This window comes from Flavobacterium plurextorum, assembly GCF_024638035.1.
GTDB classification, from domain to species: domain Bacteria; phylum Bacteroidota; class Bacteroidia; order Flavobacteriales; family Flavobacteriaceae; genus Flavobacterium; species Flavobacterium plurextorum.
Genome location: NZ_CP100442.1, coordinates 4381755 through 4439425 on the forward strand (window position 1 = coordinate 4381755; position 57671 = coordinate 4439425).

A 57671-nucleotide genomic window follows, 5' to 3' on the forward strand; every position below is an offset into this window, starting at 1 on the left:
CGCTAAAATCACAAGAATGTCTGGTGCCTTAGATTTAAAATTACGTTCTGAACGTGTAGAAATGGACGTTCACAACACAAAAGGAAATTTATTACCCGGAATGGTTGCCGAAGTTTTACTGCCATTAAATGCAAAAGACAGCACATTTGTAGTTCCAAAATCAGCAGTGGTAAATGCTGCCGAAGGAGTTTTTGTAATCAAAGTCCTTAATCATAAAGCGACAAGAGTTAACGTAAAAAAAGGAAGAGAAATTGACGATAAAATCGAAATATTTGGCGATTTGAATCCAAAAGATAAACTGGTAAAAATTGCCAGCGAAGAAACTAAAGAAGGTGACACAATAAACGAATAACCTGCGTTTTGTCTTCATTTTAGTGATTACTAAAAACTGTACGTATTCTTAGGAATGTAAAATTAAAAATTTGTCTAAAGGGCAGTTCTTCTTTAATTGGAGGGACTGTCTTTTTTTATTTATTGATCCTTTTAAAATTTTTATCTTATCAATTACAAGTAGAGTAAATACTTGTATTTTCATATATTTACTTAAAATAATTTATATGGAATTAGAAAATATTTTAGATGAAATCACAAGTATTAATAAAGATTTAATAAATATAATAGAACAAAAAAATCGTTCTAATGATCATTATATTAATGATATATGTGAAGACATTTTTATAACAGCCTTTAATAAAATTTTCAAATGTAATTTTAAAAATCTAAATTATTCTAATCCAAATGCTACTGCTGTAGATCTATTTGATTCTTCTTCAGAAAAAAAAATTATAATTCAAGTAACTTCAGATAATAAGCCACAAAAACTTTATGACACAATTGGCAAACTTGCTTTAAATATCGATGAATACAAAGATTATAAAAAATTATATCATTTTATTTTAAAAAGAAAAAGTTCATCATATAATCAAAATAAAATAGATGAAAAAATAGGAACAAATACAAATATTGTTTTTAATAAAAATGAACAAGTAATTGACGTCTACGACATTGTTAAATTATTGAGAAATGAATACAGTAACGGTCTTTCTCTAAGTGAATTAATTGAGATAAAAGAAAGCTTAGAAAACTCTTTAAAAGGAATCAACTTTACAAATACGAAATTAAAAAAAAGTGAAATAAAAAATTTTATAAAAAGTAATTATTTAATTGAAGATGAAAAAGCAATTAATAGAAAAATAATTAACCTTAAAACAAATGAAGAGTTAAATTTTGAAGAATTATTTAGTGATGATTTGCAATATGTGTTTTTAAAATCTAGTCCAGGCATGGGAAAATCATATTCATTAAATTCTTTTTCATTTAAAACATTTGAAAAAGCAATTCTTGATATAAATAATATTACTCCATTTTTTTTAAACTTAAAAGAGATTAATTCTAAAGTAGATTTAAAGGATGAAATCATTAAATATTTTCATAAAAGAAAAAATCCATTATTAATTTTAGATGGTTTAGATGAAATAAATGATACTGTCGAACAAACTAGTATAGAACAAAACATTTTTAATTACTTAAAAACTTACAAAAATGTTAAATGTATAATTAGCAGTAGATATGGTTTAAATACAATTGAAGATGTCCAATTTAATGATCAAAAAAGTTTCGTATATTTTGATTTTTTAAAATTGACTGAAGATCAAATTATAGAATATCTAAATAATAAAGGCATTTATAAACAAATAAGTAGCGATAGTAATTATGCAAAACTAAAAAGCACATTTGAAATTCCATTTAATCTATTTCAAGCATCTGAATATTTTAAAAAAAATAATAAGCTTGAAAATTCAATGAATTTTATTCATAATAAAAGAATAAATGAGGATATTTTAAAAAACTGTAAAAGTAGCAATATGCTTGCCTTAAAAGCGAGAATATTTATAGAAAAATTATCGTTTATATCTACTCTAATTGATAATAAGAAAATTCCAAATCGAGAATTAGGTAAAATGATAAACTTCGATGAATCATTATATAAAGTTCTCCAAAAAGAAAAACTATTATACTTTGAAAAAGTTAATGAAACTTGGGAATTTAATAATAATAATAAATTTTATGAGGATTTACTTGTTGCATATTTCCTCCAAAATGTAGACACAAATAAAATATTTGAACTTTTCACTATAGATCAAGATGAAATTGAAATACCTAATCAATGGTTCAATTCAATAAAAATGCTTGTTCAAATAAAAGGCCCAAATTCTGATTTCTCAAAATTGATTTTATCAAATCATCAATATGTTTTAATAAATTCAGAAGACTTTGGATTATTAGATAGCGAAAAATCTCAAATTTTTCAAAAAATTTTTAACACCTATGAAGATAAAGACATTTGGATTGATCAACAAAAGTATGATAACGACAGATTTGCAAAGTTCGGTAATACTGATGAGAATTTTAGTTTTTTAATTGAAAAAATAAAATCAATAAATATACGAACAAAAATAAAAGCGATTTCATTATTACAAAAATTTACTTCAACAAAAGGAAGAGCTGACATAATATTTTCAACACTTTACGAGGAAATTAAAAATACAACAAATGAGCATTTAATCTGGGAAAGTTATTATTGTTTTTCTAATTATGTATCTTTTTACACTACAGAGGAAAGAAAAAAATTAATAGATTTATGTGTAAAATCAGAAATAAATTTCAAAAAAAACAATGAATATATTCGTTCTAGCATATATAGATTTATATATGTTTCTAATTTACAAGAAGATTATCTGAATTTTATGTTTGATGGATTAAAATTTTTAACTTATTTAAACAAAGGAAAAATTGATGGAAGAAGTGATATTTCTTTAATGGATGAAGGTTACAATTTGGATAAGCTTTTTTTTAAAATAAAAAGTCCAGACTTACTAGTAGAGGCATTGCAAAACATTATTTATAATTACAAAGACTTTAGCAATTTTCATACGGAAAATATATATACTGGATTAATTGATAATCTAAAAGAAATTATCAATTTAAAAAAAACTAATAAAATAATTATTAGTAGACTAATTGAAATTTTTTCAATGTCTTATTTTTTAAAAGATAATTGGTATTATCATTGGTTAGAAATGATGTCTCATTTCAATATTGCAATATTTATTACAGAAACATTGCAATGTGAAAGAGAAATTTTAAAAAATTTAATTAATGAAAAAGAAATTTTTAAACAGCATTTATATCATCCATCAAATCAAATCGCAAAACTTATAACAAAAAAATCATTTCCAGAAATTATAATAGCTCTTGAAAATGGAAAGATCGAATTTGATTCTGTAAAAAAACTGTATTTCTTAGTTAAAAAATTAGATAATAACACATCTTCAATAATTGAAAATAAACTTAATAAGAAAGGATATAAAATACAGCCTGCGGATCATGAAATGACACAGGAAGAAGTTGAACAATTTCAAAAAGAAAAATTTAATACTTTATTTGATATTGATAAATTTAAAATGGAAATTTTAAGTTTTTTTAAAAATGCTGACACGATAGAATTCCCTTTTATAGAAAATCCAGATTGGTACATTGGAAATTTCTACCATAACAACATAATTATCAGCTTTTTAAAACAAATAAATAATACATCTTTAACAAAAAATGAAATTGAAAAATATTTTAAAAAAAACTTTGAAGAAGATATAGTTGAGTTTATTTTTGAACAACTAAATAAATTTGGTTATCAATTAACAAATAAACAAGCTAGATATTTAATAGATTGGACACTTTTCAAAAGCAAAGGAGTTGATTTTAAAAATGGAATTTTTAACGTAAGTGGTAATAATTTTAATTATAATACCGAATGCGCTAGAATTTTAAAACATAAACAAAAACTCGGAATTAGCTTTGATAAAAAAACAACTTTAGATTTATTATCTTTTATAGATATTAATGGCTCAGAAGATGAATATTTTGAGACTATAGTAGAAGAAATTAATGATATGAACTTGGTTGCAGAAAGAATTGAGGAAAATTTGAAATCAAAAATTTCATACTTCCCTATATTAAATTTTCATATAGATTTTTCGGTAAAAAATAATTTCACAGAAAACTATCCATTAATTGAAGAAAATATAAAATTTATATTAAATGATATAAAAAATGAAATTGGTGGAATCAACTCACTATTATTGTACTTCTCTAAAACAAAAAACATAGAATTTTTAAAAGACAATTTTCCTACTGAAATAAGCAATTCATTTTGGAAAGCTATAAATGTATTGATTGAGAACGGTAATTTTTCTAAATTGGTAGAGGAAAAATTATATTATTTCTTTGAGAATTGTAGCGAAATAGATAAATTGGAAATTTGTTCATTATTAATAAAGAACAATTCAGATAAAAGCTTAGAATTACTTTCAAAAACTTTAAAAAGTATTAAAGAAAATAAAACATCAGTAAAATTCAGATTTAGAGATTTAAAAATTATGGATTATAAAAATGAAGAGATCCAAGCGGCCATTGATATTATTAAATTGTCTTATGAATATGATTTTGATGAGTTTCATAATCCTGTACCTATCATGTTTAAGTATTTTGAACAATTAATAATAAAAGATAAAAACAATTATTCTAAGATCTTGAAAGAAATTAACGCACTAATAAAAAAAGAAAAAGGAATAACGCCTAATATTGAATTTTTAGAAACTTATTTGTCAACAATAAAAAGTACTTATTTTTCTTATTATAAAATTAATTATTCTTTAAAAAGTGTCTTAAAAATTGTTACAGATTTAGAAAATTAATTCTTTTAATTTACTAATTATCTGGCGAGAGTGAATTTTTACTCACGTACACAAACAACTTATAGAATTAAATAATCCCGATAGCGCGGATTTGCAATCCGTGCCCGCAAAGTAATGAACACATTATCTCTCTAAGAACTAAAACCTCGACCTTAAAAAAATCGAGGTTTTTCCATTTTATAACTCTACTCCTCACTCAAATAAGGATTCAAAATCTCCACCAAATCCATTGAACCAATAATTATCATTCCCTAAATTCTAAAAACCAATTTACAGATTATCAAGCCATTGAATTACAACAAAAATTAAAATACAATTCTCCTCCACAAATCACAAAGTCAATCATTTTTTTAATTTCTTAATTGCAACTACTTGTTCTTTTTTCAAAAAATGACTTATTTTGATATAAAAAAACCTGATAGTGGTCAAATTACTGAAAACCGTAGTCTTAATTTACAGTAAATACCACAAAATAAACCATTGATCATGCCGCTAACACCAAAAATCCAAGAACTATTGTCAAAAAAATACAATCCCAATGTTACTATTTTTGGCAATTATGACAGTAGTAAAAGTGCTTCAATCCTAGACCACGATAACGGAACCACTTTTATAATATCTGATAATTCCTTATTCTCTTTCAAAGATCAACATCGAAATCATTGGCTGACGCTTATACAGTCATTCCATTTAAATGGAAAGCATTACACTCCTAAACTTGGTGAAATGCACATACTAAACGATGGAATAAAATATAACTTTACAACAAAAGAAGAAATTCTAGAAATGGCAATCGAATACTTCGAGAAACATAAACACAATATCGAATAAGTTTTGCCCATTCAAATTTGTATGTGCTAACTTAGCTCAGAGTTCAAATTAAGAACTAAATCGTAACTTAAAACAACTGAAATAAAACTACAAGACAATATGAGTAAATTTAATTTCAAGAATAAAAAGTTTGCCTTAATTCAAAATTCAGATAATGGGCAAGTAAATACAGAAACTGTTTTTAATTATAATCAGGACGGAAATCTTGTGACTGCAGACTATTTTGGAGGAACAATAAAATACGGAAAGATTATTGCCGATTTAAAAGACAACGAATTAAATATGCTTTATCAATGTTTGACTACAGACAATGAACTAAAAGCAGGTAAAGCATTGGCACAAATTAGTTTGACAGAGAATGGTAAAATAAAATTGTCTTTGGATTGGGAATGGCTGACAAATGGAAATGACAAAGGAAAATCTGAATATATAGAAATTGAATAAACAATCGAAAAAAGAAGGACAGCGCAAACACAAAAAATCTCGCTTGTAAGCACAAAATAAAGATAAAAAAACTCGACAAACTCGAGTTTTTTATCTTTATTTAAGTCTCTGAAATACCTCCAACAGCTTCTATTTGTCCATCTACAAACTTAAATTCAATGCCATGTTCGGTATCTAACTTATACCGAATAGTTACCTTAATGGTTTTATTGTCCAAAACCCGTAGATACATTAAATCTTTAATGTAGGCGTTGTGTTTTTCAATGCTGTCAATGTTTAATGGCGGTTCGCCAGATTGCTCGCTGTTTTCGTAATATTTCGCATAAATTCTATTGTATCGTTCAAATGATTTTAATTGTAAATCTGCCAAATGATTTTCGATATTATCAATAAAAATTCGATACGTTTTTGCAAATGCTGTCAATTGTTTTTCGGTTGGAGGCGTTTCAATTTCTTCGCCCTCTTCATCGTATTCATCACCTAAAAAAACTTCAGTTTTAGGAATATCAAAAAACGGATATGAAAAATAAATCTCCGAGGAGTAACCAGCCCAATCTTCTTCTACATCTCCCCAATATGAATGTGTTGTCATATGTATATATTTTAAAAATTATTACTCTGCATATGGCAGTAAATCAATTTCGTATCTAATGGATTCATTAACTTTAGCAGCTTTTATCAGGGTCTTTTTTTTGATGACAAACTCTTCCTTATCATCTTTTAACAATGATTTTGGTGTAATTGTTTTTAAATCCTCTTTTTTGTTAAATTTTATCTTCGATAATTGGTCAGGATTATTTATTTGTGAAAGCCCTTTTAAAAGAAATCCATACATGGCATCTGACTGCAAAAAATCAGTTAGCTTTTGCTTGTTATTTATAGTTTCTTCTACTTGTTCTAAATATTTTGTTATCACCGAACCAGAATAACTAAGCAGTATTTTTTCCTTTGTTTCCTGCCATCTTTTATCCATATCTTCAGGTTTTATAACATCAATTATCTTTCCGCTTGGATTGACCAAAACTGTAATTTCATCAAAAACATAAGCAACTCTTCGAATGTAGGAAACATTATTTGGACCTTCAAATTTAAAATCCATACACAAAAAAGTATACTTGATGGTTTGATCTGATATATCTGACTTATAAATATTTACTTTTCTGATATAAGTATTATCCTTGGTTTTGTTTGCTCCTTTTACATAAGATGAAAAATTGTAGGTTAGACTATCAGTAGCTTTTTCTTGTGAAAAAGAATACAGGCTAAAGAAAAAAATGACACAAATGATACTGTATTTGCTTTTTTGCATGAGTGCTGTTTTAGTTAGAATTGGCAATAAAATGCTTTTCAACAATACTATTATATTTTTTAGGGTTATACTTTATAACAGGTTTATTTTTACCATCAAACAAAACCATTGCAGTTCTTTTATCAAGCATAGTGACATCTATAAGGTATGTTTTTTTGGCAGTAATGAATTTTAATTCTCTGGCGTTTGTTCTGCCTACAAATCTTTTATCTGTTGCGGGACCATATTTATTATAAATAGAATCTGCCGTTTTTTTATGAATTTCAACTTCTTCTTCTGAGGCTGCAACTTTCTGGTTTTCAACAAAAAATATTCCTTGTGAAGGCGAAATCAGCGTTATACCGAAGTCTGTTTTTATATCTTTATTTACCTTTTTAATGTGTTTTGATGAACAACCATTCGATACAACAAGAATTATTAGTAAACAAATAATATGAATTATAGTATTTTTTGAATTTTTCATTTGAATTAAATATAACAAAGATTATAATCTGAAATCTCTAACAAAAATCTGTTTTAACTTAACGATGAGTCTTGTAAACGCATCAAAATCTCAACAACAATACAAATAATAAAACCTCGATCTTAAGAAACCGAGGTTTTATTTTGTAAATCTTACTCCTCACTCAAATAAGGATTCAAAACTTCGGCCAATTCATTGAGCCAAAAAAAGCTGTTTTCTAATTCGGTTACTCCGTTTTGAAGGGTTTCATGTTCTCGCATTACGCCTAAAGCTAAAATATAATTTACTTGTCGTAATGCTTTAGCCATGTCTTCGGGATTAATTTTATCACTGAAGAAATTTAGAAGTCTTGTTTCGGCTTCTTTGGAAAGTGTGTTTGTTCTCATAATTGTCGTAAAATTAGGAATATAAAAAACCCTTGTATTTTAGTGTTCCTAATACTTACGACAGTATTTGCGGTCGTTTCCGATACCGCACACATAATACAAGGGCAAATTTTATTTAGCTTCAAAGTCGTAATATTAGGAACTTCAAATATAGATAAAAACATTTAAAAAGAAAGATTTTTCTTTCAATAAGTATATTGGCTTTTATCAAATATAAGAAATCTATATTTCAGCAAACATTTATCTCATTTTTGTCATTATTTCAAAATGATTGATACAATTTTCGATGGTGTAATTTGGTTCTGCAGTTTCTTTTTTGGCTTCCTGAGAAAAGGTCTGCTGGAAAAATAAAACAGCAATTGTGTTTTTTATGATGGTTATTGGTTTCATTTTTTTTGTTGTAATGTTACGAAAAATTACTATTGGCAGTAATGAATAAATAAATTATAGAGATTAACATGGAAATTAGAGTTTTGTCTTAACTTTGTTGATCAACTTTAGTAAATTAATATCATCCAAGCAATTAACATCACAGCATACACAGAAGACGCTTCTCAAATTGAAGCTGTAAAAGCTTTTATGAAAGCACTAAAGATCAAATTTGAGATCGCAAATATAAAACCATATGAGTTATCTGAAGAACAACAAAATATATTAAACGATCAAGTTATTTCAGATAAAAACCTTTATACTGATGCTGACTCTGTTTATACCGATTTAAAAAAGAAGTATGAATTATAAGATTATTGTTTCTCCAATTGCATTAAAAAATATTGAGGAAGCAGTTGAATATTATATTTTAAAAGTTAGCAAAAAAAATTGCCTTAGATTTTCTTAATGATTATAAAAAGGTTTACAAAGCCTTACATTTAAATCCTTTCTATCAATTCACGATACTAATTATCGTTATCTTCCATTTAAAAAATTTCCTTACGTCGCATTTTTTATTGTTGATGAATTATCAAAAACAGTGTTTTTAAATGCTGTTTTTCATACTTCACAAAATCCAGAAAAATATCCCGTAAAATAAAAATTATACAAAAGTCCCAGCGGGACGAAATATTTATAGAAACAATTAATTTTATTTTAATAGAGCCCCAGCGGGGCGAAATATCTTTTGGATTTACAATATTAATATGTCGCTCCGCTGGAGCTTTTTCTAAATTGTGTAATCAATAATCTATAAATATTTCATTCCTCCGGAATTTTATTAATAGAAAATTATTCTTGGCATACTTTGACAAAGTTCTAATGAAAAAATACAAGTTCTCGAGTAGCCCTGATCGAAACGGCATCCTTTTATGGCGGTGTTCGCCATAAAAGATATAGTGTAGAGCGGGACAAAACGTTCTTAAAAACGAAAAACGAACTGCTTCAAAAAATATATAAAAACTAAAACCTCAATAAATTCAAGGCTTCAGAATCAATCTATGATACGATAAGAAAATATTATGATAAAAACATTTCATAATTAGAAAAACCGCCATACATTTGCCTAACAGTGTTAAACGATTTAATACTCGAATAAAATGGCTAGCAAAGATCGAATTTTAAGACAAAAAGAAGAGACAAGAAATAATATTCTTGGCGCTGCTTATGATATCGTAAAAGAAGAAGGCTGGAATGGTTTGAGTATGCGTAAAATTGCCGACAGAATCGAATATACTGCTCCTATTATTTATGAATACTTTTCGAATAAGGAAGCAATATTAGAGGAACTTACGGGCAAAGGTTTTATGAAGCTGACTAAAGAATTGCAAATTGCAATCGATAAGTTTGAAAAACCCGAAGATCAATTAGAAGCCATGTGGATGACTTACTGGGACTTCGCTTTTACTAATACCGAAATGTATCAGTTGATGTTTGGTGTACAAATGACATGCTGTGCTCAGCGATGTTCGGCTCAGGAAGCACCTTACAAATTATTTACTGGTGTTATTGCTGAAGTTATGAAGGACAGCAATCCTAGTGAAGATATCATTAAACAAAAATATTTTACTTTCTTTTCTGTGATTCATGGTTTAATTGCCATAAACATCATAAATAAAAGTGATATTTTAGAAACAATAAATGCTCAAATTTTGAAAGATGCCATTGGCGGTATCATCAAATCAATACAGTAGATTTTTTTTCAATTTTTACTTAACAGTGTAAAATAATTTAATTGGATAATATAAAATCCTTTTTTTTATAACCTTAACTTAACACTGTTAGAAAATTTAATAAAGGTAAAACCGAGTTTTTTTTACTCTTTTACTTAACAGTGATAAATAATTTAATACCAATTTATAGTCGAATTGGAAAAGGCTTACTGTATGGAAATTTGTGCATTTTTACTTAACAACGTTAGATAATTTAATATAATTAAATATGAATCCCGAGAATGCCAGAATACCACAATTTTTTAAAAGAAATGTTGAACCAATTAAAACCAATAAAATGAAAAATGTAATTATAACCAGTTTTATTCTGGCTTTAGTATTAAGCAGCTGTGCTGATAAAAATCAGGCACCTACTGCACCACCTCCACCGGTTTTACCAGTATTAGCGATCACAAGTGCAAACACAACTACTGACGCTGAATATCCTGCCGCTATACAAGGAACTGTTGATGTTGAAATTCGTCCGCAAGTAAGCGGAAACCTTGACAGAATTTTTGTTGACGAAGGTGCTTATGTAAGTAAAGGACAAACTTTATTCAAAATAAACGAACGTCCGTTCCGTGAGCAGTTAAACAATGCTTTGGCAAGTCTTCACGCTGCAGAAGCGGCTTTGATTAATGCAAATTTAGAAGTTGATAAATTGACTCCGCTGGTTCAAAACAAAGTAGTTTCTGATTATCAGTTGAAAACTGCAAAGGCTTCTCAAAAAATTGCTGCCGCAAATATCGAACAAGCAAAAGCAATGGTAGGTTCTGCTAAAATTAATTTAGGTTACACAAATGTTACGGCTCCAGTGAGCGGATACATTGGCAGACTGCCTAAAAAACAAGGAAGTTTAGTTTCTGCATCTGATGTTGAAGCGCTGACAACTTTATCGGATGTTCATGAAGTATTTGCTTACTTCTCTTTGAGCGAAACAGATTTCATCAACTTTAAGACGCAATATGCAGGAAATTCTCTTGGTGACAAAATCAAAAAACTACCTCCAGTTACTTTGATTTTGGCTGATAACAGTTCTTATCCGCAAACTGGAAAAATCGATATGGTTGACGGTCAGTTTGATAAAACTACCGGAGCGATCACGATTAGAGCAACTTTCCCTAATGCAAACGGAACATTACGTTCTGGAAATACAGGAAAAATCCGTTTAGGATTAAATCACGACGATGCAATTTTAGTGCCGCAAGCTGCTACTGTTGAAATGCAGGATAAAGTGTTTGTTTTCACGGTAGGTAAAGACAATAAAGTAACTAAAATGCCTATTACCGTTGTGGGTAAAAGCGGTACCAATTATTTAATTAAAGAAGGTGTAAAAACGGGTGACCAAATCGTATTAAGCGGTATTGACAAACTTCAGGATGGACAAGCGATTCAGCCAGAAAAATCAACTAAAGTTGCCGAAGTAACTAATAAAAAATAATTCAAAAAGACAATGTTCAAAATATTTATACAAAGACCTGTACTGGCAACTGTAATTTCCATTTTATTGGTGATTTTGGGAGTATTAGGTTTAACTAAACTGCCTTTACAACAGTTTCCTGATATTGCTCCGCCATCGGTTTTGGTAACGGCAGTATATCCGGGAGCAAACGCAGAAACGGTTTTACGTTCTGTGGCACCTTCTATCGAAGAATCTATAAATGGTGTAGAAAACATGACTTACATGAGTTCTACAGCCAGTAATGACGGTACTTTGGCTATTACAGTTTTCTTTAAACTTGGTACAGATGCTGACCAAGCTGCAGTAAACGTACAAAACAGAGTGGCACAGGCAACCAGTCAGCTTCCTGCCGAGGTTGTACAGCAAGGTATTATTACAGCTAAGCAGCAAAACAGCTTTATCATGGCAATTGGTATGTATACTGATGATGAAGCAAAATACGATCAGACTTTTGTTGCCAACTACGCACAGATTAATATTATTCCAGAATTAAAACGTATTCCAGGTGTAGGTTCTGCTAGTATTTTTGGTGGTGTAAAAGATTACTCTATGCGTGTTTGGTTGAATCCAACGCAAATGTCAACTTACAAAGTGACGCCAAGCGAAGTTATGGGAGCGATCCAAGACAAAAGTTTGGAAGCTGCTCCAGGTAAATTTGGAGAGCGAAGCAAAGAGGTTTTTGAATACGTTATTAAATATAAAGGGAAATTAACTAAACCCGAGGATTATGAAAATATTGCTATACGTTCTAATGCAGATGGTTCAGTACTTCGCTTAAAAGATGTAGCAAGAGTTGAACTTGGTGCTTACTCTTACAACAGTTTAACTCGTTTAAATGGTAAAAAAGGAGTTGTAATCGGGGTGATTCAATTAGCAGGATCTAACTCTAATGAAATCCAGATTGCTATTAATAAAATGATGGAAAAAGCTTCTAAAGATTTTCCAAAAGGCATAAAACACAATATTTTCTATAGTACAAAAGTATCTCTTGACCAGTCTATCGAACAGGTTCAGCATACCTTACTAGAAGCTTTTATATTGGTATTTATTGTGGTATTTATCTTCTTGCAAGATTTTAGATCAACATTAATTCCGGCTATTGCTGTACCTGTAGCAATTTTAGGAACGTTCTTCTTCATGCAGTTATTCGGATTTTCGATCAACCTTTTAACGCTTTTCGCATTAATTCTGGCGATTGGTATTGTGGTAGATGATGCTATTGTAGTTGTCGAAGCCGTGCATGCGAAAATGGAGCACAAACGCTTGTCTCCAAAAATCGCAACCCATGAAGCAATGCACGAAATAACGGGTGCTATTATCTCGATTACGCTGGTAATGGCTGCTGTTTTCCTGCCGGTTGGTTTTATGGAAGGCTCAACAGGAGTTTTCTATCGTCAGTTTGCCTTTACGATGGCAATTGCAATTGTAATTTCGGCTGTAAATGCCTTAACATTAAGTCCGGCGCTTGCTGCATTATTCTTAAAAGATAATCATTCAGCTCACGATCATGATGCCGCTTATGAGAAAAAAGGATTTAAAGAAAAATTCTTTACAGCTTTCAACAGCAGTTTTGAATCTTTAACAAACCGTTATGTAGGCGGACTTAAATTCTTAATCAGAAGAAAATGGTTGAGTTTAGGCGGATTGGCTTTAATTACTATAGCAACTGTCATAATGGTAAAAACAACTCCTGCAGGATTTATCCCAACAGAAGATCAAGGATTTATCGCCATTGCAGTAAATACACCATCTGGAACATCATTAGACGGAACGCAGAAAGTAATGACTGAAGCTGAAAATACTTTAAGAGGTTTAGACGCTTCACGATTTGTAACAGCGATTTCAGGTTTCAACTTATTGACTAATTCCACAAGTCCATCATCAGCAGTAGTTTTCGTATTGCTTAAACCAAATGAGGAACGTGGTGATATTAAAAATATTGACGAAATCATGAATCAGGTTCGTGGTAAACTGGGCGCTATTTCTGGCGGAAGTTTCTTCGTATTCAGTTTCCCAACTGTACCAGGATTTAGTAATGTTGAGGCTTTAGATTTAGTGCTGCAGGATAAAACTGGAGGAAAACTGGATAAGTTCAGTGGAATCTCTCAAAACTTTATCGGCGAATTAATGAAACGTCCAGAAATTTCAGTTGCCTTTACGAGTTTCAAAGCAGATTATCCTCAATTGCAATTGGAAGTTAATGACGAAAAAGCAAATCAATTGGGTGTTAATGTAAAAGACATTTTGCAAACCATGCAGGCTTATTTTGGTAGTGCTCAGGCATCTGATTTCAACAGATTTGGTAAATATTACCGTGTGGTTGTTCAGGCCGATATCGAGGACAGAGCAGATCCAACAGCAATTGACAGAGTTTTTGTAAAAAACAAAACTGGCGAAATGGTTCCAATAAATACTTTAGTAAAACTAACTCGTATTTATGGTTCAGAAACCGCTTCACGATACAATTTATTTAACTCAATTTCTATTAATGCCATTCCGAAACCAGGATTTAGTTCCGGAGATGCTATTAAAGCAATTGAAGAAGTAGCAGCACAACAATTACCTGCAGGTTACGGGTTTGAATTCTCGGGTCAGACTCGTGAGGAGATTTCTTCTGGAGGGCAATCGGCAACTATATTCTTACTGTGTTTGATATTCATTTATTTCCTACTTGCTGCACAGTATGAAAGTTACATTTTGCCTTTGGCGGTAATCTTATCGATCCCTGCAGGTATTTTTGGAGTATTCGTAGCTATTGGTTTAACTGGAATTGAAAACAATATTTATGTTCAAGTTGCATTAGTCATGCTGATCGGATTGCTCGCCAAAAATGCCATCTTAATTGTAGAATTTGCCGTGCAGAAAAGAAAATCAGGTCAAGCGTTAATTAGAGCTTCTATCGATGCTGCAAAATTACGTTTACGACCAATTATCATGACGTCGCTTGCTTTTATTGTTGGTTTAGTACCAATGATGAGTGCCAAAGGACCATCAGCTCAAGGTAACCACTCTATTAGTATTGGTGCTGCAGGAGGTATGATTTCGGGAGTAATTCTAGGTTTGTTTATCATTCCGGTTTTATTCATCATCTTCCAACATTTACAAGAAAAGGTTTCTGGAAAACCAGTTGCCGTAATTCATAATGAAGAAAAATAATATATGGAAAACTATATCACAACAATCCTTGTCGCCATTATAATTGGCATCGGATATATATCGTACAGAATCTCAAAAGATCTTGAAACTAGAAAAGATACTTGTACAGAAATTTAACCCTTTAGGTGAAAATAGAAAAAATTTAAACACATAGAAACATAGCTGTTTTTGTCTAAAAAAAGAGAATAAAAGAAACTAGTTTCAACACATAGAAAACTATGTGCATTTAAAATAAGTGAAACGCCTTTTTTTTATTCTCAATCCCAATAGCTGTCGGGAATGTTTCTATGTGTTAAAAAAATACACCCAACGGATAAAAAAATTTAATAAAAAACTAATGAAAAATCATATAACCAAAATCGTGATGATTGCCATTTTGATCACCACTTTAATATCCTGTAAAGTTTCTAAGGATATTGAAACTCCAAAAGATGCGTTTCCTGAGAACTTCAGGAATGCATCGGTTTCAAGCGATACAAGCAGTATTGCTGATGTGGAGTGGAAAAACTTCTTTACAGAAAAAGATATTATCAAATTGATCGACAGTGCCGTTGCCAAAAACAACGATTTGCAAATTGCCGAAAAGAACATCGAAATTGCACATTACCGTTTTACACAATCAAAATGGGGAAATGTGCCTCAGGTTAATTTACTCGTAAACGCAAGTACCAGCAATCCTTCTGATAATAGTTTTACTGGTAAAAATTTAGGTCAGGCTTTAGGTCAAAATCATATCGATGACTTTTCTGCAGGAGCTTCACTTTCATGGGAAGCAGATATTTGGGGAAAAATTAGAAATCAGAAAAAAGGCGCTTATGCAGAATATTTACAATCTGCAGAAGTGAAGAAAGCACTGCAAACGAATATTGTAGCCAATGTTTCAAGAGGATATTATAATCTTTTAATGCTGGATGCTCAATTGGATATTGCCAGACAAAATTTTCGTTTAAATGATAGTACAACAAATATTATCAAATTAAAATACGATGCTGGTCAGGTAACTTCACTAGCGATTCAACAATCTGAAGCACAAAAATTAAACTCAGCGCAGTTGATTCCGTTATTAGAACAAAATATTTCTATTCAAGAAAATGCATTAAGCGTATTGACGGGTTCTTTCCCAAATTCTAAAGAAAGAACAATTCGTTTGAGTTCAATTGAAGTAAAACACAATACCGCTGTTGGAATTCCATCATCATTAGTGAGCAGAAGACCTGATGTAAAAAGTGCTGAATTAGCGCTTAAAGCAGCCAATGCAAACGTAGGAATCACAAAAGCCGACTTGTATCCAGCTTTGAGAATCACAGCTCAAGGCGGCGTAAACTCTTTTGAAGCCAGCAATTGGTTTAACATTCCAGCTTCCTTATTCGGAACTGTTGCAGGCGGTTTAACACAGCCTCTTTTGAATAATAAAAAAGTAAGAACACAATATAATATCGCTGTCGCAGAAAGAGAAAAAGCAGTTATAAGTTTTAGACAATCTGTTTTAGTTGCTGTCAGTGAAGTTTCGGATGCTTTAGTGAAAGTAGAGAAATTACAGCAGCAAGAAACTTTCCTTCAAGAAAAAGTAAAAACCTTGCAGCAAGCCATTAAAAATGCAAACCTTTTGTTTAAAAATGGTATGGCAGAATATCTTGAAGTTTTAACTGCACAAGCAAATTTACTGCAAAGCGAATTGGAACTTGCAGATATTAAAAGACAACAGTTAACCGCTAATACTGATTTATATCGCGCTTTAGGCGGAGGCTGGAAATAATACCTATTACCCGTTAATTATTTATTTTTTGAGATGAAAACGCTGTGAGACCTTTGGGTTTTATGGCGTTTTTTTAGTTTTGCAGCAAAGACCAATAAGTTTTTTTACCTACTATATTATCATCTCGACGAAGGAGAGATCTTCGCAAGTAGCTCCGCCACAATAATTTCTTCGCGATGCTTTTTTATAATTTCATATATTTACTTTTAGATCATTAATCACTTTATGAGAAAGCATTATTTCATCCTATTTGTATTTTTCTTTTTGATAATTAGCTGTAAGAAAAATACAGAGGTAATTAATCCATCAAGGTCAGACACAACCAAAATTGTTAAACTTCCTCCACCATTAGATTATGCAAAATACATGAAAAACGTTCCTAAGAGCGACAGTTTATGCAATGGTGAAATTGAACGAGCAAAAGATGATCTTTCAAAATACAATGGTGTTTATGTTCAAACGATATGTTTTGGATGTGATTTCAAGCCTTATGAAGATGAAATTAAAGAAGTTCTTAAAAAGAAAAAATTTAAACTAGGAATTCAGGATTTGGGTTGTGAAATTTATGAGGGACAAACAAGAGGTTGTTATATCGCATATATAGATTTAAAAATGAAAGAGAAATATGGAGAGAATTATAAATCAGAGATAGAAAATGATGCTATAAAAATTCTCATAAAAAATATTAATAACAACAATAAAATTATTAGCATTTACGATTTAGAACAAAACGAAAAACCAAAAATATTAAACCCAAAAATTGCTATAGAGAATGATTATTCCACCACTATAAAAACTGATTTACCAATAAATAGAAAAAGCATGCATTATTTATTTACTGATATAGAATTTATCGTAGAAAAAGATGGGACAATAAGTAATATAAAACAAACTAATTGGGTAAATGAAAAAGGTATTGATGAAAAATACAAACAAGATTTGATTAATCTTGCTATACATACACTAAAAAAAGATTACAATAATTGGAAACCTGGAACATATAAAGGTAATAAATCCCGAATACAAAATAATCTAAGAATTAGTTTTGAATAACAAACCTAGAGAATTACTTTTGATAAACTCGTAAATTCCATTTTTGAATATATCATACTTTATAAAATAATCCTTTCAAACAATAAATCAAAACCCATGAAGAAAATTGCATCCATTGCGCTTTTAGCTTTACTATTTGCAAATTGCAAGCAAACTAATTCGAATGAAGAATTAAAATCAGAAACCAAGCCAGCAGATACAATTGCGGTTGTAAAAGAAGAAAAAAAGGCAGAGGAAAAAGAGGATTGTAAAGACATCGAAGTAGAAATGGGATCTGGAAAAGAATGCATCCTAAAAGATACTGATATTGATAAAGTGTATCAAAATATTATTAAGAATAAAGAAGTCGAAGAATCAGAATACTTTTTAAGTGCAATTCCAAGCGAAACTAAATCTGTTGAGATAAATAAAAATGGGTTAATCTCTATCGAATATCAAATCACAAAAGATAAAGTGGCTATTGCTATGAATTATGAAGGCGGTGTGACAGAAGTAACACTTGAAAAAATAAATAATACAGTAAAAAGAAGCATTTATCATTATGCTGATTAAACTATAATACAGTACAAATAACTTGTAATAAAACCGCTAAAAACTTTTGAGTTTTTGGCGGTTTTTTATTTGCTGTAAAGTAGTAAGGACAAACTTAGACTTATTTCTTTATTTTTGAAAAAAAAACATCGCGCCATAGCGTCTTTGTGGCAAAACGATTAACTATGACTTTCAATAAAGAAATATCCCTCAACAATCTAAAGCTGGCTTTCGAAGGCTACTCTCCTATTTCTGAAAATTCATGGAAATTAATTGAGAACATTACAGAATTCCAAACCATTAAAAAAGGAGAAACTTTATTACAAAATGGAGAAATTGCTAAAAATCTTCATTTTGTTGCAAAAGGAATTCTAAGAGCTTTTATAACAGATCGACAGGGAAATTTCTATAATAAAAATCTTTTCATGGAAAACTCTTTTGCAGGTTCAAAAGTTTCATTGATGCTGCAATCGCCTTCTGATTTTACAATTGAAGCTTTGGAAGACAGCATTATCATCAACCTTAATTACAAAAAATACATTTTGCTAATTAATGAAAATGAAGATCTCAAAAACTTTTATATCGCTCATTTAGAAAAGAACTGGATTATTGATAAAGAACAAAGAGAAGTGGCGCTGGTAATGCAAAACGCAACCGAAAGATATGTTAATCTTCTAAAGAAACATCCAAGTATTGCAGAACGAGTTCCGCTATTACATATTGCATCGCATTTAGGAATTACTCCAACTCAGTTAAGCCGAATTAGAAAAAGTCTGGAAAAAGATTTGTAAATCAACATATGTAAAGGTTTTCTTGAAAAGCTAATTTTACCTTTGTTTCAGATTTAAATTTGATATTCAAAATGAAAAATATAAACCTCATAAAAGACAATATTGACAACCTGACAGCGCTTTGGAGAACTGTTGCCACTCCTCTTCTTTCCTATCATAAAAACGATCCTTTTGAATTTATTCAAATAGAAAACTCCGGCTGGCCAAACCGACTATGGTTTCGAGAAGATATTACCGAAGATAATCTTCCACAGATTATGGAAACAATGAGAGAAAATCCCAAATTAATTATTCCATATTGGGATATTTTCGGAAGTAATTCAAATGAAATCTTTGAAAAAAACGGATTTTCTACTCGAATTCAATTGATGGCTATGGCTTTGAAACTGGACGAAAAATTTCCGATCCAAAACAATCTGAGTTTTAAAAGAGTTTTAAATGATGAAGATGCCAAAACTTGGTCTGATATTTATCCGATGTCTTTTAGTTATGTTATCAGTAAAGAAACATTGGTTCATAATTACGAAAATGCAGCGTTTTATCTAGTTCATTTTGAAGAAAAACCAATTGGAACACTTACCCTTTTTCAAACCGAAAAAACAATGGGAATTCATGGTGTCGGCGTTATTCCAGAAATGCGTAAAAAAGGTTTTGCCGAAGAAATCATGAAATTTGCTATCAATAAAGCAATTGATGCTGATTGTGAATATGCGCAACTGCAAGCTTCTGCTTTAGGAAAAGGCATTTATACAAGATTGGGTTTTGAGGATTTGTTTTTGATTACGAATTACCAGCTTACGTAAATTTTAAATTCCAATTTTTCTTATTTCTATCGTGTTGAGCATAGTGAAGCAGTCAACACAATCTTGTCATCCCGAGGAACGCGGGATAACAAACGGTATGGTAAAGCCAAGCAACAACTAACAACCAACCAATAACCAACAACCAACTTGTCGTAAATGCCCCTAAAATAGTCGTAAATGTGTATTTTATCAGAAATATAAGATCATTACATTTGTAATACATTAACTAATAACTATTTAAAAAATACCACATGAAAAAAGCAAAAATTATTTTTTGGGTTACGACAATTATTATTTTTCTATTCGAAGGCGTTATGCCGGCATTAACTTCTCAGACAGAACTGGCTAAAGAAGGAATCAGACATTTAGGCTATCCAGAGTATTTTGGAAGTGCATTAGTTATTTTCAAAATCTTAGGTGTTTTAATTTTAGTGATTCCGTCAGTTCCTAAAAATGTAAAAGAATGGGCTTACGCCGGATTTGGTTTCGATTTTATATTCGCTTCAATCAGCCATTTTGCGGTTGATGGAATTGGTTTTCAAGGTTTCTTCCCATTAATCTTTTTAGTGATTTTGGCGGTTTCTTATACCTATTATCATAAAATTGAGCGTTATAAAAATATCGCTTTATAAAATTTACAAATGATGATAGAAGTTTTCAAAACAAATGTTCAAGAAGTTGAGCAATCAATAATGATTGTGGGAAAGCTTCTTGAGCATTTTCCTAACAGCGCTATCAATTTTGATCTTGAAGATTGCGATAAAATTCTGCGAATCAACGATTCAAAAATTTCAAATCACAAAATAATAGAGCTCGTAAACTCATTTGGTTTTCATTGCGAAGTACTCCCGTAAAATCATAATCAATTGAATTACAAAATAATACAATAATAATTTGTAATTTTAAAATCCAAAATTTTAAAATACCGCAAAATGAATATTCCGGCAGAACATCAAACCATAATGCCCTATTTAATTTTACCGGGCGCATCAAAATTTATTGATTTTACTAAAACTGTTTTTGGAGCTTCAGAAACGCATACTAAAGCACTACGCGAAGACGGAACCATTATGCATGCTGAAATTACTTTGAATGGAAGCACCATAATGATCACCGATGAAGTTGCGGACTGGCCCAAACAAACTGCTAATTTGTTTGTTTATGTTCCTAGCGCTGATGAAACTTATAAAAAAGCGCTAGAAAATGGAGCCGTTTCATTAATGGGTTTAAGTAATCAGGATTATGGCAGAACCTGCGGTGTAACAGATCCATTCGGGAATACTTGGTGGATAACATCAGTATAATAATCACTTAAAGATTAAAATTATGAAAGCAGCAGTTAAACAAAATATAGTTCAAACATTTCATGATCTAAACGAAACCTTTTCGCTATTTTCTGAAAATGAAATAAATAAAATTCCATACGAAAACAGTTGGACAGCGGGACAAACAGCACAGCATATTGTATTGGCAGGCTCCGGATATCCTGAACTTTTTGCAGGAAAAACTGAAAAAACTACTCGAAATTCCGAAGAAAAAGTAAAAGATATTGAAGCTCTTTTTTTTAACTTCGACATAAAAATGGATGCTCCAATATTTTTACAACCTGAAAAAAAAGAATACGACAAAAAAGTACTGATCGAAAAACTTCATAAAATTGAATTCGATTTATTAGATTCAGCTGAAAAATATGATTTAACCTTAACTTGTCTTGATTTTCAAGTTCCCGGTTTTGACAAATTCACGATTTACGAATGGATTAATTTTGTACTCATTCATACAAAACGCCACACAAATCAATTAAACAAAATTTCTAAATCGATAAAGAAAATTTAAGATATGAAATCAAAATCGAGAACTGTTTTATCCTCTGGCTTGTTAGCAGGAACTTTAGATATTCTGGCTGCAATTTTAATCTACGCTGTTCTATTACACAAAACAACGGCCGAAAAAATTTTACAATCAATTGCCAGCGGTATTTTTAAACAGGAAGCTTACATTGGCGGATCTCAAATGGCAGTATACGGTTTGCTTCTTCACTATTTTATTGCCTTTACTTTTGCTTATTTTTTCTTTAAAATATATCCTTATTTTCCTTTTCTGCAAAAAAACACCGTATTTTCTGGTGTCTTATATGGTTTATTTGTTTGGATAGTTATGAATCTTATCGTGCTTCCAATCACATTTCCTAAACTTCCATCCAAACATTTTGACTTTCCATTACTGCTTTCCATATTAATTTTGATATTCTGTGTTGGTATTCCGATAGCATTTATAACCAAAAAACATTATACCTATCGTTAGTTTTTCAAATTCTAAAATTTAAAACTACAAAACTGACTATCAAAAACTTACATTAAAAAAGAATTATCAAAATTTTAGCTTTTCATTTCAAAAAAGAATCATACTTTTATTAAAAGTAAAAATAGTTTGTTTAAGAATCTAAAATATAATGTTCTATTGATCGAAAAAATCAACAGAAAATTTCTATTTAATTCCCAATTTACTTTCACCAATTCAATTGTAATATTTAAAGAAAAAATATAGACTTGATCTTTAATTTTAAAAAGATTGTTTGAAAAACATTCAAACCTCTATTAGCTTAAAACCTAATTTTAATTATAAAATTGATCCTCTATTTTTTCTTATCGTTATTTCTATTGACTCACTCTTGATAGATCAAGCGGCAACAAAAACAAAAACTAAGTCTAATAAGCCTGCATTGCATTATTTGAGCAAAATGCTCTTTCGAAATTAATTTCGAAACTAACAACACCAATTACTAAACCTCTAGAATGCTTCGTGAAAAACACGTATGCAGACTATGTTATTTTCTGGATTAGGAAGTTTTTTTACAACCTCCTAAAATATCTGCCTACAATAAAATTACAATGGATTTACTAATCCTAAATGACTTATTAATTGAATTTTAAACAGAACTCCCATGAAGACGATATCAAATAAATCAAAAATAGTTTTTCTCTCGACTTTTCCACCCACGCAATGCGGAATCGCAACTTATACTCAAGATACTATTAAAGGCATTACAGATGTTTTTGGCAAATCGATCAGCTGTGAAATTTGCGAACTGGTCGATAAACCCAACACAAATCCGGCACAAGCTTTTACCTTAAACACAAAAAATAAAGATGATTATGCTAAAGCTGCCAGCGAAATCAATAAAGATGAAAAAATAAAATTAGTTCATATTCAACATGAATTTGGATTATTCGGCGGTCAATACGGAGACCATTTACTAGATTTTTTAAATGTAATTAAGAAACCCGTAACCTTTACTTTTCACAGTGTTATTCCAAATCCGAATAACGAATTACGAACTTTTGTAAAATTACTTTTAAGCTACAGCAAATCCGTTTTTGTAATGACAAATCAGTCTAAAGAAATCCTGATTAAAGAATATGACATTTCAGAAGATGTGATTACAACTGTACCACACGGCACTCATATTGTAATTTATGAAACTCCCTATCAAGCCAAAGCAAAATATGATATTCAAGACAGATTAGTATTATCTACTTTTGGATTACTTGGTGAAGGAAAAAATATTGAAACAGGTTTACAGGCTTTGGCAAAAATCATTAAAAAAGAGCCAAATGTACTTTACTTGATAATTGGAAAAACGCATCCAAATTTAATTAAACATGGTGTTGATGAATACCGAAATAAACTTGAAGCGCTTGTTGAAGATTTGAACTTAAAAGATAATGTTCGTTTTATAAATAAGTATTTAGATACAGATGAACTTTTAGATTATTTAAAAGCTACCGATATTTATTTGTTTACTTCAAAAGATCCAAACCAAGCAGTAAGCGGCACTTTTTCGTATGCAATGAGCTGTGCCTGCCCAATGGTAGCTTCAAAAATTCCGCATACGAGAGAAGTTCTAACTTCAGATTGCGGTGTTCTAGTTGATATTGGTAATGTCGATCAGTTTGCAGAATCGACACTTAAATTAATCTCTGATGAAAATCTAAGACATGAAATGGGAATTAATGCTTTTAGAAAAACGAGAGCTTCCTCTTGGGAGAATACGGCAATAATTCACATAAAAACGTATAAAAAACTACTTGAAAAACCAGACGAAATTAAGTACCGATATCCTAAAATACAATTACGTCACATTAAAAAATTAACAACAGATCTTGGTATTATTCAGTTCAGCAAAATTTCTATTCCAGATCTAGAATCCGGTTATACATTAGATGATAATGCTCGCGCATTGATTGCATTTTGCATGCACTATAAATTAACGAAGGATAAAGACGATCTTCCGTACATTTTGATTTATTTGGATTTTATAGAAAGATGTCAAAAGCCAAAAGGAAATTTCATTAATTATGTCGATCAGGATTACCGCGATCATATGGAACAAAATGCCGAAGTTAATTTAGAAGATTCAAACGCAAGAGCGATCTGGGCTTTAGGAACGGTAACTTCTATTTCTGATATTCTTCCAGAACCGATTTCAAGAAAAGCATCGAAATGTTTATTGAATTCTTTAAAATGGGCCGAAACTATTCAATCGCCACGTTCAATTGGATTTGCTACAAAAGGTTTGTATCTCTATTATTCTGTAATTCCGAACCTATATATGGCGGCAATTATAAATAAATTGAATGCAAAACTGCTTGTTAATTATGAAAACACCGCCACCGAAGATTGGCAATGGTTTGAGAATTACTTAACTTATGCAAATGGTATTCTGCCAGAATCGATGTTGTATGCTTATTTAGTAACTAATAAACCTGTATATAAAAAAGCAGCTTTAGATTCATTAGATTTTTTAATTTCTAAAACATTTATAGATGACAGTTTTAAACCCATTTCTAATCAAAACTGGTATCAAAAAGGCACAAAACCAGAACAATTTGGAGAACAGCCTATTGACGTTTCGTACACCATTCAAACTTTAAATGCATTTTACAATACGTTTAAAATTCCAGAATATAAACATAAAATGAAAACAGCTTTTAACTGGTTTTTAGGTAAAAATCACTTAAATCAAATTATGTATAATCCCGTAAGCGGCGGCGGTTATGACGGACTCGAAAAAGAAAATGTAAACTTAAATCAAGGCGCAGAATCTACGATATGCTATTTAACAGCAAGATTATTAATGGAAAATTTTGCTCAATCGCAATCTAAAGTAATTCCGCTGCTAAAATCCCGAACTGGATTTGCAATAAACTCTTAGCAACACTGACCAAAGTTTTATTAAACCCTTAAAATCCCTTTCTTAATGAAAGGGATTTTTTGTTATATCACATTCAGCATCAGTTTACTTTAATCTACTCACAATGAAAATTATATAAACTTCAAGAAGAGTTGTGTAAATAATTTTAACAACTATCAGGGTAACTTTCCTAAATAATTACAAAAGCAGAAAAAACTGTTAAAATATTGATTTGAAATACAAAAGCAACTTTAAAACAAAACATTTTGATTCTGAGCTTAAAAAATACATTTACAGAAATTGGAGAGGCAGCTTTGTTTGCAAAGAAGTTTTTTAAAGAGGTAATAATTCCTCCTTATGAGGCAAAAGAGTTCTTGAAACAATGTTATGTTATTGGCTATAAATCATTGCCTTTAGTAGCGATTACAGGCTTTATTATGGGTTTAGTACTCACTTTGCAATCTCGTCCTACATTAGTAAAATTTGGAGCCGAAAGCTGGCTTCCGGGAATGGTGGCTCTTTCCTTAATTAGAGAAATTGCACCTGTTATTACTGCTTTGATTTGCGCAGGAAAAATTTCGTCTGGAATTGGTGCCGAATTAGGTTCTATGAAAGTTACAGAACAAATTGATGCTATGGAAGTTTCGGCTATTAATCCGTACAACTATTTAGTCGTAACTAGAATTCTAGCGTGCACTTTAATGGTGCCTGTATTAGTGTTTTTTGCTGATGCTGTTGGAATTATTGGCGGTTATGTTGGAATAAACATTCACGGCGATGTCAATTTTTATAGATACTTAACACAGATTATTCAGTCTCTGGAATTTTTAGATTTGATTCCTGCCACGATTAAAACTTTCTTCTTTGGCTTTTTTATTGGAATGATTGGATGTTTTAAAGGATTTAATGCCGCAAACGGAACGGAAAGCGTGGGAAAAGCTGCAAATTCAGCAGTTGTAACAGCTTCCTTAACCATATTTATTATTGATATGCTCGCAGTACAGATAACTGATTTATTTTTTTAAGATGATTAAAGAAAAAGAAAATATAGAACCGCAATCAAAAACTAAAAAGCAAGATGTAATAATCGCTATTAAGGATTTACATAAAACTTTTGGCGAAGATAACGAAGTCTTAAAAGGCATCAATCTGAACTTACATAAAGGTGAAGATTTGGTGATTTTAGGACGTTCTGGTTCAGGAAAATCGGTAACTATAAAATGTATCGTTGGATTGATCGCCCCAGACAAAGGCGAAATAACCGTTTTTGATGAAAATATACTAGAACTCAAAAAAAACGAACTTAACAAAATAAGAACACGAATTGGTTTTCTGTTTCAAAGCGGTGCATTGTATGATTCGATGTCGGTACGGGAAAATCTTGTTTTTACGTTGAGCAAACATAAAAAAGATTTATCCTCAGAAGAGATTGAAAATGAAGTTATGGAAGCGCTGGAAAATGTAGGTTTAAGTGACGCTGTAGATAAAATGCCGTCTGAACTTTCTGGCGGAATGAGAAAAAGAATTGGTTTAGCAAGAACATTGATTTTAAAACCCGAAATCATATTATACGATGAGCCTACAACTGGATTAGATACAATTACTTCTAGAGAAATCAGTGAATTGATTCTTGACATTAAAAAGAAACAAAAAACATCGGCAATAATAATTACGCACGATATGGCTTGTGCAAAAATGACGGCAGATCGAATTATAGTACTAAAAGATGGAGTAATTCATGCCGAAGGAACGTATGACGAATTAGAAAAAGACGAAGACAAATGGGTTCGTTCCTTTTTTAAATAAAAAAAACTTTAGAAATCATGGAAAAGCAATCTGGATATACTTGGAAATTAGGAATGTTTGTAACAATTGGTTTGTTACTTTTTATAACCGCAATTTATTTTATTGGAAAACAAAAAAATCTATTTGGTTCAACATTTCACCTTACATCAAAATTTAAAACTGTCAGCGGTTTAGAAGTTGGAAACAACGTACGCTTTTCCGGTATTAACATTGGTACGGTTGAGGAAATCAGATTAATTAATGATTCCTCGGTTGTTGTGTCAATGGTTATAAAAGATGAAGTACGAGAATTTATAAAAACAGATGCTCGTGCCGGTATTGGTTCTGATGGATTAATGGGCGACAAAGTACTCACTATTTCTCCTGGAACTAAATCACAAAAAATTATTGAAGACAATGGTGCAATAGCTTCTATTGACGGAATAGAAATGAACGACATTATGAAAAGCGTTAAAAAAAGTGTCGATAATGTAGGCGTTATTTCTGAAGAGTTAGCCATTTTTAGTCACAGCATGAATAACGGAAATGGTGCTTTGGCAAGATTAGTACGCGATGATAAAATGGCAAACAGTGTTTCAAATACGCTCTCTAATCTAGAAACAGGAACAAAAGGTTTTAGCGATAATATGGAGGCGGCAAAAAGTAATTTCTTGTTTAGAGGTTACTTCAAGAAAAAAGAGAAGGAAAAAGAGAAGGAAAAGGAGAAAAAGCAAGAACAAAAACAAGAGAAAGCAACGAAAGCTAAAGAAGAAAAACAGGAAAAACAGGAAAAACAAAAAGAAGAAAATGCTAAGAAAGAGTCTTAAAAAAACTCGATTCAAACCGCAAAACAATAAATCTAAAAAATGAAATTACGCTCTACAGAAACTTTCTGGCCTTTAAAAAATGCCATGAATATTAGTTATCCTTCTATCAGTTCTGATATCAACACTGAGATTCTTATCATTGGAAGCGGAATAACTGGAGCTTTAATGGCATATAAATTAATTTCTGAGGGAAAAAAAATAGTCCTTGCAGATCGTCGTGATGTTTGCAACGGAAGTACGGCAGCAAGTACTGCTTTACTTCAATATGAAGTTGATGTGCCGTTGCATGAATTAATAAAACTTAGAGGTGAAAAATGCGCTGTAGACAGTTACAACAATGGAAAAAAAGCAATCTTTGATCTTCGAACAATAATTGACACTATAAAAAGTGACTGTGGTTTTGAATTTAAAAAGAGTATTTATTTTACCTCATTCAAAAAAGATATTCCATTTTTAAAAAACGAATTTAAAGTCCGTAAACAATTAGGTTTTGATGTGAGCTGGCTCAACAAACAGGATTTAGAAAAAATAGGATTAAATGCTCTTGCGGCTATAGAATCAAAAACAGCAGCGGTTATTGATCCGTTTAAATTAGCGGGTGATTTACTTTTTTACTGTCAGCAAAATGGTATGCAGATTTTTGACAGAACCAATATTACCAATATACATTCTCAAAAAGGAAAATGTATTGCACAAACAGATAGTAAATGCACCATTACCGCAGATCACGTTATACATTGTACGGGTTACGAAAGCACTGAAACAATAAACGAGAAAATAGTCGACTTAAAAAGCACATTTGCAATTGCATCTGAATCTATGCCCGAAATACCGATTGGTTTAAAAAATGCTGTGATGTGGGACACTTCGTCTCCATATTTTTATTATCGCGCTACTTCAGACAACCGAATTATTATGGGTGGAGGTGACGAAGAATTTAAAGATCCTAAAAAAAGAGATAATCTGCTTCCTAAAAAAGAATTGTTTTTGCTAAAACAATTTCAAAAAAGGTTCCCGAATTCTGACTTTAAACTAGATTATTCCTGGGCAGGAACTTTTGGAGAAACGAAAGACGGTCTGCCGTATTTTGGGAAACCAGATCCGAAAAAAAACGAGCATTATGTTTTAGGCTTCGGAGGAAACGGAATTACTTTCAGCGTGATGGGAATGAATTCTGTTTTAGACTCAATCAATAACAAAAAAAATCAGGATTTAGAGTATTATCGATTTGGACGTTGAGGAAGGTTCTTAGAAACTAAGATGCTAAGGTTCTGAGCTTTTTTTTCTTAGAATCTTAGCTCCTTAGAACCTTATTTTACTATTTTTATAAAATGAAAAGTTTTTCTTTCGCTCCCATCAGCTCAGTAAATTCTACTATATTAATTTTAGGTACAATGCCTGGAACAAAATCATTAGAACTCAATCAATACTATGGACATAATCAAAACAATTTTTGGAAATTCTTGTTTACCATTTTCAATGAAGATTTCAGTAATGATTATGAAACAAAAAAGGCTTTTTTACTTCAAAATAAAATTGCTTTGTGGGATGTATTACAGTATTGCGACCGAGTTGGAAGTCTAGACAGCGCTATAAAGAATGAAATCGCCAATGATTTTGAGAGCTTTCTAAAACAGCATTCCAATATAAAAACCATACTGTTTAACGGTCAAAAAGCAGCACAGTTTTTCAAGAAATATGTCAAACTTCAAAACACCTATCAGCTTATAACGCTTCCCTCAACAAGTCCTGCAAATGCAAGTAAATCACTGCAGTCAAAACTTGAACAATGGCAAATTATAGGTACGTTGTAATTTTTATATTGAAATCATATAACATTTGCTATTCAAAATATAACAAACAATAGCTGCACATAACCTAATTTTACTAGTATAAATCAAAGTCAAAATATTGACAATTTGAGACTTAATAAGACTTATAAATATATTACTAAGTAAAACTGTAAAAAGTTTATACGATAAAGGAAACATTGGTTATGTTAGTTTATTTTTGAGAAAAAAAGCTATTCTATTCTTTTAGAGTAGCTTTATTTTTTTTACTTTCATATAAACATTCTACATTATGAAAATTCAAACCTACTACAATCATATACGATTTTATACCGCACATCATTTTGTATTTTATCCGCTTGCAGTTCTGTTTTTTCTCAGCAGTTTGTACTTTGCTTTTACCTCAACAGATCCGCTAATTTGGTCATTTATAAGTATTCTTTTTGGTCTCCTTATTTTTCTTGCTTACATGCTGCGCCAGCATTACGCCCTCACTTTACAAAACCGAATTATACGCTTAGAACTTCGCTATCGCTATTTTACACTCACAGGAAAAAGGTTTGAAGAAATTGAGCATAAGTTTACCGACGATCAAATATTTGCACTTCGTTTTGCTCCAAACGACGAAGTTCTCACTTTAATCGACGATGCTCTTAAAAACAACCTCTCGGGTGATTCTATCAAAAAAGCCATCGTACATTGGCGAGCAGATTATCACAGAGTTTAAGAGTAAAAGCAGTTTCAAAATTTCGAAGTTATGGGCGTGACCCCATATAAAAAAAGCCCCAATTTACATTGCGTTCATTGGGGCTTTTTCTATATGGCGTCGGGCTATTCGCGCTGCTTCGGCAGGACTGCTGCTATCCCTCACGCGGACTGCTTTTAACAAAACTTTCAAATTATACAACTGATAATCAAATAATAAGCTCCTAAAATTAAAATGAATGATTTTTTTTGTTAACTTTAATTGTTAAAAATTCATCAATAAATTTAAAGATAAACCTCATGAAAAGATTATTTTATTTTTTGATAATTCCGTTCTCGTATCTTTCATCTAATGCACAAATTGTGGCAGATGCATCAACAAAAGACACCTTAACTGCAGTACAAGACAACTTCGACTACCTGCAAGATTCTCCAGATGATTTACCTTGGCATGCAAGAAGATTTAAAGTAACTGCAGGAGCTTTTTTTCCAGTAAATAATACACAAATTGAAGTAGGTACTAACAATGGTAATCGAGCTACGGAAATAGATTTAGAAGATGATTTAGGTTTCTCTAAATCAAGTTCTTCCTTTATGGGAACTTTTGATTGGCGTATTTCAAGACGATCAAGATTAGGATTTGAATTTTTTTCGCTTAACAGAAGTTCTTCAAAAACCCTGCAAAAAGACATTAATTTTGGTGATCATACCTAATAATGTAAATTCTAGAGTATCAGCCAATTTCGACGTACAAATTGCTCGTATAGCTTACGGATATGCATTTTTATCTAAACCAAAGTATGAAGCTGGTCTGCTGATTGGTGCTCACGTACTTTTTGCCGATTTAGGTTTACGTTTAGATGCCAACCAAGCCAGTCTTGAATACCACGACAGTTTCAATTTTACAGCGCCTTTACCTGACATTGGAATATGGGCAGAATTTGTACTCGGAAAACGTTTTGGTTTGTATGTAAATGCCAATTACTTGGCAGTAAAAATCGATAATATCGATGGCCGAATTGTCAGCTATAATTTATCACTTTTATATAACGTATATCAAAATTTAAGTATTACTGCGGGATACACTGGTTTGAATTTTAAAGTTGATACAACAAGAGAACACTTAAATGGATTCTTGAAATGGGGTTATAACGGACCAACTATTGCTGCGACATATTCATTTGGTAATCACGTTAAACTTTACAAACATTAATTTTAATTTATCAAGTATAATTATTTCATCTGTTATCTTCACTCAAAATAATTGTTTAACACATAGAAACATAGCTTTTAGTGCGTAAAAAAGGATACAAAAAGAAATACCTTTCTTTCACATAAGCTTTGCGCATTTTAAATAAGTGAAACGCCTTTTTTGAGGATTTAAAATCTATGTTTCTATGTGTTAAAAATTTAATTAAAACAAAATAACAAACCCGATATCTTTTAGAGGATATCGGGTTCATTGCTCAAACTCAAACTTAATTCAAAATATACCAACTAACTTATTTATCTATTGGAGTAAATTTTATAGCTGTTCCTCCTCCAGCTGCCAATTTTATATTTAAAACGCTTTTATTATTCACTTTTTGTTTTGAAATAATTACAGGATAAGGATTCGTTTTATAATTTGCTCCTGCTCCATCTGCATAAATTTCTGCTTCGTACTCTTTTCCAGCATCCAAGAAAGACAAAGCTGTTTTAAGATCTCTGGCTTCTCTATTGGTAATGGCTCCTAAATACCAGTTTTTCTCCTCCCAATCTTTTCTTGCAATTGTTGTATACTCGCCAATTTTAGAATCTAAAACTTTTGTTTCTGACCATGTACACGGCACCTCTTTTATAAACTTAAATTCAGGTTTGCCAACATAGTTCTCAGGCAAGTCTGAAGCCATTTGCAGCGGACTGAAAATAATTACATACAATGCCAATTGATTTGCTAAAGTGGTCTGCACTCGAGCTCCAGAAGGTGTTTTATAATCAAAATTGAAATTCCCCGGCGTGTAATCAAAAGGACCAGAAAGCATTCTTGTAAATGGCAGTGTTGTTAAATGTTCCGGCGTGTTTCCGCCATCTACCGACCACGCATTATATTCCTGACCTCTGCCGCCTTCCTGCGACATAAAATTTGGATAGGTACGCTGCAATCCTGTTCCTTTTATAGGCTCATGATTGTCTATCATAATATGATATTTTGCTGCAGTTTCAATAACTTTTCTATAATGACGTGCTGCATACTGGCTGTCGTGCCATTCTTTTTTATCTAAATATTTGTTTACGTAACCTGTCTTTACAGAATTTACGCCCATTTTTTGATACAATTTAAACGCATCTTCCAATTGACTTTCATAATGTTTAGAAGCGCCTGCGGTTTCATGATGCCCTATTAAACGAACATTTTTCATGGCTGCATATTTTGTAATTTCTTCCAAATTAAAATCAGGATACGCTTTTACAAAACTAAAAGAAGATCCGTCTGCAGTCCAGTCTCCGTCCCAGCCTTCATTCCAACCTTCGACCAAAACACCATCGAAATTGTTTTTTGCTGCAAAATCTATATATTCTTTTGTGTTTTTAGTAGTCGCACCATGTTTTGGTCCTTGTCCCCAAGTATATTTTTCTAAATGCATTCCCCACCAAATTCCAATATATTTGGAAGGCGTAATCCAAGAAAGATCTTCAATTTTTGAAGGTTCATTCAAATTCAGCATGATTGTCGAAACAGCTAAGTCTCCAGGTTTCTCTCCTACAATGATTGTTCTCCAAGGCGTTTTAAAAGGTGTTTCGGCATAAACTTTTACACCATCTGCCCAAGGCACCAAATCGCTTTTGTATTGCTTATCGCCTGTTTTTAAAAGTGTCATTGAAGCAAAATCTGTCAAATTAGCTTCATGAATAGCAACGTACAATTTCTCTTTAGTTTCAAAAGTTGCAGGCGTATTAATAGTATCCGTTTTGCTCATCGGAGTTTTGCGATAAGTGCTTTCGTAATAGCTATTTTCACGATGCACAGGAATCCACCAAACATCATTATCTGATTTAAATGTAAATTGCGTAATTTCATTAGAAATCTTCACTTTACCTAAATGCGGCTGCTTCGGAAATTCGTATCTAAAACCTAAACCATCATTAAAAACTCTGAAAATAATATCAACCAAACGCTCCTTTCCATTTGATTCTTTAAGATGAACAATCAATTCATTATGATGATCTTTAACTTTTTTGAATTCACCCCAAGGCTGTTCCCAAGTTTCATCGGCTGTTTTTTCTTCAGTGGAAACTACTTCAAAACCATCTGTCATTTTTTTGATTCCTTGAAACTCAAATCCCATCAAAGAAGGTTCAATAACTGATTTTCCGTTTGAAGTAAAACTATACTGCGGCTGACCAGATTCTGTCAATTCAAAAACTAATTCATTGTTTTTCCCTGGGGAATTGATTTTGTAGGTTTTATTTGTACTGCAGGCAAAGAGCAATAGTGATGCAAAGGCGGTTAAACAGTATCTGTATTTTATGTTTTTCATTATATGATTGTATTAATTACAACTCTTACTTAATTTCGTTTATTATTTGTTTTGCTTTTGCCGGCTGCATGGAAACAAAATAATTAAATGCCTGATCGAGTTTTTTCTGAATATCGACATTTCCTTTCTTCTCAATTCGCAGATTATACATTTTGCTTATATCCGGAAAAACTGTTTCGGTATTTTTTACTCCTGCAAATGCTTTAATTTTTTCGATATAAGTGTATCCAAATTCAACCGTTGGTTCAAACATGGTTCCTTCTCCAAAGTCATTCCACGTTATCAATTGCAGGTAATTTAAGTTTGCGCTTTTGGCTAAAGAAAGTGTTTCATCGAGCGTGGCACCATTGTTATGTTCTATTGTCCATCCAATTGCCGCTCCGCCTCCACCATCTGCATAAAAATCTTTAAAACCTGGATAAGCACTGCCAATTGCAACAGAAAGTTTTGGTTTTGTATTGGTATAAAAATTGGTCAAATAAGTACTATTTTTAAACACCCAGGCATACTCGCCTGAGGCATTTTCTCCAGCTTCAACAGATTGATCCCAAAGGGTTAAAAAAGTAGGTTTTGCGGTCAAAGTATTAAAAACGTTTGTCCATTCGGAAGCTGTTTGTAATACTATTGGTCCAAAATTGAGCAATAAGGGTTTTCCGTTTATTTTTATATAATTAGCATCATCAAAATAGTTATTCTGCAGGTATGCTAAATCTGTTTTTGCGGCACTGGTAACTGAAATTGCTTTTCCGGCATCAACCACATTTTTTGTTACGCGGTCTTCATATACAATGGCGTATTCTAAACCAACTTTATCAAGCATTGCAATAAGCTGTTCCGTATTTTCTTTTACCATACGGTAATCATTAACATCGTAAGTGCCATACCAATCGATTAAAAGACCGTCGATTCCTGCATATTTCATCAATAATAAATGATTTTCGATCACATTTTTATCGCCTGAATGATAAGATCCAATAAGCGGATAATAGTACGAAGCTATTTCTCGACGATTGTTTGCTCCTATTGTATTTGGATTTTTGTTGGCCATTGTCCAGTGATAACCCCATTTTTTATCGGCACTGCTTTCATTGGTTTCAAACCATGGCATATAGTGCACGTAAATTTTAGTGCTGTTTGTTTTTTCAACTGCCGCTGGTTTTAGTACTTCTGGTTCTACTGGTTCTACTGGTTTATCTGAACTTTTATCATCGCTGCTGCAGCTTGCGGCGACTAAAATATTCATGATCCCAAAAAACAGTAATGTGATAGATCTTTTCATATTGATGTGCTGTTTGTTTTTAATAGAAATATGCTATAATTATTTCAACACATAGAAACATAGCTTTTAATACTTAAAAAAGGCGTTTCACTTTATTGCAATACACATAATCCTCTATGTGAAAGAAATGAGTTTCTTTTTGTTTACTTTATTTATAAAAAAAGCTATGTTTCTATGTGTTAAATAATATGTCTACAGTTTGCATCCTAAAATTATTTATGTTAAAAATATGTCAGCCTTCCACGACTAACCAACATGGAAGACTGACATTCAAGAACCTAATTCACAGGATAACCAGGGTTTTGTTTCAGGTTCTTATTCGTTGTTAAAACAGTGCTTGGAATTGGAAAAATAGCTCTGTATTTTTCCGTTTCACCTTTTTCCCACCATGCCAGAAAGAATGTTCCAAAGCGAATATTATCTGTTCTTCTTCTTCCTTCAAAAGTAAATTCCTTAAGCAATTCGCGATCTATAAAATGAAGATCTATAGTTGTCGGCATTTCTTCGCCCGCACGAGCTGTTATTTGCTGTATAAATGGTTTTGCTAAACCGGGATTACCTAAACGCACATAACATTCAGCTTGCATCATTAAAATTTCGGCATAACGAATCAGTACAAAATCATGATCTCGTTCCCATTGTTCGCCCGCTTTCATTTCGTATTTTCCTAAACGAACTCCTTGATTTTCTTTTGCATCAGCTACGCTTTTCACTTCTTCTGTGTAAGTAAGCGGTTCACCGTTATCCATTACAATAACCTGTCCTGTTGCTACGCTGATTTGATCGCCGGCTACCATGCATTTTTTTCTTTTGTCTGTATCAGCAAAAGCAGAATAGACGCCAGGCTGTGCACACATTCCGTTTGCACTCCAAGGAAAGTCTAATCCAGTTGCCGAAATGGTCAATTTGTGCAAGTAATGACATGACATTGAATTCATATAATTTCCTTCTGTTCCAGCTTTTTGATCGTATGGAATTGAAAAAATAATCTCTGGCGATTTTTCATTTTGTGTTGCAAAATTGGCAAAGAAATCCGGCGCTAAAGTGTATCCCGTAACTTTCTGACACATAGTAATACAATCCTGCCAGCGAGCTGTTCCTATAAAAGCTTCAGAGTTTAGATACAATCTGGCTAATAAAGAATAAGCAACATTTTTTGTAAATTTAGAATACACAACATTTGATGTTAAGTGCGGAATGGCATCTAATAATTCTTTCTCTACAAAATCATAAACTTGTTTTCTAGTAGAATTTGTTGGCAGCGATGTATCTTCAAAATTGACTACGATAGGCACATTTCCAAATAAATCTAAAAGATTGTAGTAGTAATAAGCTCTCAAAGCTTTTAACTCGGCATAAATTGGAGCTTTTGCAGTATCCGTTAATGCTGATTTATCTACTTGATAAATGATCGCATTAATCTTTGCAATTCCTGTATAGTTGTAACGCCAAGCCGAAAGAATCATTCGGTTATCAGGTTTCCAAGTATGCTTTTGTGCATCTTGATATTGCCCGCCATCATACCAGTTTGTTCCTCTTGTTGGTATCGTCGCTTCATCTGAAACGGTTTCGTTCAAGAAAAATACATATTCGCTTGTTGGAAAATTGTTTGATATATTATCTTTAAATCCTCTTAAAGAAGAATAAGCTCCGCCAACTAATGCGTCGACTTCTTTTGGAGTATTTCCAAAATTCCCGTCTTCTACTCTATCATATAAATCTTCATTTAAATCTGTACATGATATCGTAAAAAGCATGCTTACTGCTAATAATGCTGTTATTTTGACTTTCATTTTTTATATTTTTTGGTTAATTCGCTTAATTATTCAGCGTAAAATTTAGTCCAACAGAAATCGTTGTTGGTCGAGGATAATTATTGTATCTATCAATTCCAGGAGCTGCTAATCCGGTTAAATCCATTACTCCAGTTTGGTTGATTCCGTCTTGAGCATTTAAACCTATTTCTGGATCTACACCTTTGTAACCTGTAATTACAAATAGGTTTTCTCCCATTACGTACATTCTAAGTTTAGATTTTTTGAATTTTAAAGGCAGTGTATATCCAAAACTTACTGTTTGAAGTCTAAAGAATGAAGCATCTTCTATCCAATAATCAGAATATTTTGGAGCCGATGTGATTCCGCTTCCTAAAAAAGCATCAGGAACATTGAATGTTGGTAATCTATTTGGATCATTTAGCATCATATTAGTTGCATTTAATGCTTTTTGACCAAACATTCCGTATCCAGAAATTCCAAGATCAAAATTTCCGTACGTAAAGTTCATTCCAATACCTAAAGTCAAATCGGGTTGAATATTTCCTAGATATGTTTTATCAGCATCTACCAAAGCATTTTCTGCAACTATTTGCCCCGCTGCATTGTAGTATTGTATTTTTCCTGTTGAATCTAATCCTGCATTTTTGAATCCCCAGAAAGTTCCAACTGGATAACCTTCGGCAATAATTTGAGAATATTGTCCAGACATACCTGCTAATCCGTGTAACGATCCGCTGTAAATAACATCTGTTTTATAAGTAGGATTCGATAGTTTTTCGATTTTCTGCACATTATGACCAAGAGTCAAATTAGCATTCCAATTGAATTTTTCTCCTTTAACAATATCAGCATTCAAAGTAAGTTCAACTCCTTTATTAGACATTTCACCTACGTTTGCCAACATAGTTCCCACTAAATATGGAGGCTGCGGTACTTCATACGTATATAATAAATCGTCCGTGTTTTTTGAATAATATTCGAATGAACCCGAAATTCTATTAAAAAGACTAAAATCTACACCAATATTCAATTGTTTTGTTGACTCCCATTTTAAGTCAGGATTTGGGTTTTGTGTTGGCGAATACGCTAAACTCCATCTTTCTGTCGCAGGATCGTAATAACTGTCTTTTCCTACTCCTAAAATCGAAAGTGATTTGTATTCCCCAATTCCGTCTTGATTTCCGGTAACTCCATAACCTGCTCTAAGTTTAAGATTGTCTAACCATCCTTTTGTTCCGCTCATAAATTCTTCACTCGAAATTTTCCAAGCAACAGAGGCTGATGGGAAAGTTCCCCATTTATTATTTTCTCCAAAACGACTTGAACCATCTCTTCTTACTGTAGCCGTAAGCAGATATTTGCCATCATAGGAATAATTAGCACGGGCATAAAACGAAACTAAATTTGATTTTCCTTTATAGGAATACACATCGCCTAAACGGTAATTGTAACCTGCACCAAGATTGTTGTAGCTAAAAGCATCTGTTACAAAACCACTTCGCTGCGCACCAAAACCTTCATAAATATTTTCTAGGTAAGAGTATCCTGCAAGTGCACCAATAGTATGTTTGTCTATCACTTTATTGTAATTTACATACAATTCTCCTTGTGCATTTGCATACTCAGCATAAGTTTTTTGCCCATATCCTTTTTCATCTACACCTTCCATAACAGCGTAAGAGGGTTTGTAAGTACTGCCTTTTACTGCATTATGTTCGTATGAAATGTTGGCAACAGCCGTAAAATCATTTAAAAACTTAACCTCCGTTTTAAAATAACCTAACAATCTGTGTCTTTCGTTATCAGTAGTTCTATTTGTAAGTATTTCAACTGGATTTTGATAAACGTTTCCACTAACAGCTGAAAATTGTCCATTAGCATCATAAACTGGAATTGTTGGATTAAGATTGTAAGCGCGCTCAAATATTCTATAATCCATAGGATGCCATTTGTCTATATTGGCAAATAAACCAATATCAAATTTCACCTCTTTATTATCTCCAAGATATTGATAGGCATTTATATTTCCGCTTAATCTTTCTAAACCTGTTTTTTTAATAACTCCTTCATTGTTTAAATATGAAAGAGAAGTTCTAAAACCACTGTCTGCTTTTCCCGAATTAATACTTAAAGTATGTGATTGCGAAATTGCAGTTTGCTCAATTGCTTTCTGCCAATTGGTATTTCCTCCAAAATCAACAGCATCTTTATTTCCTGTTGAGCGAACATAACCTCTCCATTGATTTGCTGATAAAAGATCTAAATTATCAGTAACATAACCCACGCTCGATAAACCGCTGTAGACTACAGAAACTCCTTTTGTACCAGACTTTGTTGTAATAATAATTACTCCGTTTGCTCCTCTTGAACCGTATATGGCTGTCGCCGAAGCATCTTTAAGAACGTCTACCGTTTTAATGTCTGACGGTTGTACGATATTAATATCTACACCAGCAATTCCGTCAACTACAATTAAAGGACTGTTGCTTGCAGTTAAGGAAGTTCCGCCTCGCAAGCGTATTGTAGAACCTGCAGCTGGATCACCAGAAGGACGAATTATGTTTAATCCTGCTACTTTTCCCTGCAAAACCTGCTCTGTAGAAGAGATAGTTCCTTTTACTAAATCATCAGCTTTTACACTCGAAATAGCGCCAGTTAAATCTGATTTCTTTTGTGTTCCATATCCCACAGAAACTACCTGAACTTCGGCCAATTGATAACCGTCATTTTGAAGACGAATATCTAGTTTTGGATTAGAACTGGTAATTTGCATTTTTTGAGTTGTCGACCCTATAAATGAAATTTCAATTGAACCTCCTACGGCTACCACTAAGGTAAATTTTCCGTCAAAATCTGTTGTTGTTCCGTTTCTTGTTCCCGTTTCTATAATTGATGCAGCCGGAAGTACGTTTCCTGTATTGTCATAAACAGTACCAGATACCTGCTTTTTTTCTTGAGCAAACATTCCTGCCGAAAGAAAAAGCATGAAAATCATGAATACCAGCGATTGAGTAGTCCACATTTGATGCAGGACTCTTTTTTTATTTTTACTATTCATATGCGGTTATTTATTGTTTTTTTTATCGGTCATATGTAATTCACATATCCAATTTTGGGTTATGCTCATTTCATTAGAGTTGATGTTTTAATTTGATAGCGAATTATTTATCTAAAGTTTTCAGCGGAATTGTGGTATCTGAAATCGTTTTGTTCTTATTGTCTTTTACCAAAACATGTATTTCATTTAAATTTGGAATTCCATTTAGTTCTGAAACTAAGTTGACAAATCCTTTTATCTCTGCTGTTCCTCCTGTAAACTCACCAGAAATTATTTTACTTCCAGCTGTAATGCTGTAGATTAATTTGTTTACACCTGATTCATTATTTTTTCTCGACATTCCCAGAAAATCTTTCTGACTGATTTGTAATGGAAAAAATCCAAAAACTGGTGCCGGCGGCGGTACATAAGCTCCTGCGTATAAAACCTGATCTGGAATTGTTCCTGCCCAATCATCTTTTACCATTAAGAAAACTAAATTTTCCATAATGTAACCTTCTGGCGCGTTGTAATAATCTTTAGGAACTAAGTCCATTTTATAAAAACCATTACCCAAATCTTTTAATTTCGTTTTAGCCGCAATTTCAGGCAGCCATGATTGATATTCTTGTTTAAGATTCCAATCGTTTAAACCACTGTGCATGTGAACGCTTGTAGCTCCAGCAAATCCAGGCGCTAAATTGGCATTAAACAAAATACTTACTCCTTTATCAATAGTTGGTTTTGTCGGATAAGCTCTGATCAGCTCATTCGAAGTATAAAAAGAAGAGAAATCAGTGTAAGGCATATTTGCAACTTCACTTTGTTTTGATCCGTTTTTATTTTTTAAACGAAACCAAAATCCTGCGCTTGCTGCAATTTCTTCTGGGGTTTTAGAAAAATATTGAGTTGGAGTTAAAGTAAAACTCCAAACTTTATTACCAACATAAGTCAGTTTTGCAAAATCTGAAGAATGTTCCCAATTGTTGGCATCTGGTTCTGATGGTGACCAAATCCAAATAAACACATCTTCATTTTCTGCAAATGTGGTTGCCGAAAGATCAAAAAACCATGTAACTTTTTCATCATATTTGTATACTACCGGAAATGATGACATCGCACCTACTGATCCCGCAGCTTCTTGTGCCTTTATAAAATTAGGCGCCATCAAAAGGGCTAGTAAAATTGTATATATAAATTTTTTCATATTACTTTTTAATTAATAGCATTTAATTTAAATACGTAAGACACAAACGGAGTTCCTCCAGAGCTTCTGGTTAAAATAACTTCCATCTCTCCGTTTTTACCTGGAATCGATGATACTCTTAATTCGTCTGTTTTTTGAGTTTTTTGGGCATCACTGTATAAGTAAATTTTAACAGGATTGCCCGGATTTGTCGGCTGAAAATCTGAGCTTAGCTGCCAGTATCCTTTTGGGGCAAATAAAGGCGGAACATTACCAGTAACTTCATAACTTGTTGGTTTGTTCTTTTCATCTACGTTGAATTTGATTTTAAAATCTTCGTAGTTAAAATAAGTACTCAAGTTTTCTTCGTTTGGCTCGATCTTATTTGCTTTGGCAAAATCGTCGACCATTTTCAAGTTTGTTAATCCCCAATTACCGTCTACTTTTTCGTAAATCGTAATTGGATCAACGTAGCTTCCGTCTTCTGTAGTATCGCAGCTTATTGCAAAAAAACAGATTAGCAGAGCTAACAAGTAATAACTTTTACATCTCATAAAATTTTGGTTTTTGTTAGTTTTTTTATCCTTTAAAAAGGACAGTACGAAACTAGATGTTAAATAAATCTAAAAAAAAACATCCGCGAAAAATCAAGATTTATCTAGATTAACTTTATAGATAATCAATTGAAAATCAAATGATTACACTTACGTGTTGTTTCTAAAAATCAAGGTCATGTAAAGACACAAAACCACTTTTTTAGACACCATTTATGATAATATGAAAATTTTAAAGCAATATTTTTTTACTATACATATATTTAATCACTTTTTATTGTATAATTGCAAACAAATAGAGCGGTTTTAACATTTTTATGCCATTTTCAGGCTTATCTGATGTTTTTTCAAGAAATCTTAAGGAACTGCTTTCTATCTAAAAAACTACTAATCATCAGTTTTTAAATAGTTTTGATTTAAAACGCGTTTACGCTAACCATAAATTATCTTACCCCTAAAACCAAAACAAAACCATGCGAAAAATATTCTTTTTGTATTTTTTCATTGCGGGTTTTTCTCTAACCGCCAAAGAGACCAATCCTATTCTTGAAGAATTAGATAATGCATTGCTTAAAAAAGAGATTTACTTAAAACAGAAATATCGTAAAATTGAATCCTTAAAAAAGAATGTTTCAAAATATACTGTTAGTCAAAACAATGAACAATTGTATAATACCTACATGTCATTATTTGATGAATACAAATCATTCAAATACGACTCTGCCTATTATTATTTGGAAGAAGCAAAAATCAAGGCCAAAGTTTTAAAAGATCCCAAATATTTGGCTAAAAGCCGAATTAAAGAGGGTTTTGTACTCTTATCATCAGGGCTTTTTAAAGAAGCTATTGATACGCTGAATATTATTGATGATAAAAAACTTGATTTAAAAAATAAGTTCGAATATTATAATATAAAAGCTCGAGCATATTACGATCTCGCCGATTACAATAAAGATCAGCGTTTTAATATTCATTATGTACAACAGGGAAATCATTTTCTAAAAAAAGCTTTAGAATTAATTGGCACTAATACCAACGAATATTGGGCAGCAGAAAGTTTAAAACGATTAAAACAGCAAGACTGGCGAGGCGCTGAGTTTGCTTTTAGTTACTGGATCAACAATTACAAATTACCACCCGATTATTATGGTATTGCAACATCTAGTCTGGGCTATATTTACTCAGAAAGAGGTTATACAAAAAAAGCAATTCAATACTTGGCACTTGCCGCTATTGCCGATGTTAAAAATGCTACTAAAGAAACGGTTGCACTGCGAAATCTTGCAAACGAACTTTTTAAAATGGGCTATTTAGATAAGGCAAATGAGTATATTAATATTGCTATGGACGATGCTACTTTTTATAATGCAAGACATAGAAAAATCGAGATTTCGTCGATTTTACCTATTATAGAAAAGGCACAGTTAAATAATGTAAAAGAGAAAAATGACAAGCTGGAAAAGATCATTATTTTATTGACAATACTCACTTTGATTATTATTCTTTTTTCGATTATCATTTTCAAGCAATTAAAAGAGAAAAATAAAGCGCGAAAAATAATGGCTTCTTCGTATGCGCAGCTGCAGGAAATGAATGTGAGCTTAAGCGAAGCCAATGCTATTAAAGAAGAATATATTACGTATTTTATAAAAGCAACATCTGCCTTTATCAATAAGATCGATCACATTCAGAAAAGTACACTTCACAAAATTATTACCAAAAAGACTGATGAAGTTATTGCGAGTTTAAAACGCTACAATGTGAAGGAAGAAAGGGAAAATCTTTTTCATCAATTCGACGAGATTTTCTTGAAACTATTCCCCACTTTTGTGACCGATTTTAATCAATTGTTTCCTAATGATCATAAATGCATTGTAAAAAAGGGAGAGCTTCTAAATACTGAACTTCGCATTTTTGCTTTATATCGATTGGGTATTCAGGAAAGCAGTCAGATGGCAGAGTTTCTAGAACTTTCTGTAGCTACAATTTACACTTACAAAACCAGGATTAAAAGTAAATCAGATTTTAAAGATACTTTTGAAGAGAAAATTATGGCGATTAAGACGATATAAGTTTTTCTGTCAGGGATAAAAAAAGTTTGCCAAAGATTAAGAGGATTTAAATGATTTTTTATTTTGTAAATATTGAATTTGTAATGTGAAAAATTTGCCGCGAATTACACAAATTTTCACGAATGAATTATTTTTAAAACATGAATTCGGGAATTCAGGACAGAAATATATATATATAACTTGGTCCTCTTCCCTGCTCCATAAGAGCGGAATGTTTATAGCCATTTATAGATCTCCAGAATAAAAGCTCCAGCGGAGCGACATAAAATCGCCAAAAATTACACGAATTTTCCCCAAGCAATTTGTAAAAATTCGTGTAATTCGCGGCAAACATCTTTTACTCAGCAGTTTCTAATTGTAAAATAACATTTTGATACAATTTACTAAGCGAAAATAATTGCTCAGCAAAAATCATAATTGCCAAGGGAACAAAGAAAAATATTGTTAGATTTTCTTCATATAAAAAATAGGTTGTTATCATTAAAATGCGAGCGTATTCAAGATAATAAATCCATTTGCGCTGTTCTAAAAGTGCACCGCAGTTAATTAATGTTATAAGTATTAGTGACAAAACAAAACCTTTATCGAGTGCATTTAAACGATCAAAATAATAGGTAAAAACCGTCAGTAATAAAGTGCAGATTCCTAATTGAATATAAAGGTAATTCCGGAAACGAAGCCTTTGATTGGGATTGCTTTTATCTTGTAAAAAACGCTTTTCTAATGTTGGACGAATATCTTGATCCATATTTGCCGGACTTCCAAAAACGGCATTCCATTTTGCCTTAAAACCTTTTGAACGCTTCCATAATTCAAAAATTTCAAAGTAATAATGAAAGTGCTGCCATAGAAAACTATAACTTTTTAAAGGATGTGTCAAGCCGTATTTTGGTTTTTCTTCTTCTTCCTGAAAAGTACCAAAAAGACGATCCCAAAAGGTAAACATATCACCGTAATTTTTGTCTAAATATTTCTCGTCAGAAGCATGATGAACGCCATGAACGGATGGTGTAACAAAAACATATTCGAGCCATTTAATTTTTCCTATAAGCTGTGTATGAGTAAAAAACGAATAGGCTCCGTGCACAATTAGCATTGTGATAACCATTGAGGGATGAAAACCAATAAAAGGCAGTATACACCAAAATCCTGTTCTAACTATTGCCTGAAATGTCGTAATTCTAGCTGCTGCCGTAAAATTAAACTCTTCGCTATGATGATGTACAATATGTGCAGCCCAGAAAAAATTAACTTCGTGACCTAATCTATGATACCAATACCAAACAAAATCTGTGGCGAGAATCAAGGCAATCCAAACTAATACACCACTCGGAATATCAAATATGCGGTACTCATCATAAATTAAATAATACAGTTGATAAAAACTGCCGGCAATAAACAAATTAATCAATCGCTCCGCAATACCAATGCTTATATTAGAAACAGAACTTTCATAATTAAAAATTTCAGGTCTTTTTTTTCGTTGTGCAAGCTTGTATTCAAGAAATAAAAAAAGAAAAAAAGCCGGCATTGCAAATGCTAGAAAATTAATGTTTTTCATTTTTAAAGATTATATGAATTGATATGAAATTAAAAAAGATATTTTCACCAATAAAAAACCCTCACTGGCTTTCTATCGATGAAAATAATCTTAGTATATTTTATGTTATTGTTTTAACACATAGAAACATAGATTTTGTTATTTTAAAAAAGGCTTTTCACTTATTTAAAACACACATAAACCGCTATGCGAAAGAAATAAGTTTCTTTTTGTCTTCTTTTTGCACATAAAATATATATGCTTCTATATGTTTAATTTTGAACTATTTTAATCTTACTCGAATATAAAATTAGTTCTGTTTGAATTTTGGCGCGTCGGCTGCCACTTCTTTTACAGATTGTGTTTCGGCTACTTTTTTCAAAGCAATAATATAAGCAGCAATTCTTGGCGTTACATTATGCTTTGCAGCAATTCTAAACACCGTTTCAAATCCTTTTTCTAAAATATCTTCTAAACGCTTGTTTATTTGGTGAATTCGCCACGATTCTAGCAAGGAATTTTGAAGCCACTCAAAATAAGAAACGGTTACACCGCCGGCATTGGCAAGAATATCTGGAACTACCAAAACATTATTTTCATGCAAAATTTTATCAGCATCTGAAGAAACTGGTCCGTTTGCAGCTTCAATTATAATTTTTGCACGAATGTCATGCGCGTTTTTCTGAGTGATTACATCTTCTTTTGCAGCAGGAATCAATACATCAACATCTAAAAGCAGCAAATCCTCATGTTTAATAGCAACGGAATTTGGATAACCTTTTATTGTTTTATTGTTTAAATTGTAATACAAAATAAGCTCTGGAATATTAATTCCCTGCGGATTATAAAATGCTTCTGACACATCACTTACTGCAACAATTTTTAGCCCTTTTTCATATAAAAATAAAGCCGAATGCAAACCTACATTTCCAAAACCTTGAATTGCAACAGTTGCTCTCGCTGGTCTAATTTTTAGTTTTTGAAGTGCCAGTAAACTAATAATACTCACTCCTCTTCCAGTTGCTTCTACTCTGCCTAATGAACCTCCAGAATGCAGATGTTTTCCTGTTACAACGGCATGAATTGTTTTACCGTGAACTAATGAAAATTCATCCATTAACCAGCCCATTTCGTCTGGACCTGTTCCCATATCTGGTGCAGGAACATCTTTTTGCGGACCAAAAATATCCGATAATGCTTTTGTATAAGCTCTCGTAATACGTTCTAACTCTGTTTTAGAAAGTGTTCTTGGATCGCAAATAATACCTCCTTTTGCTCCTCCAAAAGGAATTCCAGTTACAGCAGATTTCCAAGTCATCCAGGCGGCTAATGCTTTTACTTCATCAAGGTTTACGGCATTATCATAGCGAATACCACCTTTAGACGGTCCCAAAGCTGTGTTGTGTATTACGCGGTAACCTTCAAAATTCTGCTCAGTTCCGTTATCTAATGTTATCGAAAAATTTACTACAATTTGTTTTTCAGGACGCTGCAGCTTTTGCCTGATTGATTCCTCTAACTTTAGAATATCTGCAGCTATATTAAAACGATCAATCATGGATTGAAAGGGATTCTGTTTTATAATTTCTGTACTCATAATATTTACTTTTAATTTTTATGATTTACTTAATTTGGGTTTACTAAATTGTTTTTTTTTCTGAATAAAATCAGCAGCTGATATACTTACAACACGGAACTTTTGTTGAGCAGTACGGCATCATAATATTGATATTTCTATTTGATCTCATTTTGTTTGTTTTTTACTAGTTCTAAAAAAAGCCTTTCATGGTGCATGAAAGGCTAAAAAAAAAATAACTAACAAGTACTTTCTATTAACGCCATTTCATTGCATTGTTCATCATGCAGCACATCGTCAAGCTGCACATAAACGGAATGATATTTAGACTAGAGTTTTTCATTGTTAATGCAAATCTATAAAATATATTTTATAAATTCTATAGAATTAGTAGAGTTTATTTTAAAAAACTTTTAAATCAATGCAAAACCAACTGAAAACTAAAACTTTAAAAAGATAAAAAAATATACTAAAATTGTGATCTTACAATGAAAACAATAGAAATTAATGCTAAAAGAAGTCCAATTATATTAATCTTGGATAGTTTTTCTTTGAAGAAAAAAAGACCAACAAGACTTCCTAATACAATTACACCCATATTCATTCCTGCAAAAACTGTTGATGGATTTTCAGCAAATGCCTTATGTGCTTTTAAATAAAATAGAATATTTCCGAAGTTAAAAATCCCTACTAAAGCCCCGAAAAGGACATTTTTAGCACTAAACCCATTCTTTTTAAAAATAACATCGTAAAGTACTATTAACAAAGAAACTGCTAATGCAATACTAAAAACAATGAATAGTGATGTTGTATAAGGCAGAGTGGTATAAAGTGCTATTTGTTTAAAAAGTATATCAATTACTCCAAAACCAACAAAAACGGCGACAGGAAAAATCCACTTGTTCTGCTCGTTTTGCATCTGCTTTCTTAAAATGAATAAAAGCGCTATGAACCCAATTACAAGACCAATTACTTTATAAGAATTAAACTCTTCTTTAAAAATTAACCATGCCGCAAGTATGGGAATAAATAATGACAATCGTTGTGCAGCATCAGTTTTTACAATTCCCATATGTTTTATTGAAAATATCAGAAAAAGAAAAACAATAGGCAGCAAAATACCAATTGCCGCATAAATATTCCACGGAGCATCTTCATGAACTATAGTAAGATCCGGACTAAAAGTAAAATAACAAAGTACTAATGCTGCTATATAATTGAACGCAATAATTTGAATGGGATTAGCATTGTATTTACGGGTAATTTTAAAGATTACACCAACGGTAACACTGCAAAGTATACTTAGAATTAAAAACAGCATAGAATTAAATTTTGAATGCAAAAATAGTACTTATACTCCCTTACTTTTAACTTTTACTTCTTTTATTCCTGCCTTTTTAATTTCCAGCTGTGTAACTTTTCCTTTTTTGTCTTTTATAAATTCGACTGTAGTATTGTTATTGTCTGAGCGAAAAAACTTGGTTTGAGATTCTGGCAGTAACTCAATATCTTGATCTATATAATACAGCTTATTATCTTTCTTTAAAATTTTAATATTTTCATACTCTCCCACATACTGATCATAGATTTTTGAATCTACTACGGTTTGAATATGTTTATATGGAAGTTCAACTTCTTTTCCAAAACAGATTCCGGCAAGACCATATGCGATATAATAAGACTTTGACTGGTTATTGGATAAAACAGTAATTAGTATATTATCGTTTGTAAATTTATTAAAAGATGTCATTGCTCCAAAAAAACCGCCGTCATGTGCAATTAACTGATGATTTTGATTGTAGAAAGGATTAACCAAAACTCCAAATCCAAAATCTTGATCGTTGTATGAAGTAAACATCTTTTTCTTTGATTCTTCTGATAAAATAATTTCGCTGTCAAACAAGGCTTTATTCCATAAATACAAATCATCAATGGTAGAATAAACACCATCATGACCTATATTAAAATTCCAATTGATATAAGGATTTTTTACTAGTTTATCATTTTCAAAATAATACGACTTAGCCATTTTATCTACTATTGCATTATTTGTTGTAATGCCTGAATTGTACATTTTGGCTTTATCAAACAATTGCTGTTTTAAAAATGTCGAATAAGTCTGCCCTGATACTTTCTCTATAATTCTTGCCAGTAAATAATAACCAATATTACTGTATGCTGTACTTGTACCAGGTTCAAACAGTAATGGCTTTTTGATGATATACTGATAAACAGAATCTTTATCTAAATCTGTCTTTGATAAATACAATTCGTCAAAATCCATTTGCAAACCTGAATTATGAGCCAGCAGCATTTTTATCGTTATTTTTTCTCCTTTTGGAAAATCAGCAAAATATTGATTTATAGGATCTTCTAAAGAAAGTTTTTTACGCTCCGCCAATTGTAAGATTGCAACAGCTGTAAACTGCTTTGAAACGGAAGCTAAACTAAACTTTGAATCGATTGTGTTTTTTATGTTCCATTCGTAATCAGCAAAACCATAGGCTTTTTTCAATAGTATGGTATCATTTTTAGAAACTAAGACGGTGCCGCTAAAATCATTAACAGCAAATTGTGCATCCATATACTTTTCTACCTTTCTACCCAATTCATTTTGCGAATAACCAAAAGCAAATACCGAGAACATTACTAAGATTAATTTTGATTTCATATCAATCATTCTTTACAATTACGAATTATTTTTTGCAGTGTTTGATCCAGCAATGTTATCTCTTTTAAAGATAAACCATGCAAAGCTGTTTCTCTGTTTGATTGAATAACGGGTTCTATTAATTCAATGGTTTTCAAACCTTTTTCAGTAACTGTGAGATTGAACTTTCTTCTGTCTTCAGAATGAATTGTTCGAATTAGGTAGTCATTTTTAACCATTAATTCAATCATTCGAGTTATAGAAGCATTGTCTTTAAAAACAAGATTTGCTAATTCGTTTTGAGAAATACTCTCGTTTTGCTGCAATATTATAAGCACCAAGCATTGATCTACTGTAATATCTTTTACTACTTTGGCAATGTTTTTTTGTGCCAGTTTTCGATATTCTTTTATTGCCTTTTCTATAGAATAAAGAGCAGTTCCTGTTGGATTTTCAATTTTCATGATTCATTTATTTGATACAAATATAATTGATATATCAATATAATTCACAAAATAAAACCCGACAGTTTAAAAATAACTGTCGGGTTAGATTGTAAAATCAATATTTAATTTGCAGAATATGGTCTAAACACATAGAAACATAGACCTATATTATACTCAAGAAAGTAACACAAAAAAAAGAAATGCATTTCTTTAACATAGCAGCTTATGCGTCTTTTAAATTAGCAAAACGTCTTTTCCAGCAATTAATCTATTCTTCTATGCATTAAAAAACTACACTTAATTGATTACAATTTACTGATATAACTTCCGTACATATCTTTAAATTGGTGACCTTGCGCAAAACGATCTTTACTTAGTTTTTTATACTCTACCAATGCCCATAAAACAAACTCTTTCATAAAATGCATATCTTGTTTGTCTAAATTAGGCTGATATTTTTTTAATAAAACATCTAATGGAGTAATTTCATCCAAAATACCTTTATATTCAGCATCTGAAGCATCATCTAATAATTCAAAACCGCTTTCTGTAAAAAACCACTCAATCAAATCTGAATAAGGTGTTTTTTCTCCTGGCTTTTCAAGTTTTTCAATTTTTGGAAAATACTCCGAAAACAATGTTCTAATTGCGGAGCCAATTAAATACTGTGCAACGACTGCAGCTCCCTCCTGTTCTCCTTCATAAACCAATTCGACTTTTCCAGTAATCGACGGAATTACTCCCATAAAATCTGATAAACGCAAAATTGTTTTATCTGCTCCAGATTTTAAAGCACGACGTTCTGCAGTACTAATTAAATTCTCAAAAGCCGTTATGCTCATTCTGGCACTTACACCACTTTTATTATCGATGTATTCACTATCTCGGGCTTCAAAACTAATTTGTTCTAAAATATCTCTGGCTAAACTTGGCACATAAACGATGTCACTTTGATTTTCATCCAGCTTTGCCTCTTGTTCTGTAATTGTTCTTGCGATGGCAACACTTTCGGGATAATGCGTTAAAATCTGCGAACCTATTCTATCTTTAAGAGGCGTTACAATACTTCCTCTGTTCGTATAATCTTCTGGATTTGCCGTAAATATAAACTGCATATCCAGTGGCATTCTCACTTTAAATCCTCGAATTTGAATATCGCCTTCTTGCAGAATATTAAACAAAGCAACTTGAATTCGGGCTTGCAGATCCGGCAGCTCATTAATTACAAAAATACAGCGATTTGCTCTCGGAATCATTCCGAAGTGAATTACGCGATCATCTGCATAAGATAATTTTAAATTAGCGGCTTTTATTGGATCAACATCTCCAATCAAATCTGCAACAGTAACGTCTGGCGTTGCTAATTTTTCAAAGAAGCGATCATTTCTATGCAGCCACGAAATTGGAGTTTCATCACCTTTCTCTAAAATTAAATCTTTAGCAAAACGTGAAATCGGATTTAATGGATCGTCATTAATTTCTGAACCGGTTACAAACGGAATATACTCCTCTAATAATTCTACCATTTTACGCGCTAAGCGAGTTTTTGCCTGTCCGCGAAGTCCCAACAAATTAATATTATGACGAGAAAGAATAGCGCGTTCTAATTCAGGAATTACTGTATTTTCAAACCCATGAACACCTTCAAAAACGGGTTTACCAGATTTAATCTTCTCTCGTAGATTATTTCTTAATTCATCCTTAATACTAGTGCTTTTATATCCTGAGGCTTTTAATTGACCTAATGTTTTTATAGTTGTTATTTCCATTTTATTGAAATATAAATTGTTATTTATTTTTAATGACAAATATTGCGTCATTACTGTGTGTAGACGCACTGCAGTGTGTTTCTACGATTACGTTGTCTTTAATTTTCTCAAACCTAATTGAAGCGGCGCTTCGACTTCGCTCAGCGTGACAATTGTTATGTTAGACGCACTGCGGTGCGCCTCTACTATACACGTTGTCAAAAAAACCTTTGTCCCTTTGACACTATGAACCTTTGAACCTTATTTAGCGAACTCTTTTTTTTCTATTCGTTTCATAATTTCAAAAATCATTTCTCCTAAACCCAATTGAAGCGGTGCTTCGACTTCGCTCAGCGTGACAATTGTTGTGTTAGACGCACTGCTGTGCGCCTCTACTATACACGTTGTCAAAAAAAACCTTTGTCCCTTTGCCACTATGAACCTTTGAACCTTATTTAGCGAACTCTTTTTTTCCTATTCGTTTCATAATCTTCAAAAATCATTTCTCCTAAACCTTTTAGTCCGGTATAAAATGCTTTCCCTTGATTGGCTTCGGTAAAATGATTTACAAATCGCTGTAAATAAGGATCATTTGCAATCATAAAAGTGGTTATCGGAATATGTAATTTTCTAGCTTGCTGTGCTTGTGTATAACATTTATCGACAATATATTCATCAAGTCCATTACTGTTCATATAATACGAACCGTCGCGTTCGCGCACACAGCTTGGCTTACCATCGGTAATCATAAAAATCTGCTTGTTGGTATTTCGTTTTCGGCGTAAAATATCCATCGCCAATTGCAATCCTGCAACAGTATTGGTATGATAAGGTCCAACTTGCAGGTATGGTAAATCTTTAATTGGAATTGTCCATGCATCGTTCCCAAAAACTAAAATATCAAGTGTATCTTTTGGGTAACGCGTTGTTATTAATTCAGCCAAAGCCATTGCAACTTTCTTCGCTGGCGTAATTCGGTCTTCGCCGTACAAAATCATACTATGACTGATATCAATCATCAAAACGGTACTCATTTGTGCTTTGTACTGCGTTTCTTCAACCACCAAATCATTTTCCGTCAGCATGAAGCTTTCAACTCCATTATTGATTTGAGCGTTTCTGAGACTTTCTGTTAATGAAATACGTTCTAAGCTGTCGCCAAAATTAAATTCGCGAAATTCTCCTGTATGTTCATCACCATTTCCTGCATGTTTGGTTTTATGATTTCCGTTTCCTGAACGTTTTAAATTTCCAAAAATCTGATCTAAAGCCTGCTGGCGAATTGCACGTTCAGTTTTAGCAGTAATACCAAAACCGTTTGTACCATCTCCTTTTACTTCGTCTTTTATGTAACCTTTCTTTTTTAAATCTTCGATAAAATCATCGATCGTGTAGTTTTCGTCGGTAAGCTTATATTCCTTATCCAGTTCTCGAAGCCAGTCTATGGCTTCATCAAAATCTCCCGAAGTATGGGTGATCAACTCTTTAAAAATACCAAAAAGTTTCTCAAACGGAGACTGAAATGGAGCTTCGTACGACTTAAAATAAAAACCTTTTTTAAACTCGTTTTTCATAATTCTAAAATTAAGGTTTTTTAGAATTATGAAAAACGAAACGTTTATTAATTTTTAGTTAAAGTATTTAGACAAAACAACTTAAAAGTTATTCCAATTATGTCAATTATTCAAACTTTCCATCGACATAAAACCCCTCATTTTCTTCAAATTTAAAAGTCGAAAATTCGTAATGTGTTTGCGGTTTATTGTTCGAATCCAGAAAATAGGCTTTAAATTCTACAGTATCTTCTGTAAAACTTAAAATCTCTAATTTCTGCCATTTATTTGTGGTTGCCCATTTTAAAATTTCTGATTTAGAATAATATTCTCTTTCAGAAACATAAGTAGTTTGCAAAAGATAATCAGCATTATGAGTCGCATATGCTGAATATCTGGAACGCATTAATGCTAAAGCTGTTGGCGCTTTTTGTTTTTTCTCAAGATACAAACCACAGCAGTTTTCAAACTGTAAACCTGTATCGCAATAACATTTATGCATCGCCGTCAACTTGTTCCTCACCGTTAATTTTAACATGAAGCTGATTTAATAAAACTTGATATCTGCTGATTTCTCTAAGTTCTTCATCTTCTTCAGCATGATCTAACATCTCGTCTAATTCTTCACTTACGTCAAGCAGTTTATTATTCGCTTCTCTATCGTTTTTTGCAGCAATCAAATCAATAATTTCTTGAACGTTTGCTTTTAGGGTTTCAAATTTTGAATTCATTTTTTTCTTATTTCAAGTTTCAGGTTTCAGGTTTTCGCTTCAACAACTTGAAACGTGTAATATGAAACATGAAACTATATTTATTACTCTTCTTTCTTATTTTCGTTGAATTTCTTCACAATTTCTTTCAGCTTTTCTTTACGGGCGATTTCTGCCTGTTTTTTCTTTGCTTGCGCTTTATGCAACTTGTCATTATGAGTTTTAATATTCTTTTCGTTATTCCGTCCCATTATATTTCTCTTTTAATTTCTTCTAATGTTTTTTCTGTATAGATCAATTTATCAATAATCTGCTTTCGCAAATCGGCTAGATCATCATAATCAAAATATTTTGCCCATGAAGTTAATTGTTGCAAATTTCTAATCTGTTTTAATCTTTTTGCAGTTTCAAAACTTGTTCTTAAAACTGCTTTTTTATCATATTCTGGATTATTCTTATGCTGATAATTTGCTAAATTTTTATCAAAATCTGCTTCTATATAATATAATTTATCTTCTGCATTATCAGGATAAAACTCGCTCCAAGCCGCAAAACCAATTTTTGTTTTTGATTCTGTCTCTGGTTCACGAGCCACTAAACGCCATTTGCTGTTTGCCAGTCTTCCCCAATGATTCGAAACGCGGTACATCCCTTTTTCTGTATAATAATAAGAACTTCCTGCTTTGCTTTCGAACTGTTTTTTTAAACCTTCAATTTCATTTGGAAGTACTTCATGAAAAACACAAAAGGTATTTTTAAAAGAATTTGGATGTGGCTTAAAGTTTTTCTGCATGTGCAAATATACTCAGATTGTCTCGAACTCCCTAAAACAAACATAAATTGATTAACTTTGCCCCATAAATTTAAAACAAAAAAATCATGTCTAAAGATTCGCAAGAAAAAATGCCTCAAAAAGGAGTTTATACAGGTATTATCGAAAAAGATGAAAACAATAATTATTTCTGTGGTGAATATCTTTTAGATTATAAAATAGCACATTCAAATTTTAATGTTGGTGACTGGATTACAATAAAATCTGTAATCGAAAATCCAAGTGATATCAGTTACGATAAATATCCTAAAAAAACTAAAAACTTTGACAAGGCGAATCATAAGCCGGAATAAACCTTATATTTCAGGTTGAAACAAGGAAATATAACCGCAATCCCGATAGCATCTGGAGCTACGTTTTTTGACTTTATTCTAGAAATTAAAATAAAAAGTTCGCAAAGCTGAATTATAAAGCTTTGCGGACTTTGCGTTTTTTACAAAACCCTTCATATAGAAAAACTTAGTTTGCTTTGTGGTAAAATCAGCATTTGCGAATAAGTTTCTTGAATATTTTTTAGATGAAAACTGAAAAGTTAAAAAAAAGTGTACCTTTGCAAAAAATTTGTCGTTTTGAAGTAAAAACACTCATTTCGAACTAATAGACAAGAAGTTACCTTTTATTTATGAAAAAAATAGTTGAATACCGCAAGTTACTAAACGTAGACAAAACTGCTGAATTAAAAGATTTGAAAACCATTTATCGTAATGCGATGAAAGAAGCTCATCCTGATAAATTTCAAGGTGATGATGCTGGTTTAAAAGCGGCAGAAGAAAAAAGTAAAGCTATCATTGAAGCGTACCATTTCTTGGTAAGTATTAATCCTGAAACGATTAAACTAAATTTACCAGAATATACTGAAACTATCGCAACTTCATCAATTACTGATTATAAATTTGTTGAAGGTCGTTTAATTATCGATTTTTCTAACGGAAGTGTTTATGAATACATTAGTGTTCCTAAAGCAACTTATGTAAAAATGGTAAACGCAGATTCTCCTGGAAGATTTGCAAAAAGACACATTTTGAACTCTTTTACTTGGAGAAAGAAAACAAATCAAGAATAGATTTCTTAAAAAATATTCTAAAAAGCACTCTTTTACAGAGTGCTTTTTTTATGCTTAAAAATTAGAAAAAAGCAAAATCACTCCTCAGAATAAAACCAAAACTAGAGTTTTAAATCAAATTAAAGCACCAAACACATTGATTACAGGCAAATTAACCCTTAAAAAACTATAACAAAATTTTAGGTTACAAAATTCTGTATGTTTTATAATTTTAGATACTTTTGTTGCACAAATCAATTAACTAATTAATTTTTTATAATGAAAAAAATACTTTTTTTACTTACAGCTTCTGCGGCTATCATTTCATGCAGTAAAGTTAAAGACGGAGAATACTTAATTACTGGTACCGCAACTGGAATTGAAAACGGAAAAACCATTATCCTTCAAGGTCTAGACCCAGCTACAAGAATGCCTTTAGCACTTGATACAGTAAAAGTTGAAAATGGAAAATTTGAAATAAAAGGAAAAGTTACTGAACCAGCTTTCCATACATTAATTCTTCAAGGTGCAAACGGACCAATTCCTTTTATCTTAGAAACAGGAGAAATCAACATTGCAATTGATAAAGACAGTATTCATAAATCAAAAATTTCTGGAACTTACAGCAATGATGAGTATGTGAAATTTCAAGAAGATCTTAACAAAACTCAAAAAAGCTTAATTGATTTTCAGAAAAAGAATACTCAGAAAATGCAGCAAGCTCAACAAGCTCAAGATACAGCAACTATCAATGGCTTGATGAAACAATACATGACTATTCAAACAGAAGTACAAGAAAACAGCAAAAAGAAATATTTAGCTTATGCTGAAGGTCATCCAAAATCTTTTATCTCTGTTCTAATTGTTCAAGGTATGGCTGCTGACCCAAGTGCTGACATTAAAAAAACAGAAAGTTTATTTAATGCTTTAGATGAGTCATTAAAAAATACTACTCCAGGTAAAGAGGTTAAAACAAAATTAGGTCAAGCGAAAATGCCTGCCGTTGGTGCTACAGCTCCAGCAGTTGGTAACGCGAAATGAAGAGCAGACTTTTCTGCGCCAAATCCAGAAGGAAAAGTAGTTTCGCTTAAAGAAAGTTTAGGCAAAGTAACGATCGTTGATTTTTGGGCTTCATGGTGCGGACCATGCCGACAAGAAAACCCTAATGTTGTAGCAATTTACAAAGAGCTGCATTCAAAAGGATTAAACATTGTTGGAGTTTCATTAGACAAAGACAAAAACAAGTGGACAGAAGCTATCGCAAAGGATGGTTTAACTTGGACACACGTTTCAAACCTAAAATTTTGGGATGAACCAATTGCAAAACAATATAATGTTGAATCAATTCCAGCTACTTTTATTCTTGATGCATCAGGAAAAGTAGTTGCTCAAGACTTAAGAGGTCCAGAATTGAGAGCGAAAGTATTAGAGCTTTTAGCTAAATAATACATTCTTAGAATAAAATAAAAAAATCTCCCTAGTGGAGATTTTTTTTGTTTTACAGCATTCCCATTTAAAACTGGAATTTCATCAAGCAGAGATTAAAATTCAGCCAAAAAAAGAGTGATATACTACTGACTTAAATTTTACCTATCAATAAAAATTTAGATTAAGCTAATTAGAAAGTACAATACTAAACGAATAATCTTTCCTTAATTCTAATTAATACATCCATAAAAGCAAGGGCTGACAGCTTTATTGAAGATCAAATTGAAAGCAAAAACGACAAAATAGCTATAAAAATATTCTTACTTTTTAAAATATTTAAAAAAAAATACATTTTTGAAGATTTTTATTTTATTCAATTCCAATCAATTAAAAAATATTTCAAAAATAACTTAAAATTAAGTTCGTTTTTTGTTTGTAGATGTAGAAAACGTTCCTATATTTGCAACCGCTTAGAACAACAAAGCACAACAATACAAAGCTTCGGGGAGATACTCAAGCGGCCAACGAGGGCAGACTG

General features: G+C 31.8%; 54 protein-coding genes, 1 tRNA gene and 1 pseudogene (2 of these 56 cut by a window edge). 33 read left to right on the plus strand and 23 right to left on the minus strand.

Going from position 1 to position 57671, the window contains the following annotated elements; translation table 11 throughout:
- From NLG42_RS19060 to NLG42_RS19075, 4 genes are all read left to right on the plus strand, one after another.
- Positions 1 to 352 carry the end of an efflux RND transporter periplasmic adaptor subunit gene (locus tag NLG42_RS19060; RefSeq protein ID WP_257681925.1) on the plus strand. Its footprint begins 737 nt before the window's first position, so the window shows 352 of its 1089 coding nt (coding positions 738–1089); its start codon lies off the left edge, out of view; its stop codon occupies positions 350 to 352.
- A gap of 205 nt (positions 353 to 557) precedes the next feature.
- Positions 558 to 4754 (plus strand): SMEK domain-containing protein, encoded by a 4197-nt coding sequence (locus tag NLG42_RS19065; RefSeq protein ID WP_257681926.1) that lies wholly within the window; start codon positions 558 to 560, stop codon positions 4752 to 4754.
- A gap of 486 nt (positions 4755 to 5240) precedes the next feature.
- Complete coding sequence (locus NLG42_RS19070; protein WP_089058548.1) at positions 5241 to 5585, plus strand: hypothetical protein; 345 nt, start codon at positions 5241 to 5243, stop codon at positions 5583 to 5585.
- A gap of 99 nt (positions 5586 to 5684) precedes the next feature.
- A complete protein-coding gene (locus NLG42_RS19075; protein WP_089058547.1) occupies positions 5685 to 6029 on the plus strand; it encodes an avidin-fold protein in 345 nt (114 codons plus the stop codon).
- A gap of 100 nt (positions 6030 to 6129) precedes the next feature.
- On the opposite strand, the gene NLG42_RS19080 is transcribed toward NLG42_RS19075, so the two are convergent.
- The 5 genes from NLG42_RS19080 to NLG42_RS19100 form a co-directional block, all read right to left on the minus strand.
- Positions 6130 to 6621: a DUF6985 domain-containing protein gene (locus NLG42_RS19080; RefSeq protein WP_257681927.1), complete on the minus strand. Its 492-nt coding sequence runs from the start codon at positions 6619 to 6621 to the stop codon at positions 6130 to 6132.
- Positions 6622 to 6642: 21 nt separating this feature from the next.
- Positions 6643 to 7338 (minus strand): hypothetical protein, encoded by a 696-nt coding sequence (locus NLG42_RS19085; RefSeq protein WP_257681928.1) that lies wholly within the window; start codon positions 7336 to 7338, stop codon positions 6643 to 6645.
- Positions 7339 to 7348: 10 nt separating this feature from the next.
- The gene (locus tag NLG42_RS19090) at positions 7349 to 7801 is read right to left on the minus strand and encodes a hypothetical protein (protein WP_257681929.1); all 453 of its coding nucleotides are present in this window, start codon (positions 7799 to 7801) and stop codon (positions 7349 to 7351) included.
- A 152-nt stretch (positions 7802 to 7953) separates the two neighbouring features.
- A complete protein-coding gene (locus tag NLG42_RS19095) occupies positions 7954 to 8187 on the minus strand; it encodes a hypothetical protein (RefSeq protein WP_089058543.1) in 234 nt (77 codons plus the stop codon).
- Positions 8188 to 8427: 240 nt separating this feature from the next.
- Positions 8428 to 8577: a hypothetical protein gene (locus NLG42_RS19100; RefSeq protein WP_257681930.1), complete on the minus strand. Its 150-nt coding sequence runs from the start codon at positions 8575 to 8577 to the stop codon at positions 8428 to 8430.
- A 138-nt stretch (positions 8578 to 8715) separates the two neighbouring features.
- Between NLG42_RS19100 and NLG42_RS19105 the strand changes: the two genes are divergently transcribed.
- The 23 genes from NLG42_RS19105 (at position 8716) to NLG42_RS19215 (ending at position 31394) form a co-directional block, all read left to right on the plus strand.
- On the plus strand, positions 8716 to 8928 hold the full coding sequence (locus NLG42_RS19105) for a DUF2683 family protein (protein ID WP_335342638.1): 213 nt from the start codon (positions 8716 to 8718) through the stop codon (positions 8926 to 8928).
- Between the two features lie 788 nt (positions 8929 to 9716).
- Positions 9717 to 10310 carry a TetR/AcrR family transcriptional regulator gene (locus NLG42_RS19110; RefSeq protein WP_089058541.1) on the plus strand — a complete coding sequence of 198 codons (594 nt, stop codon included), beginning with the start codon at positions 9717 to 9719 and terminating at the stop codon, positions 10308 to 10310.
- 247 nt (positions 10311 to 10557) lie between these two features.
- Positions 10558 to 11769 carry an efflux RND transporter periplasmic adaptor subunit gene (locus NLG42_RS19115; RefSeq protein ID WP_257681932.1) on the plus strand — a complete coding sequence of 404 codons (1212 nt, stop codon included), beginning with the start codon at positions 10558 to 10560 and terminating at the stop codon, positions 11767 to 11769.
- 12 nt (positions 11770 to 11781) lie between these two features.
- Complete coding sequence (locus NLG42_RS19120) at positions 11782 to 14946, plus strand: efflux RND transporter permease subunit (RefSeq protein WP_257681933.1); 3165 nt, start codon at positions 11782 to 11784, stop codon at positions 14944 to 14946.
- A gap of 337 nt (positions 14947 to 15283) precedes the next feature.
- On the plus strand, positions 15284 to 16702 hold the full coding sequence (locus NLG42_RS19125; protein WP_257681934.1) for a TolC family protein: 1419 nt from the start codon (positions 15284 to 15286) through the stop codon (positions 16700 to 16702).
- A 225-nt stretch (positions 16703 to 16927) separates the two neighbouring features.
- Positions 16928 to 17755, plus strand: a complete 828-nt coding sequence (locus tag NLG42_RS19130) for a hypothetical protein (RefSeq protein WP_257681935.1) — start codon at positions 16928 to 16930, stop codon at positions 17753 to 17755.
- Between the two features lie 96 nt (positions 17756 to 17851).
- Positions 17852 to 18307 carry a hypothetical protein gene (locus NLG42_RS19135; protein WP_257681936.1) on the plus strand — a complete coding sequence of 152 codons (456 nt, stop codon included), beginning with the start codon at positions 17852 to 17854 and terminating at the stop codon, positions 18305 to 18307.
- Positions 18308 to 18471: 164 nt separating this feature from the next.
- A complete protein-coding gene (locus tag NLG42_RS19140) occupies positions 18472 to 19077 on the plus strand; it encodes a Crp/Fnr family transcriptional regulator (protein ID WP_257681937.1) in 606 nt (201 codons plus the stop codon).
- 71 nt (positions 19078 to 19148) lie between these two features.
- A complete protein-coding gene (locus NLG42_RS19145) occupies positions 19149 to 19880 on the plus strand; it encodes a GNAT family N-acetyltransferase (protein ID WP_257681938.1) in 732 nt (243 codons plus the stop codon).
- A 251-nt stretch (positions 19881 to 20131) separates the two neighbouring features.
- Positions 20132 to 20512: a DoxX family protein gene (locus NLG42_RS19150; protein ID WP_099718810.1), complete on the plus strand. Its 381-nt coding sequence runs from the start codon at positions 20132 to 20134 to the stop codon at positions 20510 to 20512.
- A gap of 9 nt (positions 20513 to 20521) precedes the next feature.
- Positions 20522 to 20734, plus strand: coding sequence for a hypothetical protein (locus NLG42_RS19155; protein WP_233206987.1), 213 nt, complete (start codon positions 20522 to 20524; stop codon positions 20732 to 20734).
- A 78-nt stretch (positions 20735 to 20812) separates the two neighbouring features.
- Positions 20813 to 21184, plus strand: a complete 372-nt coding sequence (locus NLG42_RS19160) for a VOC family protein (RefSeq protein ID WP_257681939.1) — start codon at positions 20813 to 20815, stop codon at positions 21182 to 21184.
- A gap of 22 nt (positions 21185 to 21206) precedes the next feature.
- On the plus strand, positions 21207 to 21716 hold the full coding sequence (locus tag NLG42_RS19165; protein WP_257681940.1) for a DinB family protein: 510 nt from the start codon (positions 21207 to 21209) through the stop codon (positions 21714 to 21716).
- A gap of 3 nt (positions 21717 to 21719) precedes the next feature.
- A complete protein-coding gene (locus NLG42_RS19170; protein ID WP_257681941.1) occupies positions 21720 to 22184 on the plus strand; it encodes a DUF1440 domain-containing protein in 465 nt (154 codons plus the stop codon).
- Between the two features lie 640 nt (positions 22185 to 22824).
- Complete coding sequence (locus tag NLG42_RS19175) at positions 22825 to 25095, plus strand: glycosyltransferase (RefSeq protein ID WP_257681942.1); 2271 nt, start codon at positions 22825 to 22827, stop codon at positions 25093 to 25095.
- 245 nt (positions 25096 to 25340) lie between these two features.
- Entirely contained in the window at positions 25341 to 26099 is a 759-nt protein-coding gene (locus tag NLG42_RS19180; protein WP_089058528.1) for an MlaE family ABC transporter permease, read from the plus strand.
- Between the two features lies 1 nt (position 26100).
- Complete coding sequence (locus NLG42_RS19185; protein WP_257681943.1) at positions 26101 to 26880, plus strand: ABC transporter ATP-binding protein; 780 nt, start codon at positions 26101 to 26103, stop codon at positions 26878 to 26880.
- A 17-nt stretch (positions 26881 to 26897) separates the two neighbouring features.
- The gene (locus tag NLG42_RS19190) at positions 26898 to 27686 is read left to right on the plus strand and encodes an MlaD family protein (protein ID WP_257681944.1); all 789 of its coding nucleotides are present in this window, start codon (positions 26898 to 26900) and stop codon (positions 27684 to 27686) included.
- Between the two features lie 39 nt (positions 27687 to 27725).
- Positions 27726 to 28925 carry an NAD(P)/FAD-dependent oxidoreductase gene (locus NLG42_RS19195; RefSeq protein ID WP_257681945.1) on the plus strand — a complete coding sequence of 400 codons (1200 nt, stop codon included), beginning with the start codon at positions 27726 to 27728 and terminating at the stop codon, positions 28923 to 28925.
- A gap of 92 nt (positions 28926 to 29017) precedes the next feature.
- Positions 29018 to 29500 carry a DNA-deoxyinosine glycosylase gene (locus NLG42_RS19200; protein ID WP_257681946.1) on the plus strand — a complete coding sequence of 161 codons (483 nt, stop codon included), beginning with the start codon at positions 29018 to 29020 and terminating at the stop codon, positions 29498 to 29500.
- Between the two features lie 268 nt (positions 29501 to 29768).
- On the plus strand, positions 29769 to 30203 hold the full coding sequence (locus tag NLG42_RS19205; protein ID WP_257681947.1) for a DUF6526 family protein: 435 nt from the start codon (positions 29769 to 29771) through the stop codon (positions 30201 to 30203).
- A gap of 278 nt (positions 30204 to 30481) precedes the next feature.
- The gene (locus NLG42_RS19210) at positions 30482 to 30895 is read left to right on the plus strand and encodes a hypothetical protein (protein ID WP_257681948.1); all 414 of its coding nucleotides are present in this window, start codon (positions 30482 to 30484) and stop codon (positions 30893 to 30895) included.
- The gene (locus tag NLG42_RS19215) at positions 30879 to 31394 is read left to right on the plus strand and encodes a hypothetical protein (RefSeq protein ID WP_257681949.1); all 516 of its coding nucleotides are present in this window, start codon (positions 30879 to 30881) and stop codon (positions 31392 to 31394) included. The genes NLG42_RS19210 and NLG42_RS19215 overlap by 17 nt, the downstream gene beginning before the upstream one ends.
- Positions 31395 to 31683: 289 nt before the next feature.
- Here NLG42_RS19215 and NLG42_RS19220 read toward each other — a convergent pair whose 3' ends face one another.
- The 6 genes from NLG42_RS19220 to NLG42_RS19245 all read right to left on the minus strand — a co-directional run bounded on the left by NLG42_RS19220 (position 31684) and on the right by NLG42_RS19245 (position 41536).
- Complete coding sequence (locus tag NLG42_RS19220; RefSeq protein ID WP_257681950.1) at positions 31684 to 33702, minus strand: glycoside hydrolase family 97 protein; 2019 nt, start codon at positions 33700 to 33702, stop codon at positions 31684 to 31686.
- A 25-nt stretch (positions 33703 to 33727) separates the two neighbouring features.
- Complete coding sequence (locus tag NLG42_RS19225) at positions 33728 to 34981, minus strand: glycoside hydrolase family 99 protein (protein WP_257681951.1); 1254 nt, start codon at positions 34979 to 34981, stop codon at positions 33728 to 33730.
- Between the two features lie 278 nt (positions 34982 to 35259).
- Positions 35260 to 36774 carry a RagB/SusD family nutrient uptake outer membrane protein gene (locus NLG42_RS19230; RefSeq protein WP_257681952.1) on the minus strand — a complete coding sequence of 505 codons (1515 nt, stop codon included), beginning with the start codon at positions 36772 to 36774 and terminating at the stop codon, positions 35260 to 35262.
- Between the two features lie 25 nt (positions 36775 to 36799).
- Positions 36800 to 39817, minus strand: a complete 3018-nt coding sequence (locus NLG42_RS19235; protein ID WP_257681953.1) for a SusC/RagA family TonB-linked outer membrane protein — start codon at positions 39815 to 39817, stop codon at positions 36800 to 36802.
- Positions 39818 to 39920: 103 nt separating this feature from the next.
- Positions 39921 to 41003: a hypothetical protein gene (locus NLG42_RS19240; protein WP_089058518.1), complete on the minus strand. Its 1083-nt coding sequence runs from the start codon at positions 41001 to 41003 to the stop codon at positions 39921 to 39923.
- An 8-nt stretch (positions 41004 to 41011) separates the two neighbouring features.
- Positions 41012 to 41536 (minus strand): DUF5004 domain-containing protein, encoded by a 525-nt coding sequence (locus NLG42_RS19245; RefSeq protein WP_089058517.1) that lies wholly within the window; start codon positions 41534 to 41536, stop codon positions 41012 to 41014.
- Positions 41537 to 42009: 473 nt separating this feature from the next.
- Between NLG42_RS19245 and NLG42_RS19250 the strand changes: the two genes are divergently transcribed.
- A complete protein-coding gene (locus tag NLG42_RS19250; RefSeq protein WP_257681954.1) occupies positions 42010 to 43608 on the plus strand; it encodes a DUF6377 domain-containing protein in 1599 nt (532 codons plus the stop codon).
- Between the two features lie 337 nt (positions 43609 to 43945).
- Here the strand turns inward: NLG42_RS19250 and NLG42_RS19255 are convergent, their stop codons facing one another.
- From NLG42_RS19255 to NLG42_RS19310, 12 genes are all read right to left on the minus strand, one after another.
- Positions 43946 to 45169, minus strand: a complete 1224-nt coding sequence (locus NLG42_RS19255; protein ID WP_257681955.1) for a sterol desaturase family protein — start codon at positions 45167 to 45169, stop codon at positions 43946 to 43948.
- 289 nt (positions 45170 to 45458) lie between these two features.
- Entirely contained in the window at positions 45459 to 46745 is a 1287-nt protein-coding gene (locus tag NLG42_RS19260) for a Glu/Leu/Phe/Val family dehydrogenase (protein WP_257681956.1), read from the minus strand.
- Between the two features lie 448 nt (positions 46746 to 47193).
- The gene (locus NLG42_RS19265; protein ID WP_257681957.1) at positions 47194 to 48045 is read right to left on the minus strand and encodes a DMT family transporter; all 852 of its coding nucleotides are present in this window, start codon (positions 48043 to 48045) and stop codon (positions 47194 to 47196) included.
- A 30-nt stretch (positions 48046 to 48075) separates the two neighbouring features.
- Complete coding sequence (locus NLG42_RS19270) at positions 48076 to 49395, minus strand: serine hydrolase (protein WP_257681958.1); 1320 nt, start codon at positions 49393 to 49395, stop codon at positions 48076 to 48078.
- Positions 49396 to 49400: 5 nt separating this feature from the next.
- The gene (locus NLG42_RS19275) at positions 49401 to 49838 is read right to left on the minus strand and encodes a MarR family winged helix-turn-helix transcriptional regulator (RefSeq protein ID WP_089058511.1); all 438 of its coding nucleotides are present in this window, start codon (positions 49836 to 49838) and stop codon (positions 49401 to 49403) included.
- A 287-nt stretch (positions 49839 to 50125) separates the two neighbouring features.
- Positions 50126 to 51589, minus strand: a complete 1464-nt coding sequence (locus tag NLG42_RS19280; protein ID WP_257681959.1) for an AAA family ATPase — start codon at positions 51587 to 51589, stop codon at positions 50126 to 50128.
- 240 nt (positions 51590 to 51829) lie between these two features.
- Complete coding sequence (locus NLG42_RS19285; protein ID WP_257681960.1) at positions 51830 to 51979, minus strand: hypothetical protein; 150 nt, start codon at positions 51977 to 51979, stop codon at positions 51830 to 51832.
- A gap of 44 nt (positions 51980 to 52023) precedes the next feature.
- Positions 52024 to 53142 (minus strand): vWA domain-containing protein, encoded by a 1119-nt coding sequence (locus NLG42_RS19290; protein ID WP_099718841.1) that lies wholly within the window; start codon positions 53140 to 53142, stop codon positions 52024 to 52026.
- 106 nt (positions 53143 to 53248) lie between these two features.
- Positions 53249 to 53659 (minus strand): YchJ family protein, encoded by a 411-nt coding sequence (locus NLG42_RS19295; protein WP_257681961.1) that lies wholly within the window; start codon positions 53657 to 53659, stop codon positions 53249 to 53251.
- On the minus strand, positions 53616 to 53852 hold the full coding sequence (locus tag NLG42_RS19300; RefSeq protein WP_257681962.1) for a hypothetical protein: 237 nt from the start codon (positions 53850 to 53852) through the stop codon (positions 53616 to 53618). The genes NLG42_RS19295 and NLG42_RS19300 overlap by 44 nt, the downstream gene beginning before the upstream one ends.
- An 83-nt stretch (positions 53853 to 53935) precedes the next feature.
- Positions 53936 to 54082, minus strand: coding sequence for a hypothetical protein (locus NLG42_RS19305; RefSeq protein WP_089059913.1), 147 nt, complete (start codon positions 54080 to 54082; stop codon positions 53936 to 53938).
- Complete coding sequence (locus tag NLG42_RS19310; RefSeq protein ID WP_099718844.1) at positions 54082 to 54624, minus strand: hypothetical protein; 543 nt, start codon at positions 54622 to 54624, stop codon at positions 54082 to 54084. Before NLG42_RS19310 ends, NLG42_RS19305 begins: the two co-directional genes overlap by 1 nt.
- 86 nt (positions 54625 to 54710) lie before the next feature.
- Here NLG42_RS19310 and NLG42_RS19315 point away from each other — a divergent pair, with 86 nt between their 5' ends.
- The 5 genes and pseudogenes from NLG42_RS19315 to NLG42_RS19335 all read left to right on the plus strand — a co-directional run.
- Positions 54711 to 54956, plus strand: coding sequence for a hypothetical protein (locus NLG42_RS19315; RefSeq protein ID WP_089059891.1), 246 nt, complete (start codon positions 54711 to 54713; stop codon positions 54954 to 54956).
- Positions 54957 to 55285: 329 nt separating this feature from the next.
- The gene (locus NLG42_RS19320) at positions 55286 to 55726 is read left to right on the plus strand and encodes a KTSC domain-containing protein (protein WP_089054020.1); all 441 of its coding nucleotides are present in this window, start codon (positions 55286 to 55288) and stop codon (positions 55724 to 55726) included.
- Positions 55727 to 55984: 258 nt separating this feature from the next.
- Positions 55985 to 56746 carry a DUF4369 domain-containing protein gene (locus NLG42_RS19325; protein ID WP_089059890.1) on the plus strand — a complete coding sequence of 254 codons (762 nt, stop codon included), beginning with the start codon at positions 55985 to 55987 and terminating at the stop codon, positions 56744 to 56746.
- A gap of 18 nt (positions 56747 to 56764) precedes the next feature.
- Positions 56765 to 57151 (plus strand): annotated as a pseudogene (locus tag NLG42_RS19330) (peroxiredoxin family protein); the annotation flags it as partial.
- Positions 57152 to 57636: 485 nt separating this feature from the next.
- Positions 57637 to 57671, plus strand: a tRNA-Tyr gene (locus NLG42_RS19335) (it continues 46 nt past the right edge of the window).

Coding starts and splice junctions, on each gene's coding strand:
- NLG42_RS19075 (WP_089058547.1), top strand. CDS start 5,685: ATGAGTAAATTTAATTTCAAGAATAAAAAGTTTGCCTTAATTCAAAAT.
- NLG42_RS19115 (WP_257681932.1), top strand. CDS start 10,558: ATGAATCCCGAGAATGCCAGAATACCACAATTTTTTAAAAGAAATGTT.
- NLG42_RS19100 (WP_257681930.1), bottom strand. CDS start 8,577: ATGAAACCAATAACCATCATAAAAAACACAATTGCTGTTTTATTTTTC.
- NLG42_RS19255 (WP_257681955.1), bottom strand. CDS start 45,169: ATGAAAAACATTAATTTTCTAGCATTTGCAATGCCGGCTTTTTTTCTT.
- NLG42_RS19200 (WP_257681946.1), top strand. CDS start 29,018: ATGAAAAGTTTTTCTTTCGCTCCCATCAGCTCAGTAAATTCTACTATA.
- NLG42_RS19190 (WP_257681944.1), top strand. CDS start 26,898: ATGGAAAAGCAATCTGGATATACTTGGAAATTAGGAATGTTTGTAACA.
- NLG42_RS19125 (WP_257681934.1), top strand. CDS start 15,284: ATGAAAAATCATATAACCAAAATCGTGATGATTGCCATTTTGATCACC.
- NLG42_RS19245 (WP_089058517.1), bottom strand. CDS start 41,536: ATGAGATGTAAAAGTTATTACTTGTTAGCTCTGCTAATCTGTTTTTTT.
- NLG42_RS19280 (WP_257681959.1), bottom strand. CDS start 51,589: ATGGAAATAACAACTATAAAAACATTAGGTCAATTAAAAGCCTCAGGA.
- NLG42_RS19310 (WP_099718844.1), bottom strand. CDS start 54,624: ATGCAGAAAAACTTTAAGCCACATCCAAATTCTTTTAAAAATACCTTT.
- NLG42_RS19065 (WP_257681926.1), top strand. CDS start 558: ATGGAATTAGAAAATATTTTAGATGAAATCACAAGTATTAATAAAGAT.
- NLG42_RS19185 (WP_257681943.1), top strand. CDS start 26,101: ATGATTAAAGAAAAAGAAAATATAGAACCGCAATCAAAAACTAAAAAG.
- NLG42_RS19080 (WP_257681927.1), bottom strand. CDS start 6,621: ATGACAACACATTCATATTGGGGAGATGTAGAAGAAGATTGGGCTGGT.
- NLG42_RS19225 (WP_257681951.1), bottom strand. CDS start 34,981: ATGAAAAGATCTATCACATTACTGTTTTTTGGGATCATGAATATTTTA.
- NLG42_RS19295 (WP_257681961.1), bottom strand. CDS start 53,659: ATGTTAAAATTAACGGTGAGGAACAAGTTGACGGCGATGCATAAATGT.
- NLG42_RS19325 (WP_089059890.1), top strand. CDS start 55,985: ATGAAAAAAATACTTTTTTTACTTACAGCTTCTGCGGCTATCATTTCA.
- NLG42_RS19305 (WP_089059913.1), bottom strand. CDS start 54,082: ATGGGACGGAATAACGAAAAGAATATTAAAACTCATAATGACAAGTTG.
- NLG42_RS19260 (WP_257681956.1), bottom strand. CDS start 46,745: ATGAGTACAGAAATTATAAAACAGAATCCCTTTCAATCCATGATTGAT.
- NLG42_RS19315 (WP_089059891.1), top strand. CDS start 54,711: ATGTCTAAAGATTCGCAAGAAAAAATGCCTCAAAAAGGAGTTTATACA.
- NLG42_RS19250 (WP_257681954.1), top strand. CDS start 42,010: ATGCGAAAAATATTCTTTTTGTATTTTTTCATTGCGGGTTTTTCTCTA.
- NLG42_RS19320 (WP_089054020.1), top strand. CDS start 55,286: ATGAAAAAAATAGTTGAATACCGCAAGTTACTAAACGTAGACAAAACT.
- NLG42_RS19275 (WP_089058511.1), bottom strand. CDS start 49,838: ATGAAAATTGAAAATCCAACAGGAACTGCTCTTTATTCTATAGAAAAG.
- NLG42_RS19150 (WP_099718810.1), top strand. CDS start 20,132: ATGAAAAAAGCAAAAATTATTTTTTGGGTTACGACAATTATTATTTTT.
- NLG42_RS19165 (WP_257681940.1), top strand. CDS start 21,207: ATGAAAGCAGCAGTTAAACAAAATATAGTTCAAACATTTCATGATCTA.
- NLG42_RS19265 (WP_257681957.1), bottom strand. CDS start 48,045: ATGCTGTTTTTAATTCTAAGTATACTTTGCAGTGTTACCGTTGGTGTA.
- NLG42_RS19135 (WP_257681936.1), top strand. CDS start 17,852: ATGAAGAAAATTGCATCCATTGCGCTTTTAGCTTTACTATTTGCAAAT.
- NLG42_RS19140 (WP_257681937.1), top strand. CDS start 18,472: ATGACTTTCAATAAAGAAATATCCCTCAACAATCTAAAGCTGGCTTTC.
- NLG42_RS19145 (WP_257681938.1), top strand. CDS start 19,149: ATGAAAAATATAAACCTCATAAAAGACAATATTGACAACCTGACAGCG.
- NLG42_RS19195 (WP_257681945.1), top strand. CDS start 27,726: ATGAAATTACGCTCTACAGAAACTTTCTGGCCTTTAAAAAATGCCATG.
- NLG42_RS19235 (WP_257681953.1), bottom strand. CDS start 39,817: ATGAATAGTAAAAATAAAAAAAGAGTCCTGCATCAAATGTGGACTACT.
- NLG42_RS19095 (WP_089058543.1), bottom strand. CDS start 8,187: ATGAGAACAAACACACTTTCCAAAGAAGCCGAAACAAGACTTCTAAAT.
- NLG42_RS19090 (WP_257681929.1), bottom strand. CDS start 7,801: ATGAAAAATTCAAAAAATACTATAATTCATATTATTTGTTTACTAATA.
- NLG42_RS19130 (WP_257681935.1), top strand. CDS start 16,928: ATGAGAAAGCATTATTTCATCCTATTTGTATTTTTCTTTTTGATAATT.
- NLG42_RS19160 (WP_257681939.1), top strand. CDS start 20,813: ATGAATATTCCGGCAGAACATCAAACCATAATGCCCTATTTAATTTTA.
- NLG42_RS19230 (WP_257681952.1), bottom strand. CDS start 36,774: ATGAAAGTCAAAATAACAGCATTATTAGCAGTAAGCATGCTTTTTACG.
- NLG42_RS19155 (WP_233206987.1), top strand. CDS start 20,522: ATGATGATAGAAGTTTTCAAAACAAATGTTCAAGAAGTTGAGCAATCA.
- NLG42_RS19175 (WP_257681942.1), top strand. CDS start 22,825: ATGAAGACGATATCAAATAAATCAAAAATAGTTTTTCTCTCGACTTTT.
- NLG42_RS19120 (WP_257681933.1), top strand. CDS start 11,782: ATGTTCAAAATATTTATACAAAGACCTGTACTGGCAACTGTAATTTCC.
- NLG42_RS19070 (WP_089058548.1), top strand. CDS start 5,241: ATGCCGCTAACACCAAAAATCCAAGAACTATTGTCAAAAAAATACAAT.
- NLG42_RS19270 (WP_257681958.1), bottom strand. CDS start 49,395: ATGAAATCAAAATTAATCTTAGTAATGTTCTCGGTATTTGCTTTTGGT.
- NLG42_RS19240 (WP_089058518.1), bottom strand. CDS start 41,003: ATGAAAAAATTTATATATACAATTTTACTAGCCCTTTTGATGGCGCCT.
- NLG42_RS19170 (WP_257681941.1), top strand. CDS start 21,720: ATGAAATCAAAATCGAGAACTGTTTTATCCTCTGGCTTGTTAGCAGGA.
- NLG42_RS19085 (WP_257681928.1), bottom strand. CDS start 7,338: ATGCAAAAAAGCAAATACAGTATCATTTGTGTCATTTTTTTCTTTAGC.
- NLG42_RS19205 (WP_257681947.1), top strand. CDS start 29,769: ATGAAAATTCAAACCTACTACAATCATATACGATTTTATACCGCACAT.
- NLG42_RS19210 (WP_257681948.1), top strand. CDS start 30,482: ATGAAAAGATTATTTTATTTTTTGATAATTCCGTTCTCGTATCTTTCA.
- NLG42_RS19220 (WP_257681950.1), bottom strand. CDS start 33,702: ATGAAAAACATAAAATACAGATACTGTTTAACCGCCTTTGCATCACTA.
- NLG42_RS19290 (WP_099718841.1), bottom strand. CDS start 53,142: ATGAAAAACGAGTTTAAAAAAGGTTTTTATTTTAAGTCGTACGAAGCT.
- NLG42_RS19300 (WP_257681962.1), bottom strand. CDS start 53,852: ATGAATTCAAAATTTGAAACCCTAAAAGCAAACGTTCAAGAAATTATT.
- NLG42_RS19110 (WP_089058541.1), top strand. CDS start 9,717: ATGGCTAGCAAAGATCGAATTTTAAGACAAAAAGAAGAGACAAGAAAT.